This is a genomic window from Bradyrhizobium sp. AUGA SZCCT0431 (assembly GCF_018131065.1).
GTDB lineage: Bacteria > Pseudomonadota > Alphaproteobacteria > Rhizobiales > Xanthobacteraceae > Bradyrhizobium.
The window spans coordinates 1-51,526 of record NZ_JAFCLR010000056.1; the positions used below are offsets into that span (position 1 = coordinate 1).

Below are 51,526 nucleotides of genomic sequence, written 5' to 3' on the forward strand. Positions count from 1 at the left end.
CCCTCAAATGAGAGGGCGCAGGGAAGACCGGGTGCGCGCTGCACCCGCGGTCTCGCGTGCGGTTTGCACAAAACAAAATGCACACGAGCATACAGGGCAGCGGAGAACACCCGGCCTTCCCTGCGCAATGGCTTTACGACTTATATCGTGCTCTCCCTGGTGAACGGGCTTTCTTGCCACCATCGCTCCTGATCAGCGTTTGGCTTCTCAAGGACTTGACGCCAGCAACGGGGCGCCAGGACCACACGACTTCGCCGTACGCTTCAGTGCCGTTCGTCGCCAGCACTTCAGCGTCCACCGCAACCCGTCCAACGTCCGTGACGACGGCCGACGCCCTCTGAGTGGGACGGGATGGCCAAAGACATGCCCCTGATTTGCCTTCTGGAAAAGCGAAATATTTTTTATTTTGGGGCTTGACATTATTTCTGAATAACAGAAGTGATTTGCCCCGGCTTCGCCGGGCGCGGCCGTCGGGCGAGTTTTACCCCACGGCAACCCGCTCCTTGCCGCGAGGAGGAGAACGCCGACCCGCGATTCGACGACCCGCGACAAGGCATGGACGCTGTGAGACATTGCGCCTCGCGCGAGGATCGCTTTGCCTGCCCTGCGGTTCTGCTACAGTGTCGCGAGACAACAAAGGAAAAACAAAATGGATCTGGGCTTGAAGGGAAGAAACGCCGTCATACTCGGCGGCACGCGCGGCATTGGGCGGGCGATTGCCGACACGCTGGCGGGCGAAGGCGGCAATGTCGCGGTTTGCGCGCGTAACGCCGATCAGGTCACGAGCGCCGTTGCGGAACTGAAAGCGCGGGGCGTCAAGGCCACCGGCGCTTCCGTCGATATCACCGACGCGGCGGCGCTGAAATCGTGGATCGGCGGCGCAGCTGCAGAACTCGGCGGCATCGACATGCTGTTCTCCAATGCCGGCGCCATGGCGCAAGGCGGCGATGTCGCATCCTGGGAGCAGAACTTCCGGCTCGACGTGCTGGGCGCCGTCAATGCGTTCGAATCCGCGCGTCCGTTCCTCGAAGCGAGCGGCGAGAAGAGCGGCGACGCCGCCTTTGTGATCATTTCGTCGGTTTCGGCGGCACAGGCCGACAACGCCAGCTCCTACGGTCCGATCAAGGCGGCGCTGGTCCACATGGCCAAGGGCCTGGCGCGGCAATACGCGTCGAAGAAAATCCGCGTCAACGTGGTGTCGCCCGGCACGGTCTATTTCAAGGGCGGCGTCTGGAACATGATCGAGCAGAACATGCCGAAGCGCTATCAGGACACGCTGGCACGCAACCCGACCGGCCGCATGGCGACGCCGCAGGAAATCGCCAACGCCGCCGTATTCCTGGCGAGCCCGGCGTCTTCATTCACGACGGGATCGAACCTCATCGTCGACGGCGCGATCTCGAACCGGGTGAATTTCTGATACGTTACCCGTCGCCAGCTGCCCGGATTGACTTGACGATTGACTCGACAATTGACTTGGCGAGACTTTGGCTTGCTCTCCTGTGCGGAGCGCGTTATTTTGACGTCACTCAACCGAGAAAGGAGGGCCGCGCGATGATGACGTTCTTCCGGCACTATCGCCAGCGTGGCCCGGTCAACGCCCTGCAAATGCGTTTGCAGGGCTGACCAGCGACTTCTGAACTTCTTCCTGGTCTGCCCTTCGTGGCCATGCGGCGTTGCGCGTTCTTAACGCTCGCGCCTGCATTCTCATTCATCGCCGCGCTTTGACACCGACATCCGACGATGGCTGCGTGCCCCGGATATCGTGATCGCCGGCAGGACCAGAGAACGATCATGACGCTTATTACGATCCGCAATCTCGGCGTGACGCTGAGCGCGCCACTGTTTTCCCGGCTGAACCTCGTCGTCAATCCCGGCGACCGGATCGGGCTGGTCGCCGCCAACGGCCGCGGAAAATCCACCCTGCTGCGCTGTATGGCCGGCACCATGGAAGCGAGCGAGGGCGAGATCACCCGATCGCGCGGGCTGACGGTGGGCTGTGTCGAGCAGAACGTGCCGGAAGCTCTGATGGAGACACCCCTCTATGCAGCCGTGCTCGAGGCGCTTTCCGCCGAACAACGGATCAGCGAGCGCTGGCGGGTCGATGTTGCCCTGGAATCGCTTGAGGTGCCCGAGGCGTTGCGGCAGAGGCCGCTGAAACAGTTGAGCGGCGGCTGGCAGCGGCTTGCCATGCTTGCGCGCGTGCTGATGACGGAGGCCGACGTGCTGCTGCTCGACGAGCCGACCAACCATCTCGACCTCACCAGGATCAGCCAGCTTGAAAACTGGCTGAACGCGCTGCCGCGCGAGATGCCCGTCGTCATATCCAGCCACGACCGCGCCTTTCTCGATGCGACCACGAACCGGACGCTGTTCCTGCGGCCGGAGCAGTCGCAGCTGTTTTCGCTGCCCTATACACGGGCACGCGCCGCACTCCGCGAAGTGGACGCATCGGACGAGCGGCGCTATCAGCATGACCTCAAGACCGCCCAACAGCTGCGCCAGCAGGCTGCGAAGCTGAGCAACATCGGCATCAATTCCGGCAGCGACCTGCTGTTGTCAAAGACCAGGCAGTTGAAGCAGCGGGCCGAAAAACTGGAAGATGCGGCAAAGCCCACGCATCTCGAACGATCCGCGGGCACAATCAGGCTTGCCAATCGCGGAACCCACGCCAAGGTGATGGTGACGCTGGACGACGCCGCGGTCGAGACGCCGGATGGCAGGCTGCTGTTTCGGACCGGCAAGCAGTTCATCTGCAAGGGAGACCGGATCGTGTTGCTGGGATTGAACGGGGCCGGCAAGACCCGGTTCGTCGCCAAGCTGCGCGCGGCAATCGAAAATCGAGACGCGGTGCACGCCGGCATCAAGGCCACGCAGTCGCTCGTTCTCGGCTATTGCGATCAGGCGCTTGCCGGTCTTGCTGATGCCGACACTCCGACACACGCGATCATCCGCCGCTTCGATGTCGGCGATCAGCGTGCGCGCACCTTGCTCGCGGGTGCCGGCCTCTCGATCGAGATGCAGGGCCGCCCGATCGGCCAGCTTTCCGGCGGACAGAAGGCGCGTCTGGGCATGCTGTTGCTGCGGCTTGCCCAGGCAAACTTCTATCTGCTCGATGAGCCCACCAATCATCTGGATATCGAGGGGCAGGAAGCACTGGAGGCTGAATTGATGGTTCATCAGGCAAGCTGCCTGTTGGTGTCACATGACCGCAACTTCGTGCGGACGGTGGGGAATCGTTTCTGGCTGATCGAAAAGAAGAAGCTGGTCGAACTGGAGGAACCGGAAGGGCTGTTTGCAGCGGTCAGTGCAGGGAATTAGAGCGTTTTCGAGCGAAGTGGATACCGGTTCGCGTGAAGAAAACGCGTCAAAACAAGAGTCTAGAGCTTCGGTTCTGATTCAATCAGAACCGAAGCTCTAGCGCCGCGGGATAGCCCAGCTTGCTGTGTGACATGCGTCACGGCGCCTACCCTGCCCGAAGCGTATCCCTGTCATCAGGGATGGCGGGAATGGTCTCGCTGCAGGGAAAACGGGAGACGGCAATGACCAAGTCCAGGAATTCAGATCGCAACGACCAGCCGGTTCGCCTGCTCGACGATGCAGCGCTCGACGCTGTGGTCGGCGGCATGCGGCTGAATAAGTTCGCTCCCTGGGGGAAGCTCCCCGCCCCCACCGCCCCCGCCCCCGCCCCCTACTGACCACCGGCCATGAAGGAGGCCGCCCGATTTGGCGGTCTCCTTCATGCCAAGCCAAGCGGTGTTGATTCCAAAGCTTGCGATGTCGGACCTCTCGTGAGATCCCGCGCCCGGATTTTCTTCGTCGTCAGCACGCAGTTCATCGCAATCGGCCCAACAACGCCACCAGCTCGCCTTGCCGGTGGGTGTCAGTCTTGCGGAATATCGATTTCAAATGCGATCGCACCGTTTCATGCGCTATTCCCATTTCCTGCGCGGCTTCTTCCAGCGACTTGCCGCCGGCCAGGCACAGGGTAATGCGCGCTTCCGATGGCGTCAGGCGGAAGGCCTGGCGCAGCATGGCCAACTGTTCGGCCTCGCCTTCATCGAAGCCGGAGATGATGAGAATGGCGCGGGCCCCGAGAAACGGACTGCGCGCCGCGCCATCGACCGGCAGCACACGGATGACGATCGGCAGCTTGCCGGCGCGGCGGACCACGATGGGCGCAACGCCAAGCGCATCGACGTCGGAGGCCGTTCTCAGCCGGTCGAGGAAATTATTGAACGCCGATTGGGCCCGCCTGTCGCTGATGACGAGGCGCTGCCCGATGATCCTTATATCGCCGCCAAGGGCGGCTTCCGCAGACGGATTGATGTCGATGACCGATCCGAACCGGTCGAGCGCGATCGCGGCGCGCTTGATGAAGGCCAAGGCATTGGTGATGCCGGACAGCACGCCCCTTCCTACCGCGGTGGAAAGCGTGGCGGTCTCGGTCAATCGCTGGGACAGGCCGGCAAGCGCCGCCTTTTCGGATTCGTCAAAAGCTCCCTCACCGATCGTGCGCTGGATGGAAAAACCCCACAACGCGGAGCCTGCAAAAAATCCGATAACCGCAAACCAGCGCAGCCCGAAATTGTTCGCATGCGCATACAGGGGATCGCGAAGCATTTCCGTTTCAGAGGTGAAGATGTCCTGGTCGCTGACGATCTGACGGCCCGCGAGCAACAACGGCACACCGCGAACCGCGCGGATGTCGTTTTCGTGGAGGCGATTGTCGAAATAGGATTTGAAAAATTCCCGCCCGGAATCCGTCATCGGCACATCGGGCGTCCGGACGTCGCTTTGCAGCAGGCATGCCGCCGCTGAGCTGCTGGCGCTGCAAATGTCCTGCATCAAGGCAGGCCACATCGCAGGATCGATCACTGCATCGCCCAGCCGGGTGCTGATCGACTGCAACCGGCCAACGTCCACCTTCGTCCCCATTGGTCAGCCTATGCCACTTCAGCCACGCGCTTCGAAACCGGCGTGCAAGACGAGTTCCACCGAGTCCGATTCTGCGCTGCTGCAGGTTCCGACAAGGAACCGTCCAACGCCACCCCCATTTGGGTGAGACCGGCAGGTAACGTTACCAGCGCTTTCGCAGCAGGTCGGCCAATTTTGACTCGAAGCATCGCATCGCGTCGGCTAAAATTAAGGTCACCGGGGGCTAGAGGATTCTTAAACAATCAATTTTATTCTTCCCGGGCGGCCGCTGGATTCACCTCCAGCGGCCATTTCATTTTGCGGCATGCCGTTTTAAGGCGTGTCATGGCTCCGCACCTCAATGAAAATCCCGCGACGGCGGCAGGATGCGGACGTTGCGCGGATGGCGGATCTTTTGCGCCGATGTCTCGGGGTGGTCGCGGCGGTCGTCGTTGAGCGGCTCGATCAGCGCAGGGCCCGCCGGCACCGGATGCTTGCGGCTGAGTGCATCGTTGGCGAGACCGATCAGATCGTGCGAGCGGTCGAACAGCCGCTGCGCGACCAGATGCGTCACCTGTTCCGGACTGCTCTGGATGTAGCCCTCGACCAGGATCAGGCGCGCGCCCATCACTTCCTTGCGGTACTTTTCCATCACCGCCGGCCACACCACGATGTTGGCAATCCCGGTTTCATCCTCCAGCGTCATGAAGACGACGCCCTTGGCGCTGCCCGGACGCTGCCGCACCAGCACCACGCCGGCGCAGCGGACATGACGCCGGTCGTTGCGATGCGCGATATGTTCGCAAGGCACGATGCGCTCCTTTGAAAACTTCGCGCGCAAAAACTCCATCGGATGGCCCTTCAGCGACAGCCGGATGGTTTGATAGTCGGCAACCACCTGCTCCGGCAGCGGCATGTCAGGCAGCGGTTTGGCGTTTTCGTCGGGCTGCTCGCGCGCCACCGCTATCTCGAACAGCGGCAGCGGCACGTCGTCCGGCAGCCGGCGCACCGCCCACAGCGCGGCGCGGCGATCGAGCCCGAGCGAACGGAACGCATCGGCATCCGCCAGCAGGATCAGCGCGCGCTTGGGCAGCGCGGTGTCGCGGGCGAATTCCTCCAGCGAGGTGAAGGGACGGCGCGTTCGGGCGGCGATGATGCGGTCGGCCCAGTCTTCTCCGCTCCCTCCACCGTCATTCCGGGGCGCGCGAAGCGTGAACCCGGAATCTCGAGATTCCGGGTTCGTCGCTTCCGCGACGCCCCGGAACGACAGCAAACTCCTTTTTAACCCTTCCTCATCCGGATCGGCCCATTTGAAACCATCGATCTGCCGGAACCCGAGCCGGACGGCGCAATATTTTCCTTCGCCCTCTTCCAGCGTGTTCTGCGCAAAGCTGTGTGACACGTCGATCCCGCGCACCTCGACGCCGTTCTTGCGGGCGTCGCCGACGATCTGCGCAGGCGCATAAAAGCCCATCGGCTGCGAGTTCAAGAGCCCGCAGCAGAACGCGTCGGGATGGTAATGCTTGAGCCATGACGAGACATAGACGAGCTGCGCAAAACTCGCGGCATGGCTTTCCGGAAAACCGTAAGAGCCAAAACCCTTGATCTGGTTGAAGCAATTATTGGCGAACTCGGGATCGTAGCCGCGGCGGATCATGTTGCCGACCATCTTGGCTTCGAACTTGCCGATGGTTCCGAGATTGCGGAACGTTGCCATGGCGCGGCGCAATCCATTGGCTTCCTCGGAGGTAAATTCCGCCGCCTCGATCGCGATACGCATCGCCTGTTCCTGGAACAAGGGAACGCCCAATGTTTTATGCAGGACGTTGCGCAGCTCATCCTTGTTGCCGCCCTTCGGATAGGGATATTCGATATCCTCAAGCCGCATTTTGCGGCGCTTGAGATAGGGATGCACCATATCGCCCTGGATCGGGCCGGGCCGCACGATCGCAACTTCGATGACGAGGTCGTAGAAGGTCCGCGGCTTTAAACGCGGCAGCATGTTCATCTGGGCGCGGCTTTCGACCTGGAACACGCCGAGCGATTCACCCCTCTGCAGCATTTGATAAACTTCGTCGTCGTCCTCAGACTTGATATCGGCCAGCTCGTATCGCTCACCCTTGTGATCGGCGATGAGATCAAAGCATTTGCGGATGCAGGTCAGCATGCCCAGCGCCAGCACGTCGACCTTCATCATGTGCAAGGCGTCGACGTCGTCCTTGTCCCATTCGATGAAGGTGCGGTCGTCCATCGCGGCGTTGCCGATCGGCACGTAAGTATCGAGCCGATCCTGCGTCAGCACATAGCCGCCGACATGCTGCGACAAATGCCGGGGGAATTCGATCAGTTCGGTCGCAAGCGCCACCGCAAGCTCGATCATCGTATTCGCAGGGTCGAGCCCGGCCTGCCGGACCTGCATCTCGTTGAGGCCCTTGCCCCAGCTGCCCCACACCGTATCGGCCAGCGCCGCGGTGACGTCCTCCGTCAGCCCCAGCGCCTTGCCGACGTCGCGGATCGCGCTGCGCGGCCGGTAATGGATGACGGTGGCAATGATCGCGGCGCGGTGGCGGCCGTAGCGCCGGTAGACATATTGCATCACCTCTTCGCGCCGCGAGTGCTCGAAGTCGACGTCGATGTCGGGCGGCTCCAGCCGTTCCTTGGAAATGAACCGCTCGAACAACAGATCGACCTTGGTCGGATCGACCGAGGTGATGCCGAGCACATAGCAGACCGCCGAATTCGCCGCCGATCCCCTGCCCTGGCAAAGGATGTTCTGGCTGCGCGCATAATGGACGATATCGTGCACGGTGAGAAAATAATGCGCGTAGTTGAGCTCGGCGATCAGCGCCAGTTCCTTGCGCAAGGTAGCGCGGAGCGTGTCATCGATCTCTCCACCGAAATAGCTGATAACGCCCTGCCATGTCAGATCTTCCAGATGCTGCTGCGCGGTCTTGCCCGGCGGTACCGGTTCGTCCGGATATTGATATTTGAGCTGGTCGAGCGAGAAGGTGATACGGCCGGCAAAGCGCATGGTCTCGGCGATCGCGTCCGGCAGATCGCGAAACAACCGCACCATTTCGTGCGGCGGCTTGAGATAGCGTTCCGCATTGGCCTCGAGCCGCTTGCCGACGGCCTCGATCGTCGTCTTTTCGCGGATGCAAGTCAGTACGTCCTGCAGCGGGCGGCGGGCGGCATCGTGGTACAGCACCTCGTTGGTCGCCAGCAGCGGCACCTTGGCCGTCAGCGATATCAGATGCAGCCGCGCCAGCCGGCGGCGGTCGTCGCCACGGTATAGGAGGCTCGCGGCCAGCCACACGCCATCGGCGCGGCTCGCCTTCAGGCGGTCCAGGATTTTCAAGGCGCCGGCCGAGTCGAAACGATGCGACAGCGTCAGCACCAAGAGCTGGCCTTCGGAAAATTCCAGGAGGTCATCCAGTTTCAGATGACACTCGCCCTTGGCGATCCGCTCAGTATCGCCGCCACGTTTGCCGCGGGTAAGCAACTGGCACAGCCGGCCATAGGCGGCACGGTCGCGCGGATAAACAAAAATATCCGGCGTGCCGTCCATGAAGACGAGGCGCGAACCGATCAGGAGCTTTGGCTTGCGCAGAAGTTCCGGATTTTCGAGCTCCTTGTAAGCGCGCACCACGCCGGCCAGCGTGTTGTGATCGGCGATCCCGATCACGGGAATACCAAGCCGGCTCGCCTCCTGCACATAGGCGCGCGGATCAGAGCCGCCGCGCAGGAAGGAGAAGTTCGTGGTGATGCCGATTTCGGCATAGGCAGGCGCTGGCACACCGGGGCTGTTCATGCGAACAGCCCGTGCACGAACCATTTGGGCAGAACGGGTTCGCCCTCCTCGTCGCTTCTGAGTTCGCCCTCATAAAGCCCGTCGCGGTAGATCCAGAAGCGCAATCCCTCCGCGTCCTCGATCCGGAAATAATCCCGCGTCAGCGCCTCGCCATTCTGCTTCCACCATTCCATCGCGATACGTTCGGGACCTTCCACCCGTACCACCGCATGGGTGACGCGCCGCCAGGTGAATTGATGCGGCGGCCCGTCGGGAACGGATGCAAACGGCACGTTGATGGGCTCAGGTCTTTCGAACAGCCGCAGCGGCCGCAGCGGCGGCTCGCTCTCGATTCGATCAGGCCAGGCGGCTTGCGTCGCGGCCGCCAGATGATGCTGCGCGGATACCGCCAGCACCGCGCGTTCCGGGATATGGGTGTCCTGCGGCAGATGCACGACGACGCGCTTTCCCCCGATCCGCGCCGCGATGCGATCGATCAGGGCGGCCAGTTCGTCATTGTCATGGACATTGGCGTCGAGGTCGCGCTGCTGCTGCACCACGATTTCGGTGCGGCTGGCGGACAGACGGATCAGGTCAAAGCCGAAGCCGGGATCGAGCGGATCGTTCAAGGCATCGAGCCGCTCGCGAAACAGCCGGTCGATCACCTCAGGCCTGGTCACGGGACGGCCGGTATCGACCGTGATCGTGCGCACTGCGCCATCGGTGCGGAAGAAACTCGCCTCCAGCCGCCGCGCGCCCTTGCCTTGCTTGTCCATCGCGGTGACCAGCATGCCTGCGAGCGCCGACAGATTAATCGCGATCACAGTGTCTGTCGCGACAGGTTCGGGAAAGCGTTTTTCGACGATGTAATCCGGCAGCGGTTTTCGTGGGCTGATCGGCGCATCGCCCTGCCCCAGCGCGTGTTCGAGCAAAGTCGTGAAGCCGGCGCCAAATCGCGCCGCGATCTCGTGGCGCCCGCGCGCGGCGACATCGCCAATGGTTTTTAGGCCGGCGCGGCGAAGACCGCTGGTGATCGCACTATCGGCGCCGAGCGCCGAGACCGGCAGCGGGCCGACGGCGTCAGCCTCCTCGCCATCGGCAATGATTTTCCCTGACGCATGGCGCGTCATCGTACGTGCGCAGATCGAGGTGCCGGCGATATCAGCGCTGACGACAAAGCCTCTGCGGGTCAGCGCGCCGCACAGGGTCTGCAGCAGCGCGCGTTCGCCGCCGAACAGATGGGCGCAGCCGGTGATGTCGAGATACAGCCCGTGCGGGGGATCGAGCGCCACCAGCGGCGTGAAGCGATCGCACCAGTCGGCGATATCGCCAAGCGTCTTGGCGTCCGCGACCGGATCGGCATCGAACACCGTCAATTCCGGACAGATCGCGCGGGCATTGGCGAGCGGCAGGCCGATCTCGAGGCCGGAGCGCGCCGCGAGATCATCGAGCGCATAGATCTGCAGCGCGTTGTTTTGCTTGGCGACGACGACGGTGGGGGTTGCCTCTCCCGCTCGCGGGGACACACGAACAGTGTGACTCGCGGAGACACCCCCACCCCGACCCTCCCCCGCAAGCGGGAGAGGGGGCGCAGCATCCGCGTGGTGAAAATTATTTTCAACTCGCGCGACGCTGCCCTGCGTAAGCTGCCGCTTGATGCGGTCGATGGGCAGGCGTGGCAGCCACAGGCTGAGGATTCGCCGCCGGTTCGCTGAAAAGGCACTCATCACATTTCCATTCCATGATCCACCGCCCAACCGGGCCATGACGGTTACGAACGAGCTCGGCGTCGAACACCGGCGCGCCCCACGCATGCCAGGGAGCTGAGGGCGGCGAATGCGCCGCGCGCACGATCCACCTTGTCTCCGCGGTCGAGGGCTGCGGCGTCGCCGCGAGCCGCAACAGCAATGCGGTGACGCCGGAAGCCTGCGCTGCCAAAGTCAGTTTGCGGCTGGCGACGAGATCGAGCTGGCGCGGCTCGCCCCAGACTTCCAGCACCACGGCGCCCAGCGCATCGCAGGCCAGCGCGTCGGCGGCGGTCCGCAACGCGGCGTCGGCATCGGCGGCGCGCACGGTTACCAGCAGCCGCGGATCAAGACCGAGTTCGGCGAGCCCGCTCATCGACAGCGCGCCGGATTCGATTTCCGAAAAATCCTGCCGCACCCAGACCAGCGGCCGGCGCGATGTCACCCGTCCCGCAAGGCCCGCGATGAATCCCGTCGCCGCCGCACCCTGATGTCCTTCGGCAAAGACTTCATGCACCGCGGCGCGGGCAAGGCCGCCGCACAGCGTCGCATCGGCCTCGGCATGGCCGAGCGCCACTTTGTGAAGCGCGTGCGTATCCGCGCCCGCCTCGATGCGCTCGATGCGGCCGCGCAAACTTGCAAGCGTGTTTAGGCGTGCGCCGGTCATTGCGCCGCTCCCTCAAAGAAATCGTGGCCATCGCTGGTTTTGAAATGAACCCGCTGCTGGCTCATTTGTTCATGATATGTTCTAATATAAAGCTAACAGGCCCGGCAGAGTCAATCGGGATTACTACTCAGACGATTCATGAGCAGAATCAAAGGGATTCAAGTGATGGACGTGCAACGCAAGCTGGAAATCCTGGCCGATGCCGCCAAATACGACGCCTCCTGCGCCTCCAGCGGCACCGAGAAGCGGGATTCCAGCGACGGCAAGGGCCTCGGCTCGACCGTATCAGGCATGGGCATCTGCCATTCCTACGCGCCGGACGGCCGCTGCATCTCGCTGCTCAAAGTCCTGCTCACCAATGCCTGCAATTATGATTGCCTTTATTGCGTCAACCGCACCTCCAGCAATGTGCCGCGGGCGCGCTTCACCGTCGACGAGGTGGTGAAGCTGACGATCGACTTCTATCGCCGCAATTACATCGAAGGCCTGTTTCTCTCCTCCGGCATCATTCGCAGCGCCGACTACACCATGGAGCAAGTGGTGTCGGTCGCGCGAAAACTGCGCGAGGAGCATCACTTCCGCGGCTACATCCATCTGAAAACCATTCCGGAAGCCGATGATGCGCTGATCACCGAGGCCGGCAGATATGCCGACCGGCTCAGCATCAACATCGAGGTGCCCGAGGAAGCCAGCCTTGCCAAACTCGCGCCGGAAAAAGACGTGCGCGCGATCCGCCGCACCATGGGCCGGTTGCGGCTCAAGCTCGATGACGCGCAAGACAACAATAATAACAACAACAAGACCGTAACAAAGGCAAAGCCGCCGCGCTTCGCACCGGCGGGCCAGAGCACGCAGATGATCATCGGCGCGGATGCGGCCGACGACAAAACCATTCTCCATACCAGCGCCAATCTCTATGGCTCCTACAAACTCAAACGCGTCTATTATTCCGCCTTCAGCCCGATCCCGGATGCCAGCCGCGCGTTGCCGCTGTCGGCTCCTCCGCTGGTCCGCGAGCACCGGCTCTATCAGGCCGACTGGCTGATGCGGTTTTATGGCTTCGACGTCGGCGAGATCGTCGATGAAAGCGCCGGCATGCTGTCGCTCGATATTGATCCCAAACTCGCCTGGGCATTGCGGCACCGCGACCGCTTTCCGCTCGATGTGAACCGGGCCAGCCGCGAGGACCTGCGCGTGCCCGGCTTCGGCCGCAAGGCCGTCGATCGCATCATCGCCACGCGCCGCGTGACATCGATCCGTGCGGCCGACCTCGCCCGGCTGCACATCCCGAGGAACAAGGCGCTGCCGTTCATCGTTCTCAGCGATCACCGCCCCTCCCCGCATCTGCTCGACGGAGCGCGTTTGGCGGAACGATTCAGGCCGAAGGCGACGCAATTGGGGTTTGGGTTTTGAGTAACGGCGTCATTGCGAGCGAAGCGAAGCAATCCATTTCTCCACTTGTTGAGACATGGATTGCTTCGTCGCTTTGCTCCTCGCAATGACGAAAGGAGCGTTCAATGCACCACATCACCCTCGACAGCGAAACCGATTTTGACGGCTGGCGCAAAGCGGCACGGACGCTGGTGCTGAATGATGTAAGCCCGGCCGACGTGACATGGCGTGTGCAAGGCGACGCGCCTGAATTGTTTGAATCGACCACCCCACTGCCCGACCCGCCAAATGCGACTTTCAACGTCCCGGCCAAATTCGTCGAGCTGGCGAAGGCCGCGATCCTGCATCGCAATAGCGAACGCTTTGCCATCCTCTATCGCCTGCTGTGGCGGTTGCGCGGCAACCACGACCTGCTTGTCGTCGCGACTGATCCGGATGTGGCACGCGTTAGCACGATGGCGAAGGCCGTGCACCGCGACGAGCACAAGATGCACGCCTTTGTGCGCTTCCGCGAAATCGGCCGCGAGCAGAAATCGCATTTCGTCGCCTGGTTCGAGCCGGAGCACCATATCGTCGAACTATCAGCGCCGTTCTTCGCCCGGCGCTTTGCCGACATGCCCTGGTCGATCCTGACGCCTGACGTCTGCGCGCATTGGGACGGCCATGCCGTCTCGATCACGCCGGGGGTAGCTAAGGCCGAGGCGCCGACCGAAGATCGGCTGGAGGAAACCTGGCGGCGTTACTACGCCAGCATTTTCAATCCCGCCCGGCTGAAGGTGAAGGCCATGCAAACCGAAATGCCGAAGCGATATTGGCGGAACCTGCCGGAGGCCTCGTTGATTAGGCCTCTGATTGAAAGCGCCGAACGCACCGCCAGCGCGATGATCGCAGGCGCTGCGAGCGAACCGCATAAATCGCAGAAGCGGCAGGAACCGCCGATGAAACGCACACAGGCTGCCGACGACATCGAAACGCTGCGGGAAGACGCCGCCGATTGTCGCGCCTGCCCGCTCTGGAAGGACGCCACCCAGACCGTGTTCGGCGAAGGCCCACAGAATGCCCAGGTCATGCTGGTCGGCGAACAGCCCGGCGACAAGGAAGATCTCGCGGGCAAGCCGTTCGTCGGCCCGGCCGGTCAGATGCTGGATCGGGCGCTGGATGAGGCCGGCATCGACCGCTCAAAGGTCTACGTCACCAATGCCGTGAAGCATTTCAAGTTTGTGCCGCGCGGAAAAATCCGCCTGCACCAGAAGCCGAACACAGCTGAGATCAAGGCTTGCCGGCAATGGTACGAACGCGAACGCGCCGCCATCAAGCCTGCCTTGGTGGTGGCGATGGGTGCTACGGCAGCGCAGAGCGTGTTCGGCAAAATCACGCCGATCAACAAGAGCCGCGGACGCCTGATTGATCTCGAGGACGGCACGACGGCGCTTGTCACCGTGCACCCGTCGTATTTGCTGCGGCTGCCGGACGCCGACGCCAAGGCGCGGGAGTATCAGCGCTTCGTGGCCGATCTTAAAATCGCGGCAGCCTTGCTGCGAAAATCGGCGCACGCTGCCTGAAGTTCCCGCATCCCAAAGCGTTTTCCAGCGAAGTGGATACCGGTTCGCGTCAAGAAAACGCGTCAAACCAAAAGTCTATAGCCAGTTCCGATTTAATCGGAACTGGCTATAGGGGAACCGCAAATTCCCGTTACCGCCCCCTCGAAAACTGACAAATAGATGTACAACCTTCAATTGATCGATGATACTATCTCATTCTCTTGGGGAGGGGTTGGGGCGTCCTGTTCACGCCATGACGTTCCCATGGGGTCGGCGCGCTGTGCGGTTTCCTCTAGCCCCGGTGCCGTGCAGCGCGCGACCTGTCTTTGCCATCATCTTGGCCATCATCCCTTACGGCGATCGACCCTTGCTTGCAGCTTGTCGCTTTGAGCATTGCCCGGCAGGCGCGGCAACGCCAAACTGCCGCCATGCAGATTCAAACCGCGCGTAAATCCGACATACCCGCCATCATGCGCATCGAACGCGTGGATGGCTATGTGCGTCTGGTCGGCCGATGGGACGCCGAACAGCACGCCGCTGAAATCGAAAACCCGTCCTCCCGATATCTGCTGGCCCGCGATGGAACGGAGATTGCCGGATTTGCCATTTTACAAGGCATCGAAAGCGCCAACCAATGCGTTCGGCTCAGGCGCATCGCGGTTGGAACTCCCGAGTGTGGCGTCGGATCGGACCTGCTGCGATCGGTCCTGCAAATCTGTTTCGAGGATCTGGCGGCGCATCGCGTCGAACTCTTTGTATTCGCTGAGAATGAACGGGCCTGCCGGACTTACCTCAAAACCGGGTTTGTCGAGGAAGGCGTGGTTCGCGATCTGCACCGGGACCCCGACGGAACCTTCCGGTCGATGCGCCTGATGTCCATGCTCAGAGGGGAATGGGCAACGCGCCCCTGACGTGCCGGCGCGCACGCTCGACGCCGCCCCTGTCATCTAACCTTCAACTCCATCGGTCAAAAGATTAACCGCCGTTAGTATTTCAGGGGGGTTGCCATGACCGATATGACACTCAATTCATCGATGGGAGCACCGATCCAGCCGGCTTCCAGGCCCAATCTCGACAAGGGGTTCAACCCGCTCACGATGATCCTGTTCTTCGGCATTCTCGCGGCCGGGTTCTTGTTCGTGATGTACAGCATCTATGTCGACGTCGATGCCACCGGCGTCAAGGTGACGACCTACCTGCCCTATATCCTGCTGCTGGTCGCACTCGTGATCGCGCTCGGTTTCGAGTTCGTCAACGGCTTCCACGACACCGCCAATGCGGTCGCGACCGTGATCTACACCCACTCCCTGCCGGCCGAATTCGCCGTGATGTGGTCGGGCTTCTTCAACTTCCTCGGCGTGCTGCTGTCCTCGGGCGCGGTCGCGTTCGGCATCGTCTCGCTGCTGCCGGTCGAGCTGATCCTGCAGGTCGGGAGCGGCGCCGGCTTTGCGATGGTGTTCGCGCTTCTGATCGCCGCGATCGTGTGGAATCTCGGCACCTGGTATCTGGGCCTGCCGGCTTCCTCTTCGCACACCCTGATCGGTTCGATCATCGGAGTCGGCATCGCCAACGCTGTCATGCGCGGCCGCGACGGCACCTCGGGCGTCGATTGGACCAAGGCCACCGAAATCGGCTACGCGCTGCTGCTGTCGCCGCTGTTCGGCTTCTGCATGGCGGCCATCCTGCTGCTGGTGCTGAAGTTCGTCGTGCGCAACCCGGCGCTGTACGCAGCGCCCGAAGCCAACAAGCCGCCGCCGCTGTGGATCCGCAGCATCCTGATCGCCACCTGCACCGGCGTCAGCTTCGCGCATGGTTCGAACGACGGCCAGAAGGGCATGGGTCTGATCATGCTGATCCTGATCGGCACCGTGCCGACCGCCTACGCGCTGAACCGCGCGCTGCCGGAATCGCAGGTGGTGCAGTTCCAGAAGACCTCCGAGGCAGCTTCCAAGGTGATCGCGGCCAAGGGCGCCGGCCACAGCATCATCGGCGATCCCCGCCCGGCGGTGACGCAATATGTCGCCGCGCGCAAGATCAGCGAAGGCACCTATCCGTCGCTGGCCGTGCTGGTGAAGGACGTCGGCGACCAGGTGCAGAAATACGGCACGCTCAACAAGGTGCCGGCTGAAGCCGTCGGCAACACCCGTAACGACATGTACCTGACCTCGGAAGCGATCCGCTTTTTGATGAAGGACAAGGAAAACGACCTCAAGAAGGAAGAGGTCGCCACCCTCAACGCCTACAAGGCCTCGCTCGACAGCGCCACCAAGTTCATCCCGACCTGGGTCAAGATCGCGGTCGCGATCGCGCTCGGCCTCGGCACCATGATCGGCTGGAAGCGCATCGTCATCACCGTCGGCGAAAAGATCGGCAAGACCCACCTGACCTACGCGCAGGGCGCCTCCGCTGAACTCGTTGCCGCCGGCACCATCGGCGCGGCCGACATATTCGGCCTGCCGGTCTCGACCACCCACGTGCTGTCGTCGGGTGTCGCCGGAACGATGGCGGCCAACGGTTCCGGCCTGCAGCTAGCCACCATCCGCAACCTGCTGATGGCCTGGGTGCTGACGCTGCCCGCCGCGATCATGCTGTCGGCCAGCCTCTACGTGCTGTTCTCGTATTTGTTCTGAGAAACGATCGCAGCGGTCTCTTTTCCGCTGCAACGCAACAGAAAAGCCCGCGCCAACGCGCGGGCTTTTTTGCGTGAGCCCCGAATAACGCTGGTCGCTCCGGTTTGGGTCTAGGCCGCTAAAGCGGTTTGAGGCAGCGACGATAGCGCGCGTATCGCACGCCAAATAAAAGAACGCCTGCATGAACATGCAGGCGTTCTCTCAAGTTGCTGTAGAAGTGCAAGAGACCTCTGGCCTGCGCTTGCCTCACGCCGGCAGCGCGTTCTCCACCAGCTTGATCCAGTACGACGTGCCGTGGACGATAGCTTCGTCGTTGAAATTATATTCGGGGTGATGCAGGCCCGCGGTGTCGCCATTGCCGCAGAAGATGAACGCGCCGGGACGCGCCTCCAGCATGTAGGAAAAATCCTCCGCGCCCATCAGCGGCGGGGTCTCGTGCACATTGGCTTCGCCGGCGATTTCCCTGGCGATCCGCGTGGCGAACTCGGTCTGCGAAGCGTGGTTGACGGTGACGGGATAACCACGCTTGTAGGTAAGGTCGATCTTGGCGCCCGTGATCTGCGCGACGCCGGCGACCACCTCGGTCACCCGCTTCTCGACCAATGCGCGAACTTCCGGCGTCAACGTCCGGATCGTGCCGCGCAATTCGGCGGTTTGCGGGATCACGTTGCGGGCGTTGCCGGCCTGGAATTCGCAGACCGAAATCACCGCCGACTCCAGCGGATCGATGCTGCGCGACACGATCGACTGCAGTGCGGTGACCACCTGCGCGCCGACCAGCACGGAATCGATGCAGATGTGCGGGCGAGCCGCGTGGCCGCCGAGCCCGGTGATCTTGATGTCGAGCTCATCGGTCGCCGCCATGATCGGACCGGGGCGAATGGCGAAGCTGCCGACCGGAATGCCCGGACCATTGTGCATGCCATAGACCTGCTCGATGCCGAAACGGTCCATCAGACCGTCCTTGATCATCGCGTCGGCGCCCGCGCCACCCTCTTCGGCGGGCTGGAAGATCACGACCGCATCGCCGGCGAAGTTGCGGGTCTCGGCGAGATAGCGGGCGGCCCCTAACAGCATCGCGGTGTGGCCGTCATGGCCGCAGGCGTGCATCTTGCCGGGATTCCTGGAGGCATAAGGCAGGTTGGTGGCCTCCTCGATCGGTAGCGCGTCCATGTCGGCGCGCAGCCCGATCACCTTGATGTCGCCCTTGCCGGCCTGCTTCTTGCCCTTGATGACGCCGACCACACCGGTACGGCCGAGGCCGGTCGCGACCTCGTCGCAGCCGAATTCGCGGAGCCGATCCGCCACGAATGCCGCAGTGCGGTGCACATCATAGAGCAATTCGGGGTGTTGATGGATATCGCGGCGCCAGGCCTGAATATCGGGTTGGAGGTCGGCGACACGATTGACGATGGGCATTGCAAATTCTCTGGTTCCGGGTTGAACGCTTGCCTGTCTAGCATGCAAGACGCGCTCCACCCACCCCTCTGCCGCAGGGGCCCTATCCATCCGGAGCGCTTGCCAAGGGGGGTCCGGGGCGGAAGCCTCGGGAACCCCGAAGACACTCTTATTCTTATTGGGCTCGTTGAAATGCCGGTGAACGGCCTCACGCCGCCAGCGTGTTCTCGACCAGCTTGATCCAGTACGAGGTGCCGAACACGAGCGCCTCGTCGTTGAAGTTGTATTCGGGGTGATGCAGCCCCGCGCTGTCGCCGTTGCCGCAGAAGATCAGCGCACCCGGCCGCTGCTCCAGCATGAAGGCGAAATCCTCGCCGGCCATCAGCGGCGGCATCTCGTTCACGTTGGCGTCGCCGGCGATTTCCCGGGCGGCCCGAACGGCGACGTCGGTCTGCGGGATATGGTTGACCGTCACCGGGTAGCCGCGGTTGTAGGTCAGGTCGATCTTCGCGCCCGTGATCTGCGCCACCCCGGCGACGACCTCGCGCACGCGCTTTTCCACCAGTTTTCGCACTTCGGCGTCCAGGGTCCGGACGGTGCCTGCCAGTTCAGCGGTTTGCGGGATCACGTTGCGGGCATTGCCGGCGTGAAATTCGCAGATCGAAATGACCGCCGATTCCAGGGGATCGACGCTGCGCGACACGATCGACTGCAGCGCATTGATCAGCTGCGCGCCGACCAGCACGGAGTCGATGCATTTGTGCGGACGCGCGGCATGCCCGCCCCGCCCCTCGATCCGGATGGCGACGGCGTCACCTCCGGCCATGATCGGACCGGGGCGAATGGCGAAGCTGCCGACCGGAATGCCCGGACCGTTGTGCATGCCGTAGACCTGCTCGATGCCGAAACGGTCCATCAGGCCGTCCTGGAGCATCGCAACGGCGCCCGCGCCGCCCTCTTCCGCCGGCTGGAAAATCACGACCGCATCGCCGGCAAAATTGCGCGTCTCGGCGAGATAGCGCGCCGCGCCCAGCAGCATCGCGGTGTGGCCGTCATGGCCGCAGGCGTGCATCAGGCCCGGGTTCTTCGAGGCATAAGGCAGGTTGGTCGCTTCCTCGATCGGCAGCGCATCCATGTCGGCGCGCAGCCCGATCACCTTCACCTCACCCTTGCCGGCGGGCCTATTGCCCTTGATGACGCCGACCACGCCGGTGCGGCCAAGACCGGTGACCACCTCGTCGCAACCGAATTCCCGCAACCGGTCCGCCACCAGCGCCGCCGTGCGGTGCACCTCGTACAACAACTCCGGGTGTTCATGGATATCGCGGCGCCAGGCCTGGATATCGGGTTGCAGATCGGCGACACGGTTGACAATGGGCATGGAACTGATCGTTTTTTCTGGTTGAACGCTGGTGCCTCTGTAGCATGCAAGACGCGAACCACCCAACACTCCGGCCGCAGAGCCCCATCCGCCCGGAAGACTACCCAAGCCGTCATGGCCGGGCTTGTCCCGGCCATCCACGTCTGACTATTAAGGCTGAACGGTTGCGAGCGGGTGGAAACAAAAGAACATGCCGAACAGGCTTGAAGGTGATTTCGACTATATCGTCGTCGGCGCGGGCACGGCCGGCTGCATCATGGCCAACCGGCTTTCGGCCGATCCCGGCAATCGCGTGCTGATCCTGGAAGCCGGCGGCAACGATAACTGGATCTGGTTCCACATCCCGGTCGGCTACCTCTTCGCGATCGGCAATCCCCGCTCCGACTGGATGTTCAAGACCGAGCCGGAGCCCGGCCTCAACGGCCGCGCGCTGGCCTATCCCCGCGGCAAGGTGATCGGCGGCTCGTCCGCGATCAACGCCATGATCTCGATGCGGGGCCAGGCCGCCGATTACGATCACTGGCGCCAGCTCGGCCTCACCGGCTGGGGTTATGACGACGTGCTGCCGCACTTTCTGCGGCTCGAGGATCATTTCCTCGGCAAGAGCGAACATCATGGCGCGGGCGGCGGCTGGCGGATCGAAGCGCCGCGGCTGTCCTGGGAAGTGCTGGATGCGGTCGGCGACGCCGCCGAACAGATGGGCATCCGCCGCATCGCCGATTTCAACACCGGCGACAATGAAGGCATCAGCTATTTCCACGTCAACCAGAAGCGCGGCCGCCGCTGGTCTTCCGCGCGTGGCTTTCTTAAACCCGTGCTGAACCGCCAGAATCTGCGGCTGGAAAAGCACGTGCTGGTCGACCGGCTGATTGTCGAGAACGGCCGCGCCGTCGGCGTGCGCTTCTATCAGGGCAACGAGATCGTCGAGGCCCGCACCAAGGGCGAAGTCATTCTCTGCGCAGGCTCCATCGGATCGACGCAGGTGTTGCACCGTTCGGGCATTGGCCCGGCCGACTGGTTGTCGCCGCTTGGCATCGACGTCACGCTCGATCGTCAGGGCGTGGGCCGCAATCTGCAGGACCATCTGCAGCAGCGCGCGATCTACAAGGTCGAGGGCGTCCGCACCCTGAACGAGACTTATTACAATCTGTTCCGGCGCGGCCTGATGGGGCTCGATTATGCATTCCGCCGCCGCGGTCCGTTGACCATGGCGCCGTCGCAGCTCGGCATCTTCACGCGCTCCGATCCGCAGCGCGAGCGCGCCAACATCCAGTTCCACGTGCAGCCGCTGTCGCTCGACAAATTCGGCGATCCGCTGCACCGTTTCCCCGCCATCACGGTCAGCGCCTGCAATCTGCGGCCGACCTCGCGCGGCACCGTGCGCGTGCGATCCGCCGAAGCCAGTCAGGCGCCCGCGATCGCGCCGAATTATCTGTCGACCGATGAAGACCGTCAGGTCGCCGCGGACGCCATCCGCACCACGCGCCGGCTGATGAAGCAGCAGGCGCTGGCGCGATTCCGCCCGCAAGAATATCTGCCCGGCCCTGCCGTCGGCGACGACGATGCGTCGCTGGCAAAGGCCGCCGGCGATATCGGCACCACGATCTTTCACCCCGTCGGCACCGCGAAGATGGGATCAGCTTCCGATGCCACTTCCGTCGTCGACGAGCGCCTGCGTTTTCACGGCATTGCCGCCTTGCGCGTCGCCGACGCCTCTGTCATGCCGACCATCACCTCAGGCAACACGAATACGCCGACGGCGATGATCGCCGAAAAGGGTGCGACGATGATTTTGGAGGATGCGCGCGCTTGACGAGCCCGGTTCGGACTTCGATCGGAGATGCCGAGTCACGCATCGCGCTGGCGCGATGGGGTGCGGAGGATCGAGGAAAGCCGCCTGCGCTTCTATTGCACGGCACCGGTTTCGTCGCCGAGGTCTGGGACGACGTCGCCCGCGAACTCGCACAGGATTACACGGTCTATGCGCTCGACCGCCGCGGTCATGGCGACAGCCAAAAGCCTGCGGCCAACCGCTATCACTTCCAGGATTTTGCCGAGGATGTCTGCCGGGTCGTCGAGGCGCTCGATCTCACCGATATCTACGGCATCGGACACAGTGCCGGCGCGACCGATCTGCTATTGGCGGCGAAACTGATGCCTGCGCGCTTTGCACGGCTGTTCGTGATGGAGCCGACGGTAATGGATCCGCGCGCGGCGCGCACTGACGGCTTGAGCGACTTCGGCAAAAGCGCCGTGCAGGGCGCGCTGCGCCGACAGGCTGAGTTCGAAAGTGCCGACGCCGCATTCGCGCGCTATCGCGCCGCGCCGGCCTTTGCAAAATGGACGGAGAATTCGCTGCGGGCGTACATCCGGCACGGCTTCGCGCAGCAAGACGATGGCCGGGTGCGGCTGCTTTGCACGCCTGAAATTGAATCAGCCGTGCTGCTTCCGATCCTGGAGGCGATGGAGCAGGTCTACGCGGGCGACGCGCGCGGCAATCCGTTCGCGTCGCTGTCCGAAATCGAATGTCCGGTGCGCGTGGCCGTCACCGAGCAGTCCTGGTCCATTTATAAAGAGATGGCGTCACGCGCGCTCGCCCTGCTTCCCTCCGCGAGCCAATGGACGTTCGAAGGCGCCGGTCACAGCGTCGCGCAGGAAGCGCCCCAACTCGTGCTCCGGGCGTTGTCAGCGTTCGAAGCACAAGCCGGGTAACGGGCGATCGCAACTTGTCGCTTGCCCGCTTCTATGTCTGCGGTGGGTACCGGTCGAATAACGGCAATTCGTGCGCGCGCTCCATCCAGCTGACCCGCTCGGCGACCTGGACGTGCACCATGACCGGAACGGCATCGGGATCGTCATAGGTGCCGCTTTGCACGTCGATGATCCCGGGCAGCATGTTCGCATTGGTGTAGAACAGGCCGGTTCCGCAATTGGCGCAAAACTGCCGCCTTCCGTGTTCGGAAGACGCGTAGACCTTCGGCTCGCCCTGCGTCACCTCGACTGCGTCTTCGGCGTACATCGCCCAGCCTACCATCGGTGCGCCGGCGTGCCGCCGGCAATCCGCGCAATGACACAACGCATGAACGATCAGGTCGCCGTCCACCTGGTAACGGATCGCGCCGCAATGACAGCCGCCGGAAATGCGCATCAGTCTCCTCCACGTGGTTTGTCGGGATGAGAATACTATGGCGCGGATCAGTCGAAAACTGCGGCATAAACGCATGTACGCCGCGCGGAATTCAAAAGCGATCTTCCGCTTGCCCTGATAGCGATTGCGCGTTGCGCTTTGGTGTTCCGTGTCGGCGTTTACGCCGACTTCCGCACCGCGTTGTCGACCAGCGTCTTGCCGAGCGACCAGATCGCGCCGGGCACCTTGTGGCTGGAGGCGATGACGGTGTCGAACGCCTTTTCGATCCAGCTGCAGTCTTCTTCGGTGATGACGAGCGGCGGCAGCAGCTTGATGGTGTGGCTGCCATGGCCGGAAACCTGGGTCAGGATCTTGTGATCCTTGAACAGCGGCACCGTGATGAGCTGGCAGAACAGCCCCTTGTTGGCGGTCTCGAGCACGTTCCAGGAGGCTTTCAGCCGCAGCGATTTCGGCGGACCGAACTCGACGCCGATCATCAGCCCCTTGCCGCGCACTTCCTTCAGCAATTCGTAGCCGGGCACCATGCGCGTCAGCGCAAGCCGAAGCTCGGCACCGCGCTTGGCGGCCTGCTCGACCAGCTTTTCCGCCTTCATCACTTCGAGCGTGGCGATACCGGCCGCCATCGCCAGATCGTTCTTCGCAAAGGTCGAGCCGTGCACGACCGCGCGGTCCATTTGATTGAAGATCTTGTCGAAGATGCTCTTGCGCGTCAGCAGCGCGCCGACCGGCACATGACCGCCCGACAGCGCCTTCGCCAGCAGCACCATGTCGGGTTCGACGTTCCAGTGCTCGACCGCCAAGAACTTGCCTGTGCGGCCGATCCCGGTCTGGATCTCGTCGGCAATGAACAGCGTGCCGTACTTGCGGCACAGCGCAAGAGCGCCCGGCAGAAACTCGTCGGTGGGCAGGTTGACGCCCTTGCCCTGAATCGGCTCGACGATGAAGGCGGCGACCTGACGCGACGACAACGCCTGTTCGAGGGCGGCGAGATCGTTGAACGGGATCTGGGTGCATCCCGGCAACAGCGGTTCGAAGCCACTGCGGAAGTTCGAATCATCCATCAGCGACAGGGCGCCGTAGGACAATCCATGAAAGGAGTGCGAACAGGAGACGATGCCAGGCCGCCCGGTGGCGCCGCGGGCGAATTTGATCGCGGCCTCGACGGTTTCGGCGCCAGAATTGGCGAAAAACACCTTGTCCAGGTATGGCACATGTTCGAACAGACGTTCCGCCAGCACCCCGGCCAGCGTCGAGACGTCGAGCTGCACCAGATTCGGAAAATCGGCGTCGAGCACGCTTTTCAACGCATGGCGCAACGCCGGATGGTTGCGGCCAATCGCAAAAACGCCAAATCCGCTCAGTAGGTCGAGATAACGGGCCCCGTCACGATCGAACAGGTATTGACCTTGACCCTTCTGAAAGCCGACATCATAGCCAATCGTCTTGAGCACGCGGACGAGCTGCTCGTTCAAATGGCGCGAATGCATGGAACTGCGCTGCGCCTGGCGCTCCACAAACATCTCGGAAACGTCTAGATTTGAACTTAGCATTCGCTACATACGTCGGTTGGTGGCCATTTCGTCAACTGAAAACGCCCAATGCGGCGTTTTGACCCCTCTCGGATAATCTACATAAGCAGGTTTGAACCATGTTGCACTGCCCAAGAACTGTCGCGCGCAGAATAGTTTTTTCCGGATTCTTTTTTGCCACAGGTGTTACTTCCGCACTGGCCGCCGACCCCACAGGCGATTGGAAAGTGGCCGACGGCGTCGCCAACATTCGCGTAGCACAATGTAACGGCAACATGTGGGGTGCCGTCGCCTGGGAGAAGACGCCGGGTGGCCGCGATACGAATAATCCGGATGCCTCAAAGCAGAGCAGACCTACACTGGGCATGCCGATTCTGATCAACATGAAGAAGAAGCCCGGCGTCGATGCGTGGGAAGGCCAAGTCTACAACGCCAAGGACGGACAGTCTTACAGCTCGACCATCAAGCCGATTGGAACCGACCAGCTCGAGATTCAAGGCTGCGTGCTCGGCTTCCTGTGCGGTGGCGAGACCTGGACCCGCGTCGGGCCGCCGATTCCCTCAAGCCCGAGCAACAGCATGGCCAAGGGTGCCGCGCCGAAAAATCCGGCAGGCGCACCGAAGGCTGGCGCCTCGGCGACGGCACCGGGTCTGACGCCCGCGCCCGGCTCGCCGGCGGCAACCGCCGCGCCGAAGACCACCGGTGCCGTGAACCCGGCGCCGGCTCAAAAGCCCGTCGCCGGCCAGAAGCAGGCGGCCGCCGATCCCGTCGGCGATATCTGCCTACTCCCCGATATCGCGCGGTTTGCCCATTAGCGCGGGCTGAAACAGCAGCACCGCCGCCAGCGTGGTGATGAGCGACAGCGCCAGCAATTTACCCATGCTGGCGGTGCCGGGATGACTGGATAGCCACAGGCTTCCGAAAGCCGTGGCGGTCGTCAGCGCGCTGAAAAAGATCGCGCGCGTCAGGCTGGTCTGCAGCAGATTCGTTCTGCCCGAGCGCCATGCCGTCACATAATAGATCTTGAAGGCGACGCCGATGCCGAGCATCAGCGGCCACGCGACGATGTTGGCGAAGTTGAGCGGCAGCCCGATCAGCACGCAGATCTCCATCGTCACGGCGCCGGCCACCAGGAGCGGCACCAGCGTCAGCAGCACGTCGGTGACCCGACGCAACGCCAGCCAGAGCAGCACGCTGATCACGATCAGCGCCCAGATGCCCGCGTGGATGAATGCCCGCACCACGGTATCACCGGATTTGAGAATCGAGACCGGTCCGCCGATCGCAGTCGGCTCGGCGGCGAGAACCGCATCAGCAAACTTGCGCAGGACTTCATTGTCGTTCGGATCACCCTTCGGCAGCGCCTCGACGCGCATCAGGCCGTCCTTGGTCTTCCAGCTGCTCACGAGTTCGGGCGGCAAGGTCTTCAACGTGACCGGCTGGGCCTGCATCGTGTTCTTGAGCTGGTCGAAGGTTATCTTGAGCGGGATGGCGAAAATACCCTGCGCCTTGTCGCGGACCGCTTGCGTTGATTCGGCAAGCTTGGACAGCGCATCCGCCAGCCGCCGTGCCGCGACCGCGCCCGGGCCCTTGCCGTCGCCGGCGGTCTTGCGCAGGCCATCGACCGAGCTCTTGAGCGCCTCGACGTTCTCGGCATCGGTCGGCGCCGCATCGACGGAATCCGGATTGAGCGCAGGACCCACCACCTTGGCGGCCTGCGCGATCAGCTTCAGTTTGGCCGGCTGATCCTCCGGCACGAAACTGTCGAGCGACATCACGCGAAGCACTTCCGGCACCTTCTCCAGCTTCGCCTCGATCTTCTTGGCGTCGGCGTCCGAATTCGTCATCACGTTGATGGCGTTGGCGCCGGTGTTCGGATCCTTGCGCAGGTCAAGGAAGGTCGCGATCGACTCCACCTGCGAGTTGCGCAGATTGATCGGGTTGAAGTCGAACTTCATGAAATAGAGCAGCGGCAGACCGGCCAGCGCGACCAAAATCGTGCCGACGATGATGACGACGCGATGCCGCTCGAGAAAGTCATCGACCGGCGCCAGGAAGGCGTAGCCGACCGGCTCGCCTTCGCCGGGAGGGTTGAGCAGCGTCAGCATCGCCGGCAACGTCGTGATGCTGGTGATGAACGCCACCAGCATGCCGGCGCCGGCGATCTTGCCGAGTTCGGAAATGCCCTTGTAGTCGGTCGGCAGGAAGCACAGGAAACCGGCGGCGGTCGCCATCGCCGCGAGCGACAGCGGGACCGCCGAGCGGCGGGCCGCGCTCTCCAGCGCGAGCACCAGATCATCGTTCTTGAAGCGCTCCGAACGGTAGCGGACGCTGAACTGGATGCCGAAATCCACGCCGAGGCCGACGAACAGCACCGCGAACGCGACCGACAGCAGATTGAGCGAACCCACCATCATCAGGCCGACCGCCGTGGTGATGGCAAGGCCGACGAACAGGTTCACGAACACGGCGAAGATGATCTTGCCTGAATGCAGCGCCATCCAGAGAATCACGAGCACGATCACGACGGTGCCGATGCCGTTGACGATCGCGCCGTCCTGGACGGTGGCGTATTCCTCATTGGCGATCGGAATCGGTCCGGTCAGCCGCACGCGCGCGCCATACTCGCCCGCGAAATTCAGCTCCTTGGCCGCCTGCCGGATCGCGTCGGTGGCTTCCTTGCCGGGCTCGAGCGCGTTGTAGTCGACCTTCGGCTTGAATTCGATGAAGGCGCGCTTGTCGGAATCGGCGAGCGGCTTGTCGCTGACGAGTTCGCGCCACGAGAACGTCGCCGTTCCCTTGCTCAGGATGTTCTCGACGGTCTGCGAGATCAGGTTGAAGGGCCGTTCCGTATTGTCGAGTTTGACCTGGCCGCGCTTGATGCCGGCAAGGCCGGTTTCCAGCGCGCCGGTCAAACCGCGGATCGAGGGATCGCCGGCCATGATTTCGATCAGCGGGGCGGCGGCTTCGAGCTGGCCAGCGACCTTGCCGACCTCCTCCACGGGCAGGAACAACAGCCCGTTCTTCTCGAAGAACTCGCCGGAACCGAGCGGCTGCACCGATTCGAAATTCTTGGTGTCGCCCGCAAGCTTATCGGCCAGCGCCTTGCCGGCGGCAGTGGTGAGCTCGGGGGTCGGGCCCTCGACGACGGCCAAAATCAGCTTTTCGCGATCGAACGCCTTCTCAAACTGGTTGTCGCGCTTGCGCCAGTCCAGGTCGGGCGAAATCAGCGTGTTGATGTCGGTATTGATGGAGAAGTTGCGAGCCGCATAGAAGCCCGCGCCAATCGCGAGGAGCAGCGAAAAGACGACGATGAGGGTGGCAAACCGCGTGCACGTTCTAACAATTGAGACAACCAGACTGGTCAGCACATCATTTCTTTCTAAGTCTTAATAGGGAGCTTGCCGAAAACGTCCGCTGTCTAGCGGAGTTCCGGGGGGCGATCTACATCGGGCGATCTATTGTTGTGGTTACTGTCAGAGAGGCCCCGCGTAGAGAAGGCAAAACGGGCCGAAATGGCATTGAGAAACCCCATATAGACGCCCAGTGCGGGCGAGAAAGTGACGAAACGGTGAGGAATTGGACGGAATTAGGGTATTAAGATACCTCCGTCGACCCAAGCCGAACACGGCCTTTTGCGTTCCGGCTTTTCTAGACGCTAATTTTTTGACACAAAGCCCTGTGCTTCCATGTGCTTGGGTGGATTGCCCCCGGAACGGTGGTGCGGTTATTGCAGTTTGTTCGGCCGGGGCCGGCAGGACTGGCTGCGCGAAGGCATTTGAATGAATTTGGTGCAACTTGCGTAATGAGCGTCCCATGGAAGTATATCTTGCGCAGCCCCGCGGATTTTGTGCGGGCGTCGTGCGTGCCATCGAGATCGTTGAGCGTGCGCTGCAGAAGTACGGCCCGCCGGTCTATGTGCGTCACGAGATCGTGCACAACAAATACGTGGTCGAAAGCCTGAAGAACAAGGGCGCCATCTTCGTCGAGGACCTGTCCGAAGTTCCCCCGCTCGCCGTTACCGTGTTCAGCGCCCATGGCGTGGCCCGCAGCGTCGAGGAGGAGGCTGCCGCCCGCGGCCTGCCTGTCCTCAATGCCACCTGCCCCCTCGTCACCAAGGTCCACAATCAGGGCAAACGGTATATGTCGAAGGGCCGGGCCCTGATTCTGATCGGCCATGCCGGCCACCCCGAGGTCGAGGGAACCATGGGTCAGGTTCCCGGGACGGTCCTTTTGGTCCAGAACGTCGACGACGTGGCCTCCCTGACCCTCCCGGTCGACACCCCGGTGGCCTATATTACCCAGACCACCCTCAGCGTTGACGACACAAAGGACATAATTGCGGCCCTTCAGGCCCGTTTTACGGATATTCAAGGCCCAGACATCCGGGATATCTGCTATGCGACACAGAACCGCCAATCTGCGGTAAGGGACCTGAGCAAACTGGTGGACGTCATTTTGGTGGTGGGGGCTGCCAATAGTTCCAACTCAAACAGGCTTCGCGAAATCGGCACCGAGGTCGGGGTCGCGAGTTATCTCATTGCCGATGGCAGCGAGTTGAACCCTGATTGGCTTAAGGATGCGAAGGCCGTCGGCATCACGGCGGGGGCGTCGGCGCCCGAAGTTTTGGTGGACGACGTGATCGAGGCTTTGAGACGTATCGGACCCGTCAAGGTGTCGGTGCTTCCTGGGAGGGAAGAAAATATCGAATTTCGGCTTCCAGCCGAACTGACTGCGGGCTGATCCATTCACGAGTTACGACGACTAAGGTCCAGAAAGAAATCCTGTAATGGCAATACCGTTCTTCAAAGAGTTGCGTATCGGCGGCTATTTGATCAAGCAGAAGCTGCTTGGCCGAAAGCGCTATCCGCTGGTGCTGATGCTCGAACCGTTGTTTCGCTGCAACCTCGCCTGCGTCGGCTGCGGCAAGATCGACTATCCCGATGCGATCCTCAATCGCCGCATGTCGGCGCAGGAGTGCTGGGACGCGGCCGATGAATGCGGCGCACCGATGGTGGCGATCCCCGGCGGCGAGCCGCTGATCCACAAGGAGATCGGCGAAATCGTGCGCGGCCTCGTGGCGCGCAAGAAGTTCGTCTCACTCTGCACCAACGCGCTGCTGTTGGAAAAGAAGCTCGATCTGTTCGAGCCCTCGCCCTATTTGTTCTTCTCGGTGCATCTGGACGGCCTGAAGGATCACCACGACAAGGCGGTGTCGCAGAAGGGCGTGTTCGACCGCGCGGTTTCGGCGATCAAGGCGGCGAAGGCGCGCGGCTTCACCGTCAACGTCAACGCTACGATCTTCGACGGGCATGCGGCGGAAGAGATCGCCAAGTTCCTCGACTTCACCACCGAACTCGGTGTCGGTGTTTCGATGTCGCCGGGCTACGCCTATGAGCGCGCGCCGGACCAGGAGCACTTCCTCAACCGCACCAAGACCAAGAAGCTGTTCCGCGACGTCTTTGCCCTCGGCAAGGGCAAGAAGTGGAACTTCATGCATTCCGGCCTGTTCCTCGACTTCCTGGCCGGCAACCAGAGCTACGAATGCACCCCGTGGGGCATGCCGGCGCGCAACATTTTCGGCTGGCAGAAGCCCTGCTACCTGCTCGGCGAGGGCTACACCAAGACCTTCAAGGAATTGATGGAGACCACCGACTGGGAGACCTACGGCACCGGCAAGTACGAGAAGTGCGCCGACTGCATGGCGCATTGCGGCTATGAGCCGACCGCCGCCAATGCCGCGCTGGTCAATCCGTTGAAGGCGATGTGGGTGGCGCTGCGCGGCGTCCGGACATCAGGTCCGATGGCGCCGGAGATCAACCTCGATAACCAGCGCCCGGCGCAGTACATCTTCTCGTCGGAAGTGCAGAAGCGCCTGTCGGAGATCCGCAAGGATGAAGCCGCGGCTGCCGCTGCCAAGCAGCAGCAAAAGGCCTCCACGGCCGCCTGAGGGCGACCGAGAGCGCAACGCGGCCTGCCCGCGTTGCGTGAAGGCGAGACTCAAAACAAAGAAGCACAAAACAAAAATGCCGTCGCATATGCGACGGCATTTTTCGTTGCAGCGGGCTATTTCAGCAGCGTCAGGCGTTGGCCGCGGCCAGCCCCTCGCCGCCGGAGATGAAGCCGCGGCAGCCGCGCAGCGAGCGCAGCGCACGATTGAAATCGATGCCCGTGGACACCAGCGCGCGCAACGTTCTCGGATTGCGCGCGACGCCGCGCAGCACCTTGCGCAGGTCGATATCGCCGTTCGGCTTGATCGCGCTCTTGGCCAAAGCCGGCAGCGCACGGCTGGCAGGATCGGAGATGACGCGGAGTGCCGCGAACGGAATACCTGCCTTGGCCGCATAGGCCGCCGCGATGTGGCTTTCCATGTCGACCGCCGCGGCCCCCGTCTCCGAATGCAGCGCGGCCTTGCAGGCGGTCGCCGCAATCACCCGCTCCACTCCGGCCAGACCGCCGCGAATCACGCGCCGCCGCCGCAGCGCGGCGCTGGCAATCACTTCCTCGTTGAGCGCCAGACCGGCCAGAAAGCGGGTATCGCCGGCCAGAACCTCGGTCGCGACCACGACATCGCCCGACTTCAGCGACGGATCGAGCCCGCCGGCGACGCCGAAAGAGATGACACCCCTGAATGTCGATGAATCCAGTGTCGCGAGCAGCGCGCGCAATTGCTGCGGATCGCTACTGCTGCAGATCACGATCATGCCTGGACCGGCCGCAATGCGGGCCTCTTGTACCAAGCCTGTAACGATCAAAACCGGCCGCGGATCAATTTGATTGAGATCACCCGAATTGAGATCACTCGAATTGTCCACGATCGCGGCGGCCCCCGCCCCCCAAGTCACATCCCGACCCCTACCACCCTGCTGTTGGTGCTTCTCAAATTCCGATACCGCGCCATCGCCCAGAGCGGAAAGAACTTCGAGTAGCCATGATAACGCAAATAAAACACCCGCGGAAACCCCGTAGCCGTGTAGCGCGGCTCATCCCACAGCCCTTTTTCGGTCTGTGTGGTTTTTAGGTACTCCACACCGCGCGCAACTGCCGGGTTCCCGACTTCGCCCGCTGCCATCAGCCCAAGCAAAGCCCATGCCGTTTGCGAGGAGGTCGATGGTGCTGCCTCGAATCCCCTGTAGTCCAACCGGTAGCTGACCGCATCCTCGCCCCAGCCGCCGTCCTGATTCTGAATCGATAGCAGCCAATCGACCGCCTTGCGAATCATTGGGTCCTGATGATCGATACCTGCGACATTTAGCGCACAGAGCACCGACCATGTGCCGTAGACGTAATTCAGCCCCCAGCGGCCGTACCACGAGCCTTCGGCAAGCTGGGTGCGGCGCAAATAGTCGATGCCGTCGGCAACAGCCTTGCTGGTTGCGGCGGTTTCGCCGAGTTGCGCCAGCATCGAGACGCAGCGCGCGGTGACGTCCTCGGTCGGCGGATCGAGCAGCGCGCCGTGGTCGGAGAACGGGATGTTGTTGAGATAATATTCGAGGTTGTTGACGTCGAAGGCGGCCCAGCCGCCATCGCGGCTCTGCATGCCCTCGATCCACTCGCGGCCGCGCGCGATCGCGGTATCATACTCGTTGCTTCCAGACTGCTTGCGCGCGCGGTCCATCGCCATGACAACGACGGCGGTGTCGTCGAGATCCGGATAGTAGGCGTTGTTGTACTGGAACGCCCAGCCGCCCGGCCGCACGTCGGGACGCTTCACCGCCCAGTCGCCCTTGATGTCGAGAACCTGCTTCGGGACCAGCCAGTCCAGCGCCTGCTTGGTCTGCGGCAACATTTCCGTGCCGCCCGCTTCGATCATTGCGTGGCAGGTCAGCCCGGTGTCCCACACCGGTGACACACATGGCTGGCAATAGGCTTCGCGTTCGCCGATCACGAGCAATCTATCGATACCCCGGCGCGTGACGGCGCGCGGCGGATAATCCACGGGCCTGCCGAACGCCTCATACATCATCACGGTGTTGGCCATTGGCGGATAGATCGCGCCAAGACCATCTTCGCCGTTCAGCCGCTCTTCGATGAAGGCCACGGCCTCGTCGATCGCGCGGGCACGAAGCTTTTTGGGAAACAGCGGCTCGATCTTGCGCAGGATGACATCGAGCGAGCGGAACAGCATGAACCAGCCCCAGCTCTGATGCGGCGCCTTCGCGGTCATGCCCACCGACTTCGGATCCTGCAGGAACAATTCGTCGATGCCGACGCCTTTGGGATTCTTTGCCAGCGGCTTCAGCGCCGCCAGCACCATCAGCGGTACGATCGTGGTGCGCGCCCAGTACGATATCTTGTTGAGATGGAACGGCGACCACATCGGCAGCAGCATGATCTCGATCGGCAGCACCGGCACCGCGCGCCAGGTCAGCACGCCATAGAACGCCAGCAAAAACCGGGTAAAAACGTTGACGTTGGCAGCACCGCCGCGCGAACGGATCGCCTCACGCGCCCGCACCATGTGCGGCGCATCGACGGAATCGCCGATCATCTTCAGCGCGAAATAGGACTTCACGCTGGCGCTCATGTCGAACGCACCGTCCTGCACCAGCGGCCAGCCGCCATGTGCGCCTTGCGTCCGCCTGATATAGTGGGCGATCTTGGCTTCGAGTTCGCTGTCGACGGGCTCGGCGAGGTAGTGGCGCAGCAGCACATATTCCGACGGGATCGTGCTGTCGGCTTCCAGCTCGAACACCCAGTGCCCGTCGGATTGCCGATAGCCGAGCAGCGCCTGCGTCGCCGAAGAGATCGATTTCTCCAGGGCGACGGGATCGACTGCCGTGATGGGATCGGCTGCCGCGATGGGATCGATGACAACGCTGTGATCGACGGAAGACATTTCGTCAGACATCCCTCTGTTCGCGATCGCGTACCGTAAAGCCGGTCACGCTCTCTGCCAGTCAGGCCATCATGCTCTGGCCAGAACCAGATCGGCCGCACGGTCACCCGACCGCACCGATCCCTCGATGGTTGCCGGCAACCCCGTATCAGTCCAGTCCCCGGCGAGAAACAGGTTTTTGTAAGCGGTGACCGGACCCGGCCGCAGCGCGTTCTGCTCCGGCGTCGCCTCGAAGGTAGCACGGCGTTCGCGCACGATCTGCCAAGGGGGTAATTCGCCCTGCACGCCACCTGCCTTGCAGACGTCGCGCCAGATCGCCTGCGCGAGTTCTTCACGCGGCATATCGACCAACCGGTCGCCATTGCTGATGGTGACCGACAGGCGCTGCGGGAACGCAAACAGCCATTCCACCAATCCACCGACGACGCCAAGGATCGGCGGCGCATCCCTTGGCGGATCGAAGCGGAAATGTGCATTGACGATGGCGCGAAATTTCGTCGGCGTTTTGAGACCCGGCAGCAACGACGCGGCGGGACGCGGCGGAACGGCGAGCACCACGACATCGTCAGGCGCGAGTGAAATCGCGTCGTCGCCGAACTTCAGTGCGCCGACATGGCTGCCGTTCATCGCGAATTCACGCAGCTCATGCCCGAGCTGAACGCTGGCGCCCTTGTCCTGCAGCAGCTTGATCGCAGGTTCGATCAAGACCGAACTCAGCCCGTCGCGGGCGATCAGCGGCCGGCAGGCCTGGCCGCCGGCGAGCAGCGTTTCACGGACGATCGCGCCGGCCAGCCCCGCCGAGCCCTCCGGCGGATCGACGTTGAGCGCGGCCAGCAGCAACGGCTGCACCAGCCGCTGGTACAGCGTGCCCTCGCAGGGGATCGCCTTGCCGACCAGTTTGTCCGTCCCTGCCCAGATCAGAGGCATCAGTGCGAGATAATCGCGCAAGGACGTGTCGGGCACCCGGCGCGCCTCGTCGAACACCCACAGCGGCAGCCGGCCATCGCCGAGATCGAGCTGCCAGCGCTGGCCGGTCGAGACGTCGCAGAACGGAAACTGCGCGCGCTTCGGTCCGACCAGTCCCGCCTCGGTGCCGATCGAGCGCGCATAGGCCAGCGCATGGCTGTTGCCCGACAACAGCAGGTGATTGCCATTGTCGATCATCAAATTGGTGGCGGCGTCGAAATAGGAGCGGCAACGGCCGCCGGTCGTTTGCGTGGCCTCGTGGACGCACACCCTGTAATTGGCGTTCGCCAGCCGGACGGCGGCGGAGAGGCCGGAAATGCCGGCACCGATGATGTGAGCGGTTTTTTGCATCAGATGATCGCGTAACGGAGAAGGATGCCAATCTTGGCCATCTTGGTGACGCGGACCGGCGCGCGCGGCGCGGCAAAGCCCCGTTCCAGCAACAGATCGAGGATGGCGCGGTAATATTTCGACATGATCCGGGGCGCACGCACCTTGCGTCGCGAATTGCGCTTCATGATCTCGTCGGCTTTCTCGAAATACGCCTTGGCCCGTTCCGCCAGCGGCTGGCACACTTTCGGCAAAGCGCGTTCGACAATCACCTTCTGCGGGTCGTTGCTGGTGATCCCGGCATGCAGCAGGGCTTCACGCGGCAGATACAGACGGCCGAGGGTGGCGTCTTCATCGATGTCGCGCAGGATGTTGGTCAATTGCAGCGCGCGGCCAAGATGATGCGCGAGCTCGACGCCGTCACGCTCGGGCAATCCGAACACCCGCACCGACAGGCGTCCGACGGCGCTCGCGACGCGGTCGCAATAAAGGTCGAGCGTTGCGAGATCCGGCGCACGGATGTCCTGCGGCACGTCCATTTCCATGCCGTCGACGACGGCCAGAAAATCCTCGCGCTTGAGACCGAAGGTCCGCACCGAGGCGACGTAATCCTGCAGGCGTGCCGGCGGATGGCCCTGATAGAGTGCGTCGATGTCATCGCGCCATTGCTGGAGGGCTGCGAGCCGCTCGCTCCGCGGACCGTGCGAATCGGCGATGTCGTCGACCTGCCGGCAGAAACTGTAGATCAGGAACATCGCCTCGCGCTGGTCGCGCGGCAGGATGCGCATCGCGGCATAGAACGAACTGCCGGACGCGGTGGTGCCGTAATTCGCGTTGGCCGCCGCCGTCTCTGATGTCATGCACCGGCCGCCGGGTTCGACAAGGGCCGCCGGCCCACCGCGCGGCGCGCGATCTCGCCGGCGACACCGCCGAGGCTTTGCGCCAGCAATTCAAGCGGACTGAGATGCACGCGCTCAGCGAGCGGATCGCGCACCTTCAGCAAGCCTACGATCTTGTCGGCAAAGGCCTGGATCACCGAGATCTCGAGGCCGAGGCGGAAATCCTTCACTTCGGCCGCCAGCGATTTGCTTTCGTTGAGCACGGTCTCGGTCCGCACCGCGAGCGCCTGCAGGCACTTCAGCAAAGCGGGCGGTGACTTCGCCTCGCCCAGCATCTCGACCGTAGCACCGGCGGCTGCGAGCGCGTCGCGCGGCAGGTAGACGCGGTTGAGGTCGCGGAAATCCTTGGCGCAGTCCTGCAGATGGTTGTTGATCTGCAAGCCGGCGCACAGCGCATCGGAGGCGGCCCAGGTCGAGGTGCTCTCGCCGTGGACATCGAGCATGAAGCGGCCGACCGGCATCGCCGAGTAGCGGCAATAATGGATCACGTCGTCCCAGTTCTCGTAACGCAGCTTGGTGACGTCCATCCGGAACGCAATCAGCACGTCGAGCGCGTGGCGCGGCGGCATCTCGCGCGCGGCGAGCGCATGGCGCAGGCTGACCGCCTCCTTCTGGGTGTCGCCCTTGCCGAGCAACTCCGCTTCGAAGAGGTCGAGAAGCCTCAGCTTTTCGTCTGGCGGCAGCGTCGCGTGATCGGCGATGTCGTCGGCCGTCCTGACGAAATTGTAGAAGCTGAGAATCAGCGCCCGGTGACGCGGATGAATGATCCACGACGCGACCGGAAAATTCTCGTCACGGTGGGTTTTTCCGGATCGCAGTTCGCTCGCGCTGGTCATCAAAAAACTGGCTACATTGGTCCAAAATGGCGGCACGCGCCGATATCAGGCGCATGCGACGGATCGCGAGCCCCATATAGGGGAATACGCCGCCAAAACCAATGCTATCTGGGGCCATCGGCGCATGCCGCGGCGCCGGCGATCGAGCCGGAAAAAGCCCGTGCGCGGCGGTTAACCGATGAGAACGCGCTTATTGCCCGTGGTTTTTCAGCACCTGGTTGCAGGCAGGCGTGATCTTGGGACGATTCTGCTGCAAGCAGGCCAGGATCGTGAAGTCACCCTGATCGATCACCGGGCGGCAGAAGCGCTGCACGTCACGGGCGCAGGCCTTCTGCTCGTCCGGCGTTCCGCTGCGCTGCTGCTGGGCGAAGGCATCCGATGACACCGCGATCGACAATAAAGTGAGAGCCAGGAAAAGTTTACGCATCGTATTCCTTCATTTCGGCAGCAAGAAATCCTGTTCCCGAATCGTGGTTCGGCCTCGCCGGGACGGATTTGTTTGAAGATGCCGCGTAGCGCAGCAATGAGCCGACGACAAGCACTGGTAAATGCGGCCAAATTTGCGGCGGCGGCGCTCGTCCATTAACCAATTGATATCTAACGTTTATTAGCGGCATATTTTTCTTCTTAATTGGCTGTTGCGGACAGGCCCCCGCAAAGCTAGATGCTGCCAACGAAGCTCGACGGATATTTTTGATTCCGGTGCGTGAAAATGCCGCCTTTCGGGGCGCTATCGCCGCAAGTGGCATTTTGTCATTTGAACCTAACATATCGCGGGAACACTAAATCTTCGATGTGGGCGAGACGTGTCTTTGCAAGAGCGTCTATTTTGATGGGAAAATCACAATGAAAATGTTTGGTTCCAGTCTGTTTGGTCAGGCTCTCACGGCCGCTGGCGTCGGCGCCGCGCTGATGTTGTCGGTCTCCGCAGGCTACACGCAGGCGGGAGGCCCGTTTGCCGGTTTTGACGGAAATTGGGCTGGCGCAGGCACGGTCGCGCTGTCCAACGGCACCACGGAAAACATCCGCTGCAAGGCCGACTACAAGGTCAATGCCAACGGGCTCGGCCTGAAGCAGAACCTGAACTGCGCCAGCGACAGCTACAAATTCGTTCTCTCCAGCGACGTCACCAGCCAGGGTGACCGTATCTCCGGCAACTGGAGCGAGAAGAGCCGCAACATCTTCGGCAATCTGCAGGGCACCGCGGGCGGCGGACAGATCGACGTGTTCGTCGAGGCGTCCGGATTTGCGGCCAATTTGAACTTGCGGACCAACGGCACCAAGCAGATCGTCCAGATCAGTTCCAAGGGCGAAATCCGCGGCGTCAACATCACGCTGACGAAGACCTGATCGAGCGGTCCTCTTTAGTATCAGAGCCAGGTTCTGTTGATTCAGAACCTGGCTCTTTTTCGTGTAGATGGCTTTTTGAATTGACAGCTTGACCCGCTGCTCTGCCGATCTGCTATTTTGCCGGCTTGGCGTGAGCGCCGGTGCCGCGGATCTTATCCGACAGGTTGATCAGGAACATCGACGTCGGCCGCAGGATGAAGAGATCCGCGACCAATGCTGCGACCATCGAGAACGCGCTGAGCCAGCCAAACAGGCGCAGCGACGGCAGGTCCGAAAACACCGTCACGACGAGGCCGCAGGCCAGCACCACCGTGGTCAGGATCAGCGCCGGGCCGACCAGCACGGTGGCGCGTTCCACCGCCAGTTCCGGACTGATGCCGGGCTTCGACTCCAGCCGCAGCCGGTTCAGGAAGTGGATCGTCGCACTGAGGCCGAGGCCGAACGACACCGTCAGCGCCACGACGCTGGCGAATTGCAGCCCCTCCCCCAGCATCCACAGCACGGTGCCCGATGCCACCACCGGGAAAATGCCGGGCAGGATGCAGGAGAACATCACCACCACCGAGCGGAACGCGAGGCCAATGAAGATCGCGACCAGCAGGAATTCGATGGTGAGGCCGTGGTTGAGCTTCTGAATCATGTTGGCGCTGTTGCGCGCGGCGATGGCCGACAGACCCGTCACCGCGATCTCATAGCCCGGATGCTCGGCGCGCACCTTGTTGAGCGCTGTGTCGAGCTTGTCGACCACGGGAAGAATCTCGCTTGAATCGAGATCGGGAACGCGGCCCGACACCACCACGGCGTCCTGATCGGCCGAGATGAAGCGCCGCACCAGATGTTCGGGAATCACGCTGACATATTCCTTCAGCGTCGCGACATCGCTGCTCCCTGCCTTTTCGGCGAGCCAGCGGCGCAGCGTTTCCAGCGACCAGACGTTGCCGACGCCGGCCGCCGTTTCCACCATGGCGTGGACATCGGCGATCGTCTTCAGGGTGTCCGGTGAATAGAGCGAGGCGCCTTTGGGGAATTCGATCAGCACGTCGATCGGGTTGGCGCCGGTGAGCTTGGCATCGAGACGGCTCGACGCCGCCACCGCCTGGCGTTTGTCAGGCACCTGGTCGGCGAGACGATAACGCGGCTCCAGCGTGGCGTAGATATAGCCGAGGCCGGCGACCAGGAGCACCGCGATCAGGCTGAACAGCCCAGGGCGGCTGACCATGCGCACGGCGATCCAGTAGCAGAAATTGCGCAGCGCCTGGACGCCGGCGTCGGCGCCCTGGAACTTCACCGCCATGATCTTTTCGTTGCGCACCAGCAGCACGCCGAACGCGGGCACCAGCGACAGCACCGCGATCAGCGCGATGATGGTGGCGGCGAGCCCGGCCTCGCCGAACTTGCGGATCAATTCGGAGTCGGAGAATTGCAGCGCGATGAACGAGATGCCCGCGGTGCCATGGGTGAGCACGCAGGCCGGCCCCACCACCAGCACGGCGTTCTTGAACGCGGTGTATTTGTCCTGTCCCGCGATCAGCCGGTCGCGCGCAGCGAAGGTCAGCTGCATCGAATCGGAGAAGCTGATCACCATGATGAGCGGCGTCATCACGTTGAGGAACATGTTGAGATTGAATCCGGCCCAGCCGAGACCGCCGAGCGCGAGCAGGATCGCAATGATCGGCGGGAACGCCGCGACGATCATGAACGATATCTTGCGGAAGAAGATGATCGCGATGATGCAGCCGGCGAGGATGCCGAGGATGTTGTAGGTCAAGCCGTCGCGCTTGACCGCGTTGCGGATCTCGAGCTGCATGACCGGAACGCCGGACAGCTGCGCATTGAGCCCGCTGCCGGCGAGATCGTCGGCCATGATCTTCCTGATATCGCCGATCACCTTGGTGAGGCTTGAACTGCCGACGATCGAAGGTTCGAGCGACAGCACCATCAGCGCCAGCGTGCCGTCCTCCGACAGCAATTTGCCGCGAATGATCTCGTTGGTCTTAACGGTCTCGACGAATTTGTCGTAGGCTGCACCTTCCGGCAGCTCGGAGGGGAACAACGCCGCCGGCAGCTTGCCGCGCTCCGGCGCCTGACGCGCCGAAAACAGCGACACCAGGCCGCGCACGCCATCGACCAGTTGCAGGTCCGTGACCATGTCACGGATCTTTTCGAGATTGGGGCGCGCCAGCAGCGTTTTGCCTTCGACCACCACCAGCACGTCGAATTCGGTCGCCGGAAAGCGCTTTGTGACGGCTTCGTACTGCTTGTAGTCCTTGGAATCGGAGCGGAACAGCTGGCTCAGCGAATCATCGATCTTGATGCGCTGGATGCCGAAGATCGCCGCGATCATCAGGGCGGCCAGGATGAGGCAGGACAGGATGGGCGCCTTGACCGCGATGAGCCCCATGCGCTCGAGCCCGAAGGCGATGCTCTGCCCGGGCGGCGGCGGCTCCTCGATCTCCTCGACGTGGACCCGACTTTCGGTGTTCTTTTCGAGCATACCCTGTCCAGTTCTCACGTCGGCTTGAATTGTAGCTTGGGTTGCGGGCGCGGATGCGGCTCAGTCAGCCCCATATCTGATTGGCGCTGATTGGCGCTAGCCCTTGAAATCACGCGGTAAATTAACCGCCGCCGTTTTACAGGCCCGGACCGCATACGGCAAGCGCGCGGCGGGGGTCAAATCGCCGTGCAGATCACGAAAATCGCCGCTAAGTCTCTGATTTGTCACACTCGAACTAACCAGCCCCGATCCGTGCCGGCGCCCCGCCGCCGCTTTCATCTTTTAGTGCGACGCCCGTGACTTGCCGGGCCAGCCCCTCGCGCACCAGCCAGGCGATCTTGAAGGCGGCTTCATCGTAGCTCAGCCCCGCGCCGTGGACGTTGGAGACGCAGTTGCGCATCGCGTCGGTGAGGCCGATGCGCGGCGCAAAGGTCAGATAGGCCCCGAGGCTGTCCGGCGCCGACAGGCCCGGCCGCTCGCCGATCAGCATCAGGACCATCCGCGCGCCGAACATGGCGCCGATCTCGTCCCCCAGCGCCACGCGCGCGCCGGAGGCGACCGCGGTACCGCCGGGCTGGATCCCGGATTCCTGCAATCGCGGAACGAGATTGCGAACCAGTTCGATCGCATGGACATTGACCGCCGCCGGCGACAGGCCGTCGCCGACCACGATGGCCAGCTGGCACGGGCCACCGCATCGATCGGCCAGCGCGCGTTGCGAGGCCGGATCGAGCATGCGTCCGAGATCGGGGCGGCGCAGATAATCGCGCCGGTTGCGCGCCTGACTGGAGAGGAGAACCGGCGCCAGTCCAAGACTGGCCAATCCCTCGACGAGACGCGACGTGTTGAAGGCGCCATGAACCGCATCGCGGGCCCGCGCGTGGTCGAGGGTGAAGGCGAGCAGCGCCTCGGTCGGCATGCTGGCGCCGGCCCGGCCAAGCCCGACACGCGCCGGCGTCAGCTCCCTCAGATGCTTAAGCGAACGGGACGGCGGCACCGGCGTTTTCATGCTGGAGCCTGTTTTGTTTGACGCGTTTTCTACCGCAGATAAGTCTACGCAATCTGCGTAAACTTGATTGCTATGCGAACCGGTACCCACTTCGCTCGAAACCGCTCTGGTTACTCGGCGGGGACCGAGGCCTCGCGCAGCCGGATCGAATAGTTCGATGCGCTCTGCTGACCGCCGGAGGCTGCACGCGCGAACAAGATCAGATGATGCGCGATCATCGCCGAACCGATCAGGCCCTCGATGTCGCCCTGCCGCAGCCGCCGCAGCGCGAATTTCCAGAACGCTTTCCGGTAGTCGCCGAGCACCCCGACTTTCCAGAAGATATTGCGCAGCATGATCAGGCCGCGCCTGATATTGGCCCAGCTGCGCATCTCCGGGCTGACAGGCCTCTTGATACGGTTGGCGTAGGTGTATTCGCACTGGTACTGATAGCGGGCGAACAGCCGCGCGGGTTCATAGGCAAATTCCATGCATTTGCGCCATGAACTGACCACCTGGTCATAGGGCAGCAGGAAATCGACATTGGAGTCGCGGCTTTCGTCTTCCTCAAGCAGCCGGCCTTCCTTTTGCAGGCGATCCCACAACGGCGTCTTCGGCAGCGCCTGCAGCAGGTTGATCGTCAGCAGCGGAATCCGGGATTCATCAACAAAGGCCAGCAACGCGTCGGCGGTCTCGGGCTTGTCGGTATCGAGACCCATGATGATGCCGGAGACGACCTCCATGCCATAGGAATTGATGGTGTGGATGCCTTCCAGGATCGGGACCATCATGTTGTGGTCCTTGTGCATCGCCTTCAGCGCGTCGGGATCGGGAGTCTCGATGCCGCAGAACACGGTGACGAAGAAAGCCTCCTGCATCAGCTGGAGAATCTCCGGCCGCTTGGCGATGTTCAGCGTCGCCTCGCACGCGAGCCGCGTGATGTAGCCGGTTCGCTTCTGCCATTCGACAAGATGCGGCAACAGGTCAAGCGCTGCCTTGCGGTTACCGATGAAATTGTCATCGACGAAATACACCGTGTCGGTCATTCCGCATTCGCGCAGCCTGTCGAGTTCGGCGATGATCTGCTGCGGTGATTTCAGGCGCGGATTGCGCCCATAGAGGCCGGGGATGTCGCAGAATTCGCACTGATAGGGACAGCCGCTCGAATACTGGATGCTGCCGAGGAGATATTTTCTGGTCTCGGCGAGTTCATAGGCCGGGATCGGAAATTCCGTCATCGCGAGGCGATCGGCGGTCTTCAGCACCACCTGCTCATCGGGCCGCGACGGGTCGCGCGCCAACCGCGCGATCAGATCATTGGTCGCGTCGCCGAGTTCGCCGACATGGAGATAATCGAACGAGGGATAGTAATCCGGGCAGGCGCTGACCGACGGCCCGCCGATCGCGACCGCAAGGTCGAACGCATGGGCACGGCGGCAGATGTCGTTCATCTGCTGGCGCTGGATGTGCATGCCGCTGACGAATACCGCTTCCGCCCACTCGAAATCTTCCCTCGTGGCGGGGCGGAGGTTTTCGTCGACGAAGCGGACCGGCCAGTTGGCCGGCAAATAGGCCGCGATCAGCAGCAACCCCTGCGGAGGCATGAAAGCCTGGACGCCGTCGGTCAGAGGGTAGGCGTACTCGAACGTGCCAAAAGAAGACGTGTATCGCGGGAAGACACACAGGATGCGCCGTGCCGTCTCAATGCCTTCAGCTCTCATCAAACTTCCTCAGCCAAAGCCCTATCGCAAATTTAAGCACGTCATTGAAGGGTGGGCCAGAAATTCTTCAAGATTGTGGCGGCCTCTTATAACCCGCTGGCGGCCCGATGGTTGCGTGACAGATTAGTCACCGGGCGCGCCCGGACGGTTCAAGCGATCAGCCGTGACGCAAATTCGGGTAGCAGGCCCGCGTCGCCCGCAAGGCGGAAATCGGCCCCGGCAAGCCCGCTGCGCAGCAACCAGTCGTCGAATTCGGGCGCCCGCTTCAGTCCGAACAGGTCCCGGACATAGAGCGCGTCGTGGAATGAGGTGGACTGATAGTTCAGCATCACGTCATCCGCGCCCGGCACCCCCATGATGAAGGTAACGCCGGCGGCCGCCAGCAGCGTCAGCAGATTGTCCATGTCGTCCTGGTCGGCCTCGGCATGGTTGGTGTAGCAGACGTCGACGCCAAGCGGCAGGCCGAGCAGCTTGCCGCAGAAATGGTCCTCCAGCCCGGCGCGGATGATCTCCTTGCCGTCATACAGGTATTCCGGGCCGATAAAGCCGACCACGCTGTTGACCAGCAAGGGATCGAAGGCGCGGGCCACGGCATAGGCCCGCGCTTCCAGGGTCTGCTGATCGACATTGTGATGGGCGCCCGCCGACAGCGCCGAGCCCTGGCCGGTCTCGAAATACATCACATTGTCGCCGACGGTGCCGCGGCGTAGCGATAACCCGGCCTGCTGCGCTTCCCGCAACAGCGCCAGATCGACGCCAAAGCTGCGGTTGGCGGCCTCGGTCCCCGCAATCGACTGGAATACGAGATCGACGGGCGCGCCCTGCCCGATCAGCCCGAGCGTGGTGGTGACATGGGTGAGCACGCAGCCCTGGGTCGGGATCTGCAGCCGCGCGATGACGCCGTCGAGCAGGCGCACGAGTTCGCCGATCACGGCAGGATCGTCGCTCGCCGGGTTGATGCCGATACAGGCATCGCCCGATCCGAGCAGGATGCCGTCGAGGATCGAGGCGGTAATGCCCTTGGCGTCGTCAAAGGGATGGTTGGGCTGCAGGCGGACGCTCATCCGGCCCTTCAGGCCGATGGTGTTGCGAAACGCCGTCGTGACGGCGCATTTTTTCGCAACCAGGATGAGATCCTGGTTGCGCATCAATTTGGACACGGCGGCGGCCATCTCCGGCGTGATCCCGCGCGATATCTGCTTCAGCACCGCGGAGGTCGCAGCGTCCGAGAGCAGCCAGTCGCGAAACCCGCCCACCGTCAGCGACGAGATGGCGGCAAAGCCTGCCGCATCGTGGCTGTCGACAATCAGCCGGGTGACCTCGTCGTCCTCGTAAGGCACTACCGTCTCGCTCAGGAACTGCTTGAGCGGGACATTCGCGAGCGCCATCCGCGCCGCAATCATCTGCTGGGCGCTGTCGGCTGCGACGCCGGCCAGGCGATCGCCGGAACGCGGCGGCGTCGCCTTGGCAAGCAGGTCGCGCAAATCGTCGAAGACGTAAGAGGTGGCATCAATGGCTTGGCGATAGACCATGCTGATTTCCAGGCCCCTGCTCTCGCTCCACTGTCGTGGCCGCCGACTAGTTCAGTGTAGCGTAATAGCGGCCGAAAAAGCTAATCTCATAAGCGATCGCGGCGAACACAAACAGCTTATGGAATCTCGGATTGCGCGTTATCGCGGCCACCGCGCACAGCAACACGAATACGCCGATCCGCGGGAGATATTCAGGTCCGAGGAAACGTAGATGCTGCTCGCCCTTTATCAAGGTATCGACCACATCGAGCGCTTCCGTCAGGGCAATAAAGCCAAAGAACCAGCGGCGGCGGTCGAGAAAATAGTCCTGATAGCCCTGATAATCATCGAGATCCTGAGGGGAAAAGCAGCGCGCTCAGGAAATAGTACATCGACGCGTACACGCAAACGAAGGCATACAGGCCAAACGTCCATTGCTGCACGAAGCTCAGCCGAAACTCCCACCACCAGAACGTGACCACGTTCAGGAGCGCCCAGGCGACCCAGCCCAGATGAACCGACCAGATCGGGGTGCGGCCGGGATGCTGGATCAATGTCGCGACGCCGCTGATCAAGCGGGTGACGCTGAGCCCGAGAATGATGGCGACCAGCACGCGAACGTGAAGATAGAGATCGACATTGCCCGTCAGGGCAGCAGTTTGAGCCATAAGCCCCCGTCCTCACTCACAAGCGAACCACATGGTGCAGCAGCGTCCCGCGCACAGGATGGTCCCAGACGATGGCATCAGGGTTTGCGCGTTCGCCCGCCCGGGCAAGACGAGCCGGACTCCGTTCCGTCGCTGCGCTCGCTGTCTAGCTTGATTCGCGCCACTGGTGCATGCGGCTCACCTTGCGTGAGAACTCATCTGCTCGCTTGAGGCAGGTAGGCGCGCCCTCACCCGATGAGATTCTAGGCAGCCCGAACGGTGGCGAGAAATTTGACCACTTCGGTCTTCAGGCGCTTGTTTTCGTTGGCGAGCATTTGCGCCGATGCAAGCACCTGCGAAGACGCCGTACCGGTATCGCCGGCGCTGCGATTGACGTCGGCGATGCTGGTTGCGACCTGCGTGGAGCCGATGGCGGCCTGCTGCACGTTGCGGGCGATTTCCTGGGTGGCGGCGCCCTGTTCCTCGATCGCAGCGGCGATCGCCGCGGCAATTTCGGAAACCCGTCCGATCGTGCCGCTGATCTCCTTGATCGCGACCACCGAATCCTGGGTTGCCGCCTGCATGCCGGCAATCTGCGTCGCGATTTCGCTGGTGGCCTTGGCGGTCTGCGCCGCCAGCGCCTTGACCTCCTGCGCCACCACCGCAAAGCCGCGGCCGGCCTCGCCGGCGCGCGCGGCCTCGATGGTGGCGTTCAGCGCCAGCAGGTTGGTCTGTTCCGCGATCGTGGTGATCAACTGGGTGACGTCGCCAATGCGGTTTGCCGCGAGCGACAATTCGGCGATCCGCGCGTCGGTCTTCTGCGCCTGATCGACCGCCTCGTTGGCGATCCGGTTGGAATCCGCCACCTGGCGCCCGATTTCGTTGATGGAGCCGGCCATTTCCTCGGTCGCGGAAGCGACCGATTGCACGTTGCTGGACGTCTCTTCCGAAGCCGTCGCGACGACCGTGCTGAGCTGCTGGGTCGCCGCGCTGCTCTCGTTCAGGACAACGGCGGAGCTTTCCAGTTCGCTCGACGCCGAGCTGACGTTCTCGATGATATTGCCGACCGCGGTTTCAAAGCTTTCCGCCAGATTGTGCAGTTCGGCACGGCGGGTGGTTTGTTGCGCGCGATGCTCTTCCTCGCGCCCGGCGGTCTCACGTTCGGCCTTGGCGACGGCCTGCACCTTGAATTCCTGGACCGCGTGCGCCATCTGGCCGACTTCGTCGCGGCGAGCGAGACCCGGCAGCTTGACTTCGAAATTGCCGGCCGCGAGTTCGCGCATCGCCCGCGACATCGCCACCACCGGGCGGGAAATGCTCCGGCCGACCAGGAACGAAACGACGATGCCTGCGAACGCCACCACCAACAGCACCACCATCAGCGTCAACTGCTGCTGCTCGAGGTTCAGCCCCGCACGGGCAATCTCCCGATCCTTGCTCTCGCTGCTGCGCGTGATCAGATCGTCGGTGAGCTTCTCGATATCGGCGAAATTCCGCTCCGCGCCCTTGATGAACATCAGCGCCGATCCGGTATCGCCGTCGGCCATCTCGATCGCGTTCTTCGATTGCTTGAGATAGCCGGCAACGGCGGTTTTCAGCTTTTCAAGGCCATCCGATTTGACCCCGCCCTGGGCGCTTTCGACCGCCTTCAGGGCTTCAGCGATCTTCGCGGCGGCATCGGAAGCCTCCTTGACGATGGCCGCAACTTTCTTGGCATCCGTTTCGTTGGCCGCGGTCGCCGCCAGGCGATACAGCTTGGCATGCGCCATCCAGGTTGTGGTGGTGAGGTCGTTCGCAAGCTCGGATTGCCGCATCGGGCCCGACACAAGCGCGTCGACAGCGGTCTGGTTCGATCGCAACGCCTGCAAGGCATAGGCGCCGACCCCGACCAGAACCAGGATCAGGAACGTCGGCGCGAGCTGTACTTTCCAGGACAGCCCGATATTTTTGATCCAGCCGAGCATATCAACCCTTCGATGCGCCGATCCTGGGCGCCACTGGTTGTCAGGGTGTCAGAGCTTGTAGATGCCGGCGCATACTGCGGTGTTGTCCAGCTTCTCGCAGTACATCTGCTTCGGCTCGACCTTCTTGCTCACCGGGTTGACGAATTTGTAGTCCTGCCAGAACGAGGGCTGCTTGGCGGCCAATTCGACGCGCTCCTTGACATAGAGCTTGCCGTCCACGTCCTGCGCATCGCTCATGTCCTTGCCGACGAATTTCGGGTTCGAGCCGTGAGCCAGCACCTTGCCATCGAGCTGATAGACGACGACGTACAAGTCGCGATCGATGAACTTGGCGTCCTTGTTGGTAAATTCGGGATAGGCCTTGTCGGGGCTCTGCTCCTTGATGAAGGCGACCGCCTTTTTGACCATCGCGACGGCGTCATCCTTGCTTGCACCATCGGCGGCCATGGCGGCGCCGGCGGAAACGAGCGTGGCAACAAGTGCTGAAATCAACGGCTTCATGAAGCGAGTATTCACCTTAACTATCTCCCCGATTAGTTGGTTCGGCAGGCGGTCCACAACCGCGGCCCTTGAACGCTCGCAGAAAAGAGCAAACCAACGGTTAAATTGCCTATCCGTAGGGCAACTGGCCTCAAACGCGGCCCTTCCGGTGCCGCTGGCCTGCCAAAGGCGGCCAGCCCGCCGCGGCGGAGTGCCCGGGTTCCACGCCAGGGAACATTTCAATCATATGATTTTCTTATGGATTTCTTCCGGGAGTTGCAGCCAGCCAAACCTCGTGGGTTAAGAAATTCTCCATGAAAATTTGACATAATTTGTCGACGGCCGACGGTGCTCACCGGCCCCATTTGGAGTGCCGCGATGACCCAATCCATAAAATCCCCTGGCTCTTTCCCTGGTAGATCCATGCTGTCCCGCCTTTCGCTTGCAGCCAAGCTGTACTCAATCTTCGCGTTGTTCGCGGTCCTCGTCGCCGCCATCACGGCTCTCTCCGACTACAACACCCGACAGAACACCGCCCTCACCGAAGCCGTCGCGACGGCAAGCCGGGCAGCGCTGAACGTCGAACGGGTCAATTCGCTGGTCTATGCGGTGGTGATGGAATCCCGCGGTGTCTACATGTCGACGGAGCCCGCCGTCGTGAAGCGGTACGGCGACGGGCTGCTCAAATTCAACGAAAGCATTCTCGAAGTCGTCAGGAACTGGCAGGCGCTGGTACAGGCCGACGATGCCGAGCAATTCGCCACCTTCAAGAAGCGCATCGAACAATTCATCGACTTCCGCAAGGAACTGGTTCGGCGCGGCGTCGAAATCGGCGCCGCCGCTGGCCGCGAATGGGGCGACAATGACGCCAACCGCCAGGTGCGCTCGGCCCTGAACAAGGATCTCGAAGCGCTTTCCAAGGTCTACGCCGAGCGCAGCAAGAAGCTGGCGCAGCAGGCCGACGCCAACCATACGCTGGCCTTTGTCCTGACCGGTCTCGGCGTGCTGGCGATCGTCGTGGTCGTGATCGGCGTGCTGATCATTGCCCGCTCGGTCGCGCGTCCGCTGTCCGTCATCACCGACACCATCAAGCGCGTCGCCGAGGGCGCCGAAGGCGTCGAGGTGCCGCACGCCAATCGCGGCGACGAGATCGGTGCGCTGGCGCGCGCCATCAAGATTTTCCAGGAAGCGATGGATCGCAACCGCAACCTGAACTCGCAGGTGGTGGAGGATTCCAAGGCCCGCGAACAACGCACCCGGCAGATCGAAGCCTCGGTGGACGCGTTCCGCGAAGCGATCGGCGGCGTATTGCGCGCCGTCACCGACAACGCGACGTCGATGCGCGGCACCGCCGAGACCATCGCCAGCGTGGCGTCGGATGCCAGCGGACGCGCGGTTGCGGCGTCAGGCGCCACCGAGCAGGCTTCCAGCAACGTTTCCGCGGTCGCCAGCGCCGCCGAAGAACTGTCCGCTTCCGTCGAGGAGATCGGCCGCCAGGTCCGCCAGTCCGCCAGCGCGGTCGAACAGGCCGGTCTGCGCACGGAAAAATCCGTCACCGAGATCGAAGGGCTTGCCGCCGCAACGCAACGCATCGACGGCGTGCTCAACCTGATCCAGGCGATCGCCGAGCAGACCAATCTGCTGGCGCTGAACGCAACGATCGAGGCCGCGCGCGCCGGTGACGCCGGCCGCGGCTTCGCCGTCGTCGCCCATGAGGTCAAGGCGTTGGCCGAGCAGACCGCCAAGGCGACCGCCGAGATCGGCCAGAATGTCGGCCTGATCCAGACCTCGACCAGGAACTCGGTCGATGCCGTCCGCGAAATCGGCAACGCGGTGCGCGAGATCAACGATGTGACGTCAGCGATTGCCGGCGCCATCGAGCAGCAGGATTTGGCGACCCGCGAAATCTCGCAGAACGCGCAACTGGCGGCGCAAGGCAACGGCACGCTGGTGGTCAATATCGGCTCGCTCAGCGACGCCATGGGCAAGACCAGCACGGCCGCGGCGTCCGTCCTTACCGCCTCCAGCGACCTGACGGCGACCGCAGAAACGCTGTCCCGCGAGGTCGAAACATTCTTCCGCAACCTGCGCGCCGACCCGGTCGAGGATTTCAGGCGCACCGGCACCTAGTCTAGTGCGGATGAAGTTATTCTGAAGCGATATCGGATTCCCAAATCGGCGGATATCTGATCCGCCGGGCCGGCAACGCCAAGGGGTATCAACCTCTCAACCATCCTTTTCGCGTGTGCGCATTAACCATTTGTTAACCATAATCTTGCGATTGTCCCGGCACGGCCCCAGCGCATTGGAGGAGAACAACCATGGCCCGGGAGAGCAGAGGCACCAACAGGCAGCCACACGCAATCCGTCGCCCTCACATCTACAGCCTCGTTGTACCGCGGACGGAGGACCAGGGTGATTCGGACTTCAGCCTCGAACTCGAAGAGGTCCCATCAGCCCCGTCAGCCGCGGCCCTACCGAAAGACGCCGATTCTCCAGACCATCTTCAAGCGCTTGAGCTGATCAGTGGCGCCGCCCAGGCCATGCAGATGGTGGAAAGTCACTCGCACAAAATCCAGGCCAAGGCGTTCGAACTGTTGCAGCATTCACGTTCGAAGCGAATTGAGGCTTCACAACAGATTGCCAGCCTCCAGGAAAGATTGATTGCAAGTGAGGCGAACGTAGAACAACTCACCAAACGACTGGCCGAAGCCGAAGCGCGCGCGAATACAGCCGAGCACTGGCTGCGTCGCTTCCACGACGCCATCAACACGGCCTTCGCAGACAAGCGCGCTTGCCAGCCCGACAAGGTCTCCTCAGCTGCCTAGAGCATGATCGGTTCCGATAGAATCAGAACCGAAGCTCCAGTTTCTTGTCTTGACGCGTTTTCTACCGCAGATAAGTCTACGCAATCTGCGTAAACTTGATTGCTATGCATAAGGCGACATCGCAACCAGCTCAGGGGACGGCAGGCGCGAGTTGGAGGCCTTTAAACGTCTGAGCCGTCCCACTGTACCAACTCTACCGTGATGCCCTCGGGACCCTCGAAGAGCCGCAGCTTTCGGCTGATGTAGTCCATCTCGTCACTCAGCACGGTTACGCCGTTGGCCACGAGGTGCGCGGTGGCCGCCTCAATGTCGTCGACCCGGAACGCGAGGTGATTGAAGCCCAGTTTTCGCAGATTCGTCGGGTGCGCACCCGGATCGGTCCCCGGGGGCGGGTCGAACTCCAGCAGCTGGATCTCGAAATGAGGATCCGCTCCTTCGAGTGCGAGGGTGATGTGCTGCGCTTTCATGCCCGGCATGCCCATGTACCGGGCGGGAAGGCCACCGTCGATCGTCGCGACGTGCCCCTTCTTGAAGCCAAGCAGCGCGAAGAACCCGATCGCCCGGTCGGCGTCTGCCACTGCGATCGTGATATGATCCGGATTGAGTATCATCTGATCACTCCCTGTCATCAACGCCGCGCACTCGGCCCGCCGGCTTACTTCCGCCGGGCGAGTTGCCGGCAACTGCCGCTCCCGCCCGTTGCAAGGCTACCAGCTCGCTCCGTCGCACGGTAGGCGGGCTGGCCGCGCGGCGAAGTCTCCTTCGGGGAGCAAGCTGGTCCGCTCATGCCGACCCAAATCGGACATGCGCGACGCCGATTATCTGATCGCGCTATTCGTCCCGTGATCCCTTCAACGACCATACGGCCATGCGATGGCATGTTATGTCTTGAGCCGGAGTTCTGGGAGGCGACATGAAACGGCGAGATTTCATGGCTCTTACGGCCGGCGCAGCGGCATTGGTGCCGCTTGCCGCGCTCGCGCAGCAGGCCGAGCGCGTGCGGCACATCGGCGTGCTCATGGGCACGGCCGCGGATGATCCGGAATCCCAGACCCGCATTGCGGCGTTCGCGCAGGGGCTCGCACAATTGGGCTGGACCGACGGTCGCAACGTGCGGATCGACATTCGCTGGGCCACGACCAATGCCGACGACATTCGCAGACACGCGGAGGCCTACAGGCAGGCCGGCATCTACACAGGGCGCATTCTGAAGGGAGAGAAACCGGCCAACCTGCCGGTCCAGCAAGTCACAAAGGTGGAGTTGATCATCAACCTCAAGACCGCCAAGGCGCTCGGCATCAGCCTGCCGCTTGCGCTACTCGGCCGCGCCGATGAGATCATCGAGTAAGGGCATCAAGGTCCGCGCCTGGCGCCTTTGAGACATGCCCGCCTATTCTGAGAATGTCCGTTCACCGGGGTAGACCGGAGGTCGCCGTGGTCCGGGCAAACCGACGCGAATGACCCAACTGAGACATTAGTTCGCCGCCAGAACTGACATCGGCCCCTTCAAGTATGTTAGTCTGAGCCAGTACGAT

Annotated in this window: 40 protein-coding genes; 16 read left to right on the top strand and 24 right to left on the bottom strand. The window is 62.6% G+C overall.

Features of this window, described 5'->3' with window-relative positions; all coding sequences use genetic code 11:
- Positions 1-649 precede the first annotated feature (649 nt).
- The 3 genes from JQ567_RS34500 (at position 650) to JQ567_RS34510 (ending at position 3,698) form a co-directional block, all read left to right on the top strand.
- Positions 650-1,420, top strand: a complete 771-nt coding sequence (locus JQ567_RS34500) for an SDR family NAD(P)-dependent oxidoreductase (protein WP_212442953.1) — start codon at positions 650-652, stop codon at positions 1,418-1,420.
- A 374-nt stretch (positions 1,421-1,794) separates the two neighbouring features.
- Positions 1,795-3,321, top strand: a complete 1,527-nt coding sequence (locus JQ567_RS34505) for an ABC-F family ATP-binding cassette domain-containing protein (protein ID WP_212442954.1) — start codon at positions 1,795-1,797, stop codon at positions 3,319-3,321.
- A gap of 188 nt (positions 3,322-3,509) precedes the next feature.
- On the top strand, positions 3,510-3,698 hold the full coding sequence (locus JQ567_RS34510; protein ID WP_212442955.1) for a hypothetical protein: 189 nt from the start codon (positions 3,510-3,512) through the stop codon (positions 3,696-3,698).
- A 136-nt stretch (positions 3,699-3,834) separates the two neighbouring features.
- Here the strand turns inward: JQ567_RS34510 and JQ567_RS34515 are convergent, their stop codons facing one another.
- The 4 genes from JQ567_RS34515 to JQ567_RS34530 all read right to left on the bottom strand — a co-directional run bounded on the left by JQ567_RS34515 (position 3,835) and on the right by JQ567_RS34530 (position 11,119).
- Positions 3,835-4,938, bottom strand: a complete 1,104-nt coding sequence (locus JQ567_RS34515) for a helix-turn-helix transcriptional regulator (protein ID WP_212442956.1) — start codon at positions 4,936-4,938, stop codon at positions 3,835-3,837.
- 337 nt (positions 4,939-5,275) lie between these two features.
- A complete protein-coding gene (locus JQ567_RS34520) occupies positions 5,276-8,713 on the bottom strand; it encodes an error-prone DNA polymerase (RefSeq protein WP_212442984.1) in 3,438 nt (1,145 codons plus the stop codon).
- A gap of 11 nt (positions 8,714-8,724) precedes the next feature.
- Positions 8,725-10,434 carry a Y-family DNA polymerase gene (locus JQ567_RS34525; RefSeq protein WP_409363652.1) on the bottom strand — a complete coding sequence of 570 codons (1,710 nt, stop codon included), beginning with the start codon at positions 10,432-10,434 and terminating at the stop codon, positions 8,725-8,727.
- Complete coding sequence (locus JQ567_RS34530) at positions 10,325-11,119, bottom strand: ImuA family protein (RefSeq protein ID WP_212442958.1); 795 nt, start codon at positions 11,117-11,119, stop codon at positions 10,325-10,327. The genes JQ567_RS34525 and JQ567_RS34530 overlap by 110 nt, the downstream gene beginning before the upstream one ends.
- 165 nt (positions 11,120-11,284) lie before the next feature.
- On the opposite strand from JQ567_RS34530, the gene JQ567_RS34535 reads away from it, so the two are divergent.
- From JQ567_RS34535 to JQ567_RS34550, 4 genes are all read left to right on the top strand, one after another.
- On the top strand, positions 11,285-12,532 hold the full coding sequence (locus tag JQ567_RS34535) for a putative DNA modification/repair radical SAM protein (protein WP_212442959.1): 1,248 nt from the start codon (positions 11,285-11,287) through the stop codon (positions 12,530-12,532).
- A 104-nt stretch (positions 12,533-12,636) separates the two neighbouring features.
- Entirely contained in the window at positions 12,637-14,073 is a 1,437-nt protein-coding gene (locus JQ567_RS34540; RefSeq protein WP_212442960.1) for a UdgX family uracil-DNA binding protein, read from the top strand.
- Positions 14,074-14,423: 350 nt separating this feature from the next.
- Positions 14,424-14,963: a GNAT family N-acetyltransferase gene (locus JQ567_RS34545; protein WP_212442961.1), complete on the top strand. Its 540-nt coding sequence runs from the start codon at positions 14,424-14,426 to the stop codon at positions 14,961-14,963.
- Positions 14,964-15,059: 96 nt separating this feature from the next.
- Entirely contained in the window at positions 15,060-16,682 is a 1,623-nt protein-coding gene (locus JQ567_RS34550) for an inorganic phosphate transporter (protein ID WP_212442962.1), read from the top strand.
- 246 nt (positions 16,683-16,928) lie between these two features.
- Here JQ567_RS34550 and JQ567_RS34555 read toward each other — a convergent pair whose 3' ends face one another.
- On the bottom strand, positions 16,929-18,101 hold the full coding sequence (locus JQ567_RS34555) for a M20 aminoacylase family protein (RefSeq protein WP_212442963.1): 1,173 nt from the start codon (positions 18,099-18,101) through the stop codon (positions 16,929-16,931).
- A gap of 187 nt (positions 18,102-18,288) precedes the next feature.
- Positions 18,289-19,461, bottom strand: a complete 1,173-nt coding sequence (locus JQ567_RS34560; protein ID WP_212442964.1) for a M20 aminoacylase family protein — start codon at positions 19,459-19,461, stop codon at positions 18,289-18,291.
- A gap of 190 nt (positions 19,462-19,651) precedes the next feature.
- Between JQ567_RS34560 and JQ567_RS34565 the strand changes: the two genes are divergently transcribed.
- Together JQ567_RS34565 and JQ567_RS34570 are read left to right on the top strand one after the other, a co-directional pair.
- Positions 19,652-21,274 (top strand): GMC family oxidoreductase, encoded by a 1,623-nt coding sequence (locus JQ567_RS34565; RefSeq protein ID WP_212442965.1) that lies wholly within the window; start codon positions 19,652-19,654, stop codon positions 21,272-21,274.
- On the top strand, positions 21,271-22,173 hold the full coding sequence (locus JQ567_RS34570; protein ID WP_212442966.1) for an alpha/beta fold hydrolase: 903 nt from the start codon (positions 21,271-21,273) through the stop codon (positions 22,171-22,173). Before JQ567_RS34565 ends, JQ567_RS34570 begins: the two co-directional genes overlap by 4 nt.
- 31 nt (positions 22,174-22,204) lie before the next feature.
- Here the strand turns inward: JQ567_RS34570 and JQ567_RS34575 are convergent, their stop codons facing one another.
- Positions 22,205-22,609, bottom strand: coding sequence for a GFA family protein (locus JQ567_RS34575; RefSeq protein ID WP_212442967.1), 405 nt, complete (start codon positions 22,607-22,609; stop codon positions 22,205-22,207).
- A 158-nt stretch (positions 22,610-22,767) separates the two neighbouring features.
- Positions 22,768-24,159, bottom strand: a complete 1,392-nt coding sequence (gene hpnO / locus JQ567_RS34580) for an aspartate aminotransferase family protein (RefSeq protein WP_212265471.1) — start codon at positions 24,157-24,159, stop codon at positions 22,768-22,770.
- A 98-nt stretch (positions 24,160-24,257) separates the two neighbouring features.
- Between hpnO and JQ567_RS34585 the strand changes: the two genes are divergently transcribed.
- The gene (locus JQ567_RS34585; protein WP_212442968.1) at positions 24,258-24,953 is read left to right on the top strand and encodes a DUF2147 domain-containing protein; all 696 of its coding nucleotides are present in this window, start codon (positions 24,258-24,260) and stop codon (positions 24,951-24,953) included.
- On the opposite strand, the gene JQ567_RS34590 is transcribed toward JQ567_RS34585, so the two are convergent.
- Positions 24,921-27,509: an MMPL family transporter gene (locus JQ567_RS34590; protein ID WP_212442969.1), complete on the bottom strand. Its 2,589-nt coding sequence runs from the start codon at positions 27,507-27,509 to the stop codon at positions 24,921-24,923. The genes JQ567_RS34585 and JQ567_RS34590 overlap by 33 nt on opposite strands.
- 445 nt (positions 27,510-27,954) lie before the next feature.
- On the opposite strand from JQ567_RS34590, the gene ispH reads away from it, so the two are divergent.
- On the top strand, positions 27,955-28,881 hold the full coding sequence (ispH, locus tag JQ567_RS34595; RefSeq protein ID WP_192737365.1) for a 4-hydroxy-3-methylbut-2-enyl diphosphate reductase: 927 nt from the start codon (positions 27,955-27,957) through the stop codon (positions 28,879-28,881).
- Positions 28,882-28,927: 46 nt separating this feature from the next.
- Positions 28,928-30,088, top strand: coding sequence for an adenosyl-hopene transferase HpnH (gene hpnH / locus JQ567_RS34600; RefSeq protein ID WP_212442970.1), 1,161 nt, complete (start codon positions 28,928-28,930; stop codon positions 30,086-30,088).
- Positions 30,089-30,218: 130 nt separating this feature from the next.
- Here the strand turns inward: hpnH and JQ567_RS34605 are convergent, their stop codons facing one another.
- The 6 genes from JQ567_RS34605 to JQ567_RS34630 all read right to left on the bottom strand — a co-directional run bounded on the left by JQ567_RS34605 (position 30,219) and on the right by JQ567_RS34630 (position 36,435).
- Positions 30,219-30,953 (bottom strand): phosphorylase, encoded by a 735-nt coding sequence (locus tag JQ567_RS34605; protein WP_312017512.1) that lies wholly within the window; start codon positions 30,951-30,953, stop codon positions 30,219-30,221.
- Positions 30,954-30,979: 26 nt separating this feature from the next.
- Complete coding sequence (gene shc / locus JQ567_RS34610) at positions 30,980-32,977, bottom strand: squalene--hopene cyclase (RefSeq protein WP_212442985.1); 1,998 nt, start codon at positions 32,975-32,977, stop codon at positions 30,980-30,982.
- 69 nt (positions 32,978-33,046) lie between these two features.
- Complete coding sequence (gene hpnE, locus JQ567_RS34615; protein WP_212442971.1) at positions 33,047-34,294, bottom strand: hydroxysqualene dehydroxylase HpnE; 1,248 nt, start codon at positions 34,292-34,294, stop codon at positions 33,047-33,049.
- On the bottom strand, positions 34,294-35,133 hold the full coding sequence (gene hpnD, locus JQ567_RS34620; RefSeq protein ID WP_212442972.1) for a presqualene diphosphate synthase HpnD: 840 nt from the start codon (positions 35,131-35,133) through the stop codon (positions 34,294-34,296). The genes hpnE and hpnD overlap by 1 nt, the downstream gene beginning before the upstream one ends.
- On the bottom strand, positions 35,130-36,008 hold the full coding sequence (hpnC, locus tag JQ567_RS34625; protein ID WP_212442973.1) for a squalene synthase HpnC: 879 nt from the start codon (positions 36,006-36,008) through the stop codon (positions 35,130-35,132). Before hpnC ends, hpnD begins: the two co-directional genes overlap by 4 nt.
- Before the next feature lie 190 nt (positions 36,009-36,198).
- Positions 36,199-36,435 (bottom strand): hypothetical protein, encoded by a 237-nt coding sequence (locus JQ567_RS34630; RefSeq protein ID WP_212442974.1) that lies wholly within the window; start codon positions 36,433-36,435, stop codon positions 36,199-36,201.
- A 419-nt stretch (positions 36,436-36,854) separates the two neighbouring features.
- Here JQ567_RS34630 and JQ567_RS34635 point away from each other — a divergent pair, with 419 nt between their 5' ends.
- Positions 36,855-37,358: a hypothetical protein gene (locus JQ567_RS34635; protein WP_212033351.1), complete on the top strand. Its 504-nt coding sequence runs from the start codon at positions 36,855-36,857 to the stop codon at positions 37,356-37,358.
- A gap of 112 nt (positions 37,359-37,470) precedes the next feature.
- Here JQ567_RS34635 and JQ567_RS34640 read toward each other — a convergent pair whose 3' ends face one another.
- From JQ567_RS34640 to JQ567_RS34670, 8 genes are all read right to left on the bottom strand, one after another.
- Positions 37,471-39,852 carry an RND family transporter gene (locus JQ567_RS34640; RefSeq protein WP_212442975.1) on the bottom strand — a complete coding sequence of 794 codons (2,382 nt, stop codon included), beginning with the start codon at positions 39,850-39,852 and terminating at the stop codon, positions 37,471-37,473.
- A gap of 235 nt (positions 39,853-40,087) precedes the next feature.
- Positions 40,088-40,861 (bottom strand): ethanolamine ammonia-lyase subunit EutC, encoded by a 774-nt coding sequence (eutC, locus tag JQ567_RS34645; RefSeq protein ID WP_212442976.1) that lies wholly within the window; start codon positions 40,859-40,861, stop codon positions 40,088-40,090.
- Between the two features lie 110 nt (positions 40,862-40,971).
- Positions 40,972-42,561, bottom strand: a complete 1,590-nt coding sequence (locus JQ567_RS34650) for a B12-binding domain-containing radical SAM protein (RefSeq protein ID WP_212442977.1) — start codon at positions 42,559-42,561, stop codon at positions 40,972-40,974.
- A gap of 149 nt (positions 42,562-42,710) precedes the next feature.
- The gene (locus JQ567_RS34655) at positions 42,711-44,093 is read right to left on the bottom strand and encodes an ethanolamine ammonia-lyase subunit EutB (RefSeq protein ID WP_212442978.1); all 1,383 of its coding nucleotides are present in this window, start codon (positions 44,091-44,093) and stop codon (positions 42,711-42,713) included.
- A 46-nt stretch (positions 44,094-44,139) separates the two neighbouring features.
- Complete coding sequence (locus JQ567_RS38470) at positions 44,140-44,337, bottom strand: hypothetical protein (RefSeq protein WP_249165916.1); 198 nt, start codon at positions 44,335-44,337, stop codon at positions 44,140-44,142.
- A gap of 79 nt (positions 44,338-44,416) precedes the next feature.
- Positions 44,417-44,740, bottom strand: a complete 324-nt coding sequence (locus tag JQ567_RS38475) for a hypothetical protein (protein ID WP_249165917.1) — start codon at positions 44,738-44,740, stop codon at positions 44,417-44,419.
- A 242-nt stretch (positions 44,741-44,982) separates the two neighbouring features.
- Positions 44,983-46,683 carry a methyl-accepting chemotaxis protein gene (locus JQ567_RS34665; RefSeq protein ID WP_212442979.1) on the bottom strand — a complete coding sequence of 567 codons (1,701 nt, stop codon included), beginning with the start codon at positions 46,681-46,683 and terminating at the stop codon, positions 44,983-44,985.
- Positions 46,684-46,731: 48 nt separating this feature from the next.
- Positions 46,732-47,184 carry a cache domain-containing protein gene (locus JQ567_RS34670; RefSeq protein WP_212442986.1) on the bottom strand — a complete coding sequence of 151 codons (453 nt, stop codon included), beginning with the start codon at positions 47,182-47,184 and terminating at the stop codon, positions 46,732-46,734.
- Positions 47,185-47,586: 402 nt separating this feature from the next.
- Here JQ567_RS34670 and JQ567_RS34675 point away from each other — a divergent pair, with 402 nt between their 5' ends.
- Positions 47,587-49,293, top strand: a complete 1,707-nt coding sequence (locus JQ567_RS34675; RefSeq protein WP_212442980.1) for a methyl-accepting chemotaxis protein — start codon at positions 47,587-47,589, stop codon at positions 49,291-49,293.
- A gap of 191 nt (positions 49,294-49,484) precedes the next feature.
- Positions 49,485-49,991 (top strand): hypothetical protein, encoded by a 507-nt coding sequence (locus tag JQ567_RS34680; RefSeq protein ID WP_212442981.1) that lies wholly within the window; start codon positions 49,485-49,487, stop codon positions 49,989-49,991.
- Between the two features lie 161 nt (positions 49,992-50,152).
- On the opposite strand, the gene JQ567_RS34685 is transcribed toward JQ567_RS34680, so the two are convergent.
- Positions 50,153-50,602, bottom strand: a complete 450-nt coding sequence (locus tag JQ567_RS34685) for a VOC family protein (RefSeq protein ID WP_212442982.1) — start codon at positions 50,600-50,602, stop codon at positions 50,153-50,155.
- Positions 50,603-50,904: 302 nt separating this feature from the next.
- Here JQ567_RS34685 and JQ567_RS39140 point away from each other — a divergent pair, with 302 nt between their 5' ends.
- Positions 50,905-51,339 (top strand): ABC transporter substrate binding protein, encoded by a 435-nt coding sequence (locus tag JQ567_RS39140; protein ID WP_212442983.1) that lies wholly within the window; start codon positions 50,905-50,907, stop codon positions 51,337-51,339.
- Positions 51,340-51,526 lie beyond the last annotated feature (187 nt).

What these genes read in the sequence shown, in the direction of transcription:
- JQ567_RS34500 (WP_212442953.1), top strand. Translation starts at nt 650, where the DNA reads ATGGATCTGGGCTTGAAGGGAAGAAACGCCGTCATACTCGGCGGCACG.
- JQ567_RS34505 (WP_212442954.1), top strand. Translation starts at nt 1,795, where the DNA reads ATGACGCTTATTACGATCCGCAATCTCGGCGTGACGCTGAGCGCGCCA.
- JQ567_RS34510 (WP_212442955.1), top strand. Translation starts at nt 3,510, where the DNA reads ATGGTCTCGCTGCAGGGAAAACGGGAGACGGCAATGACCAAGTCCAGG.
- JQ567_RS34515 (WP_212442956.1), bottom strand. Translation starts at nt 4,938, where the DNA reads ATGGGGACGAAGGTGGACGTTGGCCGGTTGCAGTCGATCAGCACCCGG.
- JQ567_RS34525 (WP_409363652.1), bottom strand. Translation starts at nt 10,434, where the DNA reads ATGAGTGCCTTTTCAGCGAACCGGCGGCGAATCCTCAGCCTGTGGCTG.
- JQ567_RS34530 (WP_212442958.1), bottom strand. Translation starts at nt 11,119, where the DNA reads ATGACCGGCGCACGCCTAAACACGCTTGCAAGTTTGCGCGGCCGCATC.
- JQ567_RS34535 (WP_212442959.1), top strand. Translation starts at nt 11,285, where the DNA reads ATGGACGTGCAACGCAAGCTGGAAATCCTGGCCGATGCCGCCAAATAC.
- JQ567_RS34540 (WP_212442960.1), top strand. Translation starts at nt 12,637, where the DNA reads ATGCACCACATCACCCTCGACAGCGAAACCGATTTTGACGGCTGGCGC.
- JQ567_RS34550 (WP_212442962.1), top strand. Translation starts at nt 15,060, where the DNA reads ATGACCGATATGACACTCAATTCATCGATGGGAGCACCGATCCAGCCG.
- JQ567_RS34555 (WP_212442963.1), bottom strand. Translation starts at nt 18,101, where the DNA reads ATGCCCATCGTCAATCGTGTCGCCGACCTCCAACCCGATATTCAGGCC.
- JQ567_RS34560 (WP_212442964.1), bottom strand. Translation starts at nt 19,461, where the DNA reads ATGCCCATTGTCAACCGTGTCGCCGATCTGCAACCCGATATCCAGGCC.
- JQ567_RS34565 (WP_212442965.1), top strand. Translation starts at nt 19,652, where the DNA reads ATGCCGAACAGGCTTGAAGGTGATTTCGACTATATCGTCGTCGGCGCG.
- JQ567_RS34575 (WP_212442967.1), bottom strand. Translation starts at nt 22,609, where the DNA reads ATGCGCATTTCCGGCGGCTGTCATTGCGGCGCGATCCGTTACCAGGTG.
- hpnO (WP_212265471.1), bottom strand. Translation starts at nt 24,159, where the DNA reads ATGCTAAGTTCAAATCTAGACGTTTCCGAGATGTTTGTGGAGCGCCAG.
- JQ567_RS34585 (WP_212442968.1), top strand. Translation starts at nt 24,258, where the DNA reads ATGTTGCACTGCCCAAGAACTGTCGCGCGCAGAATAGTTTTTTCCGGA.
- ispH (WP_192737365.1), top strand. Translation starts at nt 27,955, where the DNA reads ATGGAAGTATATCTTGCGCAGCCCCGCGGATTTTGTGCGGGCGTCGTG.
- hpnH (WP_212442970.1), top strand. Translation starts at nt 28,928, where the DNA reads ATGGCAATACCGTTCTTCAAAGAGTTGCGTATCGGCGGCTATTTGATC.
- shc (WP_212442985.1), bottom strand. Translation starts at nt 32,977, where the DNA reads ATGTCTTCCGTCGATCACAGCGTTGTCATCGATCCCATCGCGGCAGCC.
- hpnE (WP_212442971.1), bottom strand. Translation starts at nt 34,294, where the DNA reads ATGCAAAAAACCGCTCACATCATCGGTGCCGGCATTTCCGGCCTCTCC.
- hpnD (WP_212442972.1), bottom strand. Translation starts at nt 35,133, where the DNA reads ATGACATCAGAGACGGCGGCGGCCAACGCGAATTACGGCACCACCGCG.
- hpnC (WP_212442973.1), bottom strand. Translation starts at nt 36,008, where the DNA reads ATGACCAGCGCGAGCGAACTGCGATCCGGAAAAACCCACCGTGACGAG.
- JQ567_RS34630 (WP_212442974.1), bottom strand. Translation starts at nt 36,435, where the DNA reads ATGCGTAAACTTTTCCTGGCTCTCACTTTATTGTCGATCGCGGTGTCA.
- JQ567_RS34635 (WP_212033351.1), top strand. Translation starts at nt 36,855, where the DNA reads ATGAAAATGTTTGGTTCCAGTCTGTTTGGTCAGGCTCTCACGGCCGCT.
- JQ567_RS34640 (WP_212442975.1), bottom strand. Translation starts at nt 39,852, where the DNA reads ATGCTCGAAAAGAACACCGAAAGTCGGGTCCACGTCGAGGAGATCGAG.
- eutC (WP_212442976.1), bottom strand. Translation starts at nt 40,861, where the DNA reads ATGAAAACGCCGGTGCCGCCGTCCCGTTCGCTTAAGCATCTGAGGGAG.
- JQ567_RS34650 (WP_212442977.1), bottom strand. Translation starts at nt 42,561, where the DNA reads ATGAGAGCTGAAGGCATTGAGACGGCACGGCGCATCCTGTGTGTCTTC.
- JQ567_RS34655 (WP_212442978.1), bottom strand. Translation starts at nt 44,093, where the DNA reads ATGGTCTATCGCCAAGCCATTGATGCCACCTCTTACGTCTTCGACGAT.
- JQ567_RS38475 (WP_249165917.1), bottom strand. Translation starts at nt 44,740, where the DNA reads ATGGCTCAAACTGCTGCCCTGACGGGCAATGTCGATCTCTATCTTCAC.
- JQ567_RS34665 (WP_212442979.1), bottom strand. Translation starts at nt 46,683, where the DNA reads ATGCTCGGCTGGATCAAAAATATCGGGCTGTCCTGGAAAGTACAGCTC.
- JQ567_RS34670 (WP_212442986.1), bottom strand. Translation starts at nt 47,184, where the DNA reads ATGAAGCCGTTGATTTCAGCACTTGTTGCCACGCTCGTTTCCGCCGGC.
- JQ567_RS34675 (WP_212442980.1), top strand. Translation starts at nt 47,587, where the DNA reads ATGCTGTCCCGCCTTTCGCTTGCAGCCAAGCTGTACTCAATCTTCGCG.
- JQ567_RS34680 (WP_212442981.1), top strand. Translation starts at nt 49,485, where the DNA reads ATGGCCCGGGAGAGCAGAGGCACCAACAGGCAGCCACACGCAATCCGT.
- JQ567_RS34685 (WP_212442982.1), bottom strand. Translation starts at nt 50,602, where the DNA reads ATGATACTCAATCCGGATCATATCACGATCGCAGTGGCAGACGCCGAC.
- JQ567_RS39140 (WP_212442983.1), top strand. Translation starts at nt 50,905, where the DNA reads ATGAAACGGCGAGATTTCATGGCTCTTACGGCCGGCGCAGCGGCATTG.